The following is a 57,671-nucleotide window of genomic DNA, read 5'->3' on the forward strand; positions in this document are numbered from 1 at the left end:
ATCCCCGAGCGTCCGTTGCGCTACAGCGCCGGGCAGCATCTGGTGTTGTGGGCGGGCAACGTGGCGCGCCCGTATTCGCTGGCCAGCCTGCCGGAAGAAGACCGCTTTCTGGAGTTCCATCTCGATTGTCGTCAGCCGGGGGAATTCAGCGATGCGGCCCGTCAATTCAAAATCGGCGATTCGATCCGCCTCGGCGAGTTGCGCGGTGGGGCACTGCATTACGACCCGGACTGGAACACCCGACCGCTTTGGCTGATGGCCGCCGGCACGGGTTTGGGGCCGTTGTTCGGTGTCTTGCGTGAGGCGTTGCGCCAGGATCACCAAGGCGCCATTCGCGTCATTCACCTGGCCCATGATGCCGAGGAGCATTACCTGGCCAAACCTCTGCAAGCCATGGCTGATGGCCGTGCGAACCTGAGTGTCGAGTTCTGGAGCCCGGCCGAGTTGCCAGAGGCTTTGGTGCAACTGCGGCTTGTTTCCCGGCAAACCCTGGCCTTACTCTGCGGGGCCCCCGACAGCGTCGACGCCTTTGCCCGGCGCTTGTACCTGGCGGGATTGCCGCGCAATCAACTGCTGGCGGATGTCTTTGTTCTCCGTGGTTGAGCGCTGACTTTCAGACGCGAGACCGACCATGAGCGATGCCATCCAATTTGAACGTGAGCGCGGTCTGCTGACCCTGCGCCTCAACCGCCCCGACAAGAAAAACGCCCTGACCCGCGCGATGTACAGCCACTTGGCCGAAGCGCTGAAACAGGCTGATGCCGACCCTGAAATCAACGCCGTGCTGATTACTGGGTCTGCTGAATGTTTCACCGCCGGTAACGATATCGCTGATTTCCTCGAGCAACCGCCGAGCAACCTCGACAGCCCGGTGTTTCAGTTCATGGTCACCCTGCTCGAATGCCGTAAACCGGTGATTGCCGCCGTAGCCGGTGCCGCGGTGGGCATTGGCACGACGATGCTGCTGCATTGCGATCTGGTTTACGTCAGCCGTGACGCGCGGTTGCGCATGCCGTTCGTTAATCTCGGGCTCTGCCCGGAGTTCGGTGCCAGCCTGCTCCTGCCGCGACTGCTCGGGCAGGCCAAAGCCGCCGAATTGTTGCTGCTGGGCGAAGGTTTCAGCGGTGAACAAGCTGCCGAGTGGGGCATTGCGACCGAAGCCTTGGGCAGTGGCGAGGCGGCGTTGGCCAAGGCGCGGGAGATGGCGTTGCGTTTCGAGGCGCTGCCACCGGAGGCGGTGCGTATCAGCAAGCAATTGATGAAAGCGCCGGATCGGGAGTTGCTGCGCAAGGCAATAGAAGAAGAGAGCGCACAGTTCACCCAACGGCTGCGCTCGCCGGAAGCGATTGCGGCGTTGACCGGGTTTATCAAACGGCATTGAGTTTGCGGTGACTGGGCGGGCCTCTTCGCGAGCAGGCTCGCTCCCACAGGGATTTTGTGAATGCCACAGATCCAATGTGGGAGCGAGCCTGCTCGCGAAGAGGTCAGCCCAAACAACACATCTTCTGAATCAGAAATCAAAAAGCCCCGCCATTCACATGGCGGGGCTTTTGGTTTTCAGCGCTCGATCACTCAGACCATCGGGTCGCCAACGTGCAGGATTTTCATCCCGTTGGTGCCGCCGATGGTGTGGTAGCTGTCGCCCTTGGTCAGGATGACCCAGTCGCCTTTCTCCACGACGCCGCGCTTGAAACCTATATTTTGTTGCGCTGATATTTGAATTGATGAATTGTTTTTTATAACTAATGGTTCTTGTTGACTGTCAGATATGACAGTAGATGTTTGCTCTGGTTGGGATTTAAATCTTTTTGAAGCGACCTGTTCAGGGTGCTGCCACTATTTAATCAAGGATTCGTTATGTTAATTAACATCAAAAAATCTAGCGCTTTGAGCGTGGGGAACATGAAGTGCCAAATTTCGCTCCCGTTCCGACCATCATTCTATACAGAAGATGTCAGTCGAGCAGTATGGCATGATCTCGACAAACAATTCGTTGCGGGACTTGCCGATTATGGAAATGGGAACCAGGATTTATTAACTATTTGGTTTCCATCAGGACTTGTTCAGGGTAAGCAAAGCGTCTTGCCGGGGACAGGTCTCATACGTTTAAAAGAAGCCGAGTATCCAGAGTTTTATAACTTTAGTGGTGAGGTGTCCATCACGCTTTCTGATTCAGATCGCCTTGTTGGGACATTTAATTTGAAGGGCGTTAATTTCACCGTGAACGGGGAGTTTGATACCACAGGTTTAGACATTGGGCGTAATTATGAGAGGTCGGATGGTTGACATCGCAAGGTGGCCTTTACGTTCGAGCCACTTAGCAATCCACGGACGGCTAACTGAGTTTTGACCGTTTTTTCCCTATTCTGCCCTCAATGACGCCAAGGCCCTGCCATTCACATGGCGGGACTGTTGTTTTTCATCTGACTTGCTCAGGCGGCAGGCCTTAAAGCTTCGGAGTGGTCGGCAGTGTACATGATCATTAAGTAGAAACTTACACTTTGTCATGCTGGTATTTGAATTAATAAATTGTTTTTTATAGCTAATAGTTATTGTTGACTGTCAGATATGACAGTAGATGTTTGCTCTGGTTGGGATTTAAATCTTTTTGAGGCGACCTGTTCAGGGTGCTGCCACTATTTATTCAAGGAATTGCTATGTTTATAAATATCAAAGATTTCAGCACTTTGAGCGTGGGGAATATGAAGGGCCAAATTTCGCTCCCAGTCCGACCATTATTCGATACAAAAGAGGTCACTCGAGTAGTCGGGGTCGACAAACAATTTGTTGCGGGACTTGCTGATTATGGAAATGGTGACCAGGATTTATTAACTATTTGGCTTCCATTAGGGCTTGTTCCTGGTAAGCGAAGCGTCTTGTATGGGACAGGTCTCATGCGTTTTTCAGAAGCCAGCTTTCCTCAGGTGTATGGCCTTACTGGTGCGGTGTCCATCACGTTTTCTGGTTCGGACCACCTTGTTGGGACATTTGATTTGCTCGGCGTTGGTTTCACTGTGAAAGGAGAGTTTGATGTCAAAGGTATAGACTCCCCTGTGCGTCAATATGTGGGTTCGGAAGGTTGACTTCGCAAGGCGGTCTTTGCGTTCGAGCCACTTATCAATCCTCCGACGACTAACTGAGATTTGACTGCTTAGCGCTGAACCAGTCTCCGGCTATCTAAATCGCTAGTCCGTTGGGGGGCGTATAATTAATGCTGTAAAAAATGCCCCCCGTTTTCTCCCTCTCTTGCCCGCAATAACGCAAAAAGCCCCGCCATTCACATGGCGGGGCTTTTGTTTTTCAGCGGTCGACTCAGACCATCGGGTCGCCAACGTGCAGGATTTTCATCCCGTTGGTGCCGCCGATGGTGTGGTAGCTGTCGCCCTTGGTCAGGATGACCCAGTCGCCTTTCTCCACGACACCGCGCTTGAGCAACTCGTCGATCGCGGCCTGGCTGACTTGCTCAGGCGGCAGCGATGCCGGGTCGAACGGTACGGTGTACACGCCACGGAACATGGCCGCGCGGGCCTGGGTTTCGCGGTGCGGGGAGAACGCGTAGATCGGCACCGAAGAACGGATGCGCGACATGATCAACGGCGTGTAGCCACTTTCGGTCAGGGCGATGATCGCCTTCACACCCGGGAAGTGGTTGGCGGTGTACATCGCCGCCAGGGCGATGCTCTGGTCGCAGCTTTCGAAGACCTTGCCGATGCGGTGGCTGGAGGTCTTGCTGGTCGGGTGCTTTTCAGCGCCGATGCAGATGCGCGCCATGGCTTGCACCGCTTCCAGCGGATACAAACCGGCAGCACTTTCAGCCGAGAGCATCACGGCGTCGGTGTAGTCGAGCACGGCGTTGGCGACGTCGGACACTTCGGCACGGGTCGGCATCGGGTTCTGGATCATCGACTCCATCATCTGGGTCGCTACGATCACAGCTTTGTTGTGGCGGCGTGCGTGCAGAATGATTTTCTTCTGAATGCCCACCAGCTCGGCGTCGCCGATTTCCACACCCAGGTCACCACGAGCCACCATGACGGCGTCGGATGCATTGATCAGGGCGTCGAGGGTTTCGTCGTCGGCCACGGCTTCGGCGCGTTCGATCTTCGCCACCAGCCAGGCAGTACCGCCGGCTTCGTCGCGCAGTTGACGGGCGTATTCCATGTCGGCGGCGTCACGCGGGAAAGACACGGCGAGGTAGTCGACCTGCATCTCGGCAGCGAGCTTGATGTCGGCCTTGTCTTTTTCAGTCAGGGCCGGTGCGGTCAGGCCGCCACCGCGACGGTTGATGCCTTTATGGTCGGACAGCGGACCGCCGATCAGTACGGTGCAGTTCAGCTCGGTGGCATTGGCGGTATCAACGCGCATCACCACGCGACCGTCGTCGAGCAGCAGCTCGTCGCCCACGCCGCAGTCCTTGACCAGGTCCGGGTAGTCGATACCGACGACGGTCTGGGTGCCTTCGGTCAGAGGATGGCTGGTGGAGAAGGTGAATTGATCACCGATCTTCAGCTCGATCTTCTTGTTGGCGAATTTGGCGATACGGATTTTCGGGCCTTGCAGGTCACCCAGCAGGGCGACGAAGCGGCCGTGCTTGGCAGCGAGGTCACGCACCAGCTTCGCGCGAGCCTTGTGCTCGTCGGGGGTGCCGTGGGAGAAGTTCAGGCGGGCGACGTCCAGGCCAGCCAGAATCAGCTGTTCGAGAACTTCCGGCGAGTTACTGGCCGGGCCAAGGGTAGCGACGATTTTGGTGCGACGGACGGACATGCATAGACTCCTGAGTTCAAGCGCTGAGTGAGGCTACTATGGTCCGAAGTTGTAGTCATTGTTCATATGCACTACTTATTCGTTTATATCTTTAACCGAACATTCCTGAAGATTTCTGCTCACGGGCCGATACAGAGCTCAAGACAGGAGAACCCCCATGCGATTCGTGCCCATTGCCGCCCTTGCCATCAGTGTCCTCAGCGTCACGGGCTGCACCCGTTGGTCGATGAACCATCATTTGAATAACGCCTACAGCGCCTACGACCGCGGCAACTGCGAGCAGGTGACGCTCGAACTGTCCAAAGTCGAGCGCGCCAGCCGCGCGCGGCCTTATGTGTGGCCGGAAGTGTCGATGTTGCGCGGGCTGTGTCTGGAGCGCCAGAAACTGTTTGTCGATGCGGCGCAAACCTACCAGTTCATCATCGCCTCGTACCCGCAAAGTGAATACGCCTTCCGCGCCCGCGCCCGCCTGGAAACCTTGCAGTCGCTGGGCCACTATCCGCTGCGCAGTGCCGCTGCGGTCGTGCGCCCGACGCAGTTCTGATGGCAGTGGACCTTCAAAGGCTGGCTCACCGGCGGTGGTGAGCTATAGTCGAATAGATCGGTTTAGAGCCTTGCTTCTAATCGAGGTAACACCTGTGATCGGCAGGAGTAAGCGACAGCGGCGTTGTGGACTGTCGCACCGGGATCGGGGAGAGCGCGCCTAGGCCTCTGTATAAAAAGAAGCAGGCCCGTTCCGAAGCATTAGTGCGGCTCTGCTTAAGAGCCTTGCTGGGCCATTTGCGCATGTTCACTGACCGCCGGATCGAGCGGCATCAACTGCCGTATTTTCTAAGAGTGTTCAACAGCGTCACCGACAAACCCATCGGCTTTCTGGGCAACGTGTCCGAAGACGGGCTGATGCTGATCAGCCAGTTGCCGATGATGATCGGCGCCGATTTCGATTTGCGCCTGAAAATCCCCGCCAGCGACGGCATTCAGCAGGTCATTGATCTTCAGGCGTGTTGCCTGTGGTGCCATGAAGACACCACACCTCACCACTATGACGCCGGGTTCAGCCTGCAACGGGCACCGCCAGAGTATGGGCAGTTGGTCAGCGCCTTGAAGCAGTACTTTAGTTTTCAGCCGTTGCCGGCCTCTGCCTGAAAGTCCGCAACCTGTAGCAGCTGGCGCAGCCTGCGTTCGGCTGCGCAGCAGTCGTAAACCCGAGATGCACGGTCTACCTGATTCACCGCGAGCTCTGATTTTACGACTGCTACGCAGCCGAACGCAGGCTGCGCCAGCTGCTACATATCTATTGCTATGTCGTTTTGATCGCCATCTCGTTCTCCAGCGACCTTTCCACCAGCAACAACCCCAACTCACTCAACTGATAAATCGCCATCGCCAGATGCCGCGGCTTGTCGTCCAGGCTTTCGGCCAGGTCGAGCAGCAGAATGCTGACCGACGAAAAGGTTTCGTAGGTCTGGATGGTCAGGGCTTCGGCGTTTGCATCGGGGACGACGGTGAACATTTCCATGGCGCGGCCCTTGGATGAACGGAGGTGGTTGATGTCGGGTTTGAGGTAATGGTCGAGCGCCTTGTCGGCGGCGGCGTGGAGCTTTTTTGAATTGAGGGTGGCGTAGGGGGAAACCGGGTCGGTTTCGGGGGGATTGGGTGTTGCTTTGAACATGATCGTTGCCTCTATTAGGGCTACCACCGATTCGCGACTAAACGAGATGGGTGGCGGCTGTACGCAGGTTAGTCGACCGGGAGGCATACGAATTACCGGCGCGCCCGAGGGCGCCCTGCGCACAGCCACCATCGAGTGCGGGGATAGGGAATACCCGACTTGATGATGCTTATGCACCTACATATACCTACCGGGCGACTAAACCCGGCCGCTGATTGGCAGCGACGCGGATCAAGTTACGGGGCAGGGCCAAGGCGCACAAGCCGGCGGATTCTGGCGGATGTGTAGTCCGTTGCGCAAGGCGTTGTAGTCACTCGATCCGCATCTGAATGAACAGCCCGAAAGGGCAGGAAGCAGCCTATACCACTCGTCGGGACTGTCAGTTTTTACAGGTGTGGACAAAAGGTCTGGAGGGGTAGAACTCGCCTAACCGCGAATGCCCTTAGGAGCTGAAGATCATGACTGATGAAAAAGACGAGTCGCTGTTTCCTAACCCTCAAGTGGTCATAACGGAACCGACCGAGGGGCAAGTCGTGCGTTACAACTATTTTCCGGTCAAGGGGCGGGATGGCTCTATCTGGGTCGATGTCTATAAGGTGTTACCAAGCGGCCGGGAATTACTAGGAGGTTCGATTACGCCAGCCGGTTTGTGGATGGTGCCCGTTTACCTGCCTAATGGCTCGTATGCCATTTGTGCCGGATTCGAGTCCAACATGTCCAAGACGATCAACATTACGGTCAATTCGGTTTCTACTGGTCCTCGCATTACCGTTCCAGAGGGCGACGTCGTTGGAAACATACAGTGGCTCACCATTAGCGGAAAAGGTGCGACGCCGGGGTATAGCGTTCTTGTGCACAAGGACGGGGGGTACATTGGTAACTCCGAGAATGTTCCATCCGATGGAACCTGGAGTTTCGGAGTCGACATAACAAATTTCCCTGCCCGATTCGGGATTGAGGTTGGACACCTCGGTGGTCCTACCTCCGACGAACGTACCTTTAGCAAGTTGGGTGTGCCAAACATTCTCATCCCGGGCGATGGGGACGTTACCGATGTGAGGGGGCCGATATCGGGTGATGGCGGTGTTTCCAGAGCCATTGTCGAGGTACTCAAAGACTTTGAGCACTTGACCAAGATCGGGCAGGGAACTGTAGGGACAAACGGGGAGTGGAGCATTACGACTTTCGATGAAGAGATGTCTCCAGGTCCGTTTTCGATTGTTGCGCGGCAAATTTTTCAAGGGCTCCCTTCTGCCCCCAGCGCCCCCAAGACGTTCAACGTTCGCCCACCCAGAGTCGTGTTACAGCAACCCATTGTGGACGCCAACGGCACCGTCACCATCAAAGGCACCGGCCATGTCGGCGCTGATCTTGATATTCACTATGTCGACGATCCCAAGGTTCTGCACACGTTCAAGGTGACTGAAACGCCATGGACCAAGCCGTTCCCTAATTGGTTACCGGATACTTACAGCATTCGCGCTCGTCAATGGGTCAAGGGGATTGGTGACCAGCCGATCTTTTCCGAGTGGACCCTTCAAACGGTCACTTTCACAGTAAAAGTCCCGCCGCCCACGCTCACGCATAACGTAGGTGTCGACCAGAAGCCTGTGTTCTCCGGTGTGGGTAATAGCTGGGTCGGTCAACCTGCGGCCCAAGTCGAGGTGCGCCTTTCCAATACTCCCGCCCCTGTCGTACCGATTGCCACCGTGGAGGCCGGGCGATGGTCCAGTGCGGCGGCCGAGCCGTGGGCGCCTGGTACCCATCGAGTTGTGGCGCGGCAACTGTTCCAGGCGACTGATAAGCCGAAACTTGAATCTGACTGGACATCTGAAATATCCGTGGTCATTCGGGCCCCATTGCCCTCGATCGACACCATCACCGAAAACGACCGCTCCCCGGAGATCGCTGGCACCTGCTGGAAAGGTGCGGTGGTCACGCTCTTCTTCAGCGACAACCCGACAAAACATCTCGTGCTCAACATCGGCAATGAATGGAGCTTCAAGCGCCCGCAACCTTTCCAGCCAGGATCATACATCGTCACGGCAACTCAAACCTTCGGCGGGCAGACGTCCAATGAGGCGACCAGGAGCTTTACCGTTAAAGTTCCAAAGCCGGTTATCAAGCCGATAGCGGTGCCGGTAGGCCAGAATCCAGAGATTGAAGGCAGCGGCGGAGTGGCCGATGCGGTGATGACGATTTTCGAGTATGTCACCGAGTCGCCGCTGGGTGATGCACCCGTGTCGGGGGACAACTGGTCGGTGCAACTCAATGAGCTCGAGTTTCGACGCTATGACATTTATGCGGTGCAGACGATCAATGGACTGCCCTCTGAGCGGAGCGAGCGTATCCAGTTCGAGGTAATGCTGCTGCCGCCCGTCGTCGACACGCCGCAAGCGCAGGACAAGGTCGCGCGTACGTTCAGAATCGAAGGCCACGCCAGTCGTGCGTCAGGTTCGGACGTGGCGCAAGTGCATGTGTGGCTGGAGGGCGGGACTGAGCCATGGGCGCGTATTCGGGTGAAGTACGACGGTACCTGGCGTTTCGACGCTACCTTGCCGTTGGGAACCCAAACCTTGAAGTTCAAACAGTGCTTCAAGGGAAAGGAGTCTGTGTTCAGCGAGGACCTTGTTATCAGGGTTGTGCCCGCCAAACCGCTAATCGAAACGCCGGCTAACGGTGAAGCCGTCGAGTCACGCCTGGCGATTTCCGGTTTTGGCTTTCCGGGCGATACGGTTGGCGTAGCCTTCGCGGACGCCCTTGATGTGGAACTCGGCTCCACCAAGGTATTGCAGAACTGCACTTGGTCGTTGTGGCTCTCGCTTGAGCGGCCGGCCGGCCATCCTGAGTTCGTGGCTCAACAGCGCTTCGGGGACTACCTTTCCGGATGGACAGCGTCTCGTGCGGTTGAACTGCGTACCCATCCACCGCAGTTTACGGCACCGCTGCCCTGCCGATGGGTTGAGAGCAAACCGACGTTTGCCGGCACGGCCGGGGTGGGAGGCGCAGTCTTCCTGTATGCCTGGTTCGATCCAGAAAAAATGCTGGCCAGCAACAGCGCTGTCGGCGAGAGCTGGGAAGTGACACCGACGCGGGATTTGCTGCCGGACGAGCATTGGGTTCGTGCGATACACCAAGCGGGCGGGGAGGGGCAGACATCTGCTACGGCCGACAGTCCTCGATTCGAAGGGTTGCCCGCTAAGGAACGCGGCGCCGATTCGGCTTCGTGATATCCCGATAAACGGTAGCGTATACTGTCATTTATGACAGTAGACGCTGACCCTTGGGTATCACATTCTTTCCCAGCAGATGTTAACCCGTGATCGTTTATTCAACCCCGGAGCATCAGGACGATGGACACGCCGAGTCGCCTTGCCAAACAGTTCTACGAATCCGTTTTCGATACGTCCGAGCGTGCGTCTTTGTCTGCGCTCAATCAGTTTTTCGAAGAGGAGGGGTCGGTGTGCGTGCTGGCGCAGAAGGGCGTTGATGGCCTGGTGAGCGAGTACGGTGTCAGTCGTCACAAAGCGCAAGCCTTGCTGGAGCGAGTCAACCCACTGGCGACCCTGGTATTGCGCCGTTTCATCGACCATGAACGAACGGGTGTCACAGGGGAATGCAACAACCGATCAGGATGGTCTGGCCTGGTCAGTGGGCCGACCTACACCTGCTTGTTCGACCCCAAGTTCGATAACCTGTGCCCGCCGCAGGCTATTGAAGCCATTCATTCGCCTGCGGCTTACGCGGTCTTCCTGGGGCATTGGTCACAATACCGGCTCGGTCTTGTCGATGACACCGCATTACCACTGAAGGGACGCCGCACAGACCTCGATCAACTGCGTGTCGACGTTTCCACGGTCAACGGCAGCGTGTCGTCGGTCGAGGTCGTCACGCAAGTAATGGAAACCTTTATCGAGCAGAGCATTGGCCAGATCCAGAGTATCGATAAAGCCTTGAGTCTACGCCGCTATCCGAACGGCCTGCCTTTTCACCGGCCTTGGGTGACACTCGACTACGTGGCTCGGCAGAGCGCGGAGTCGGTCGGCAGCGTGAGACGGCTATGCGATCCGCACTTTCCCTATTTCCTTCATGGGGTGCCCTGGAGTGATGAATCGGATGCGGCGTTATGCCTGGCGGTGAGGCTGAGTGTCGAGCAGAGAACACTGCTGACAGAAGCGCCGCATTTCCCTCCCGATGAAATCAATGAACCCTATTTCAAGCACAACTTTGGTTTGGTGAAGGTCGAGCCGCAAAACCTTTTTCAGGTGGGGATCTTCAACGATAGAACGAAGCTGGATCAGCCGGGGATCGAGGCGCTTTTATCGATCAAGGATTTCGTCACGACCTTGTCCGGTAATGTTGTTCCGAAGTTTGCCGAGCCGATTTCCGGTGCGCACTCAGGCTCGGTATTTATCAATGGAGGCTCCTTCCCGGCCATTTCCATTCGGTTTTATGAAAACCGCGCCCTGAACATGTTTGACGACAGTAGCCGCGCCCGAATTGACCGGATGAACCGCAAGTTACGCCTGGACAAATGGCTGGCGTTGCACAGTCATGAAGTCGACGCGCTGCTCAGCGCGGCCATCGACGCCGAAGACAAGGCACCCGAGACGCCCCCCTGCTGGATAACGAACAATACGATTCGTGCCCTGGGTCTGTTCCAGGAATTAAGGGAACGCTACGAATGCACCGCCGAGGATTTTTCGGCCTTTGTCCGCCACATTTCCATCTTCGGACGAGGCACCCAGGCCGCGCAGTTCGATCGTATTTTCAATGAGCGCACGCTGTTCCCGCGGCCTTTGAAAGTCGATGATGGTGAGTTCCCGATCATCCCGCTGACTGAAGCCCACATGCTCACGATCAACCAGATACGCAGTGGTCTGGGCATCGACCTGGAAACTTATCTCTACCTGGCGCAACTGATTGCCAATGTGCACGGGGTGACCGCATTGCGCCGCAACGTGCCGATCCTGTCCAGTTTCTATCGGATGGTGAAATTGCCGCGCTTGATCGGGATCACGCCGATCGAGGCCATTGTCCTGCTCAAAACGTTGGGCTTGCGTGATAGCTGGCTGAATGCGCTGGCGGGTGTACCACGGATCAGCGCCGATCAGGACGGATCGAAGCAACCCGATGTGCTTAGTGTCATTCATGCTTTGGTGGACGGTGTGCGCTGGTGCCGCGAAGCCGACCTGGCGGTGCATTGGGTGGCGCAACACGTGCAGCCGATCATCGTGCCGGCACGACCGTCGGACGCCGAGTTCACCCTGTTTGCACAGTTGATGAGTCAGATTCCGCCCGCGCTGTTGACCGAGGAACTCTTGAACGTGAGCGGTGTGCCGCTGCTGCCGGGCAACCGGCAATGGCTGGATGTACTCAAGGCGCTGGTGGATGAAAAGGGGTTGGTGCTGCATTTCGCCGAGTCGATGGCTCTGCCCTACGAGACTTATGCCAGGGACATGATCGACAGGGCAGTTACGGCCGCGATCCCGGATCTCGACGAGCGCGAACGGTTGTTGATTGTCGAGAAAATTATCGGCGTTGTTCTGCGTTGCCGCAGTGGTCAGCACGGCGTCGTTCAGGAAGGTCTGGGCGGGTATGCCCGCCTGGTTTCGGAACGGGTGCTTCTGGTGTTGAACTGGTCTGGTGGAAGTGTGCACCAGGTGCTGACACAGGTCATGTCACGCAGTGTGGTTGATGAAGTAACAGGGGCTCGGCGTCAGGACTCCGACATTCCGGATGACGCTTTGCTGGCCCTGCTGGCCGAGTTTTTGCGACGCAGTTCGGTTGCCCGGACGCTGGAACTCAGCCCGGCCTTTTTGAGGTATTACCTGGAGGAGCGGCGCAAACATAGGCTCGGCCAGCAGCAGGCTCAGGAATTCTCACTCGCGACGCTGTACCACCTGACCGTGTACAAGCGGGCGCAGGCGTTGACCGGTAAACCGGAAGAACAGTTACTTGATTATTTACAGCGGGTGAATGCGCTGCCAGACAATCTCGTCGGCGATGGCAAGACACTGGTTCAAAACGCGGCGGCGAAGTTGCTGGCCGAACTGTTTGCCTGGAGCACTCGGGAAGTCCTGGTTTGCGCCTTCCGTGTGAGTCCGGACGAAGGTTTGATTCGAACCGTGGCGCAGTTGGATTTGCTGCTGCGTGTTCGGGCATTCGCCAAGCGCAGCGGCCTGGACGCCGAAGCAATTCTGGCGATGGGCACGCTGATTCAGGAGGGCAGCTATGAGCATTACGACGCTGTGGCCGAACGAGTCACCGCCAGCCTGACCGAGCCGGGTAATCCTGCCATTGCCGACGATATCGGATCGGTGGAACAGGACGTGCTCATGGACGTTACGGTTAGCCCCGCACGCTTGATCGCGAATAAACCAGACCAGTTTGCGACGTACACCGTGATGGTCAAAAACCGCGCCGGCACCCCGCAGAAGAGGGTCAATGTGCACTGGCAGTCGACGCTGGGGCGCCTCTCAGCCCCGATGACCACCACTAATGACGATGGAACAGCGACGGTGAGGTTGTACGCCGGTGCGGTCATGGGGACGGCCATGGCGTTCTATGAACAGGATCTGGGCGAGAAACAGGTGGGGCCATCGGTGGACATCGGCTTCGACCAGGCGACGCTGGATCTGTATGACAAGTCGGAGGTGCCGGTGGAGCCTGTTGTCGAGACACTGGTTACGTTGTCGGTCACGTTACTGGACAACTATCACAACCTCGGCGCTGATCAGACGGTGGAGTGGATTCTTGAGCCGCTGTTTCAGCCTCCGATCCAGACAACGACTAATAGGGCAGGCGTTGCAGAAGTCACTTTCACCAACGCAGAACCTCAGACCGTTAAGGTCACGGCCAAAATTCTGGCCAATGGAAAAACAAGTCTCTTCAGAGATATCAAGTTCATACCCAGGCCCGAATAAGTTCAATGATTCGCTGAAGGGCGCGGCGTCCTCCTGTTGTCTGGACCACGGCTCTTTCAAACTGACAGGAGACGGAAATGGTCAAGCAACAGATGGGTGAGTTGGCCGCGTTACGACGCAACGCCTTGATTGATTTTTGCATCGGCATGAAGGATGTCGACGAAAATGAGGAGGAGCAGTCACGTATTCACTCGCTCGACGATTTGTTCGAGTGGCTGCGCACGGATCCTGCCGACAGCGATCAGGTCATGACCTCCTGGATCGCCGAGGCGGTGAGCTGTTTCCAGCAGTACATTCATGCGGTCTATCAGAAACTGGAGCCCGGTTACACCGGACGGGAGTTCCCCCAAAAGGATTTGCAGGACTGGGACATCGCCAGTAATTACCCTGTCTGGGCCGCCAGCCAATTGCTCAAATGCACGCCGGAAGACTACATCACGCCGTATGCGCGTATCCGCAAGACCAGCCTGTTCAAGGCACTTGAAAGCAATCTGAATCAAACACGTTTGACCACCGACTCCGTGCAGCGCGGAGTGCAGGAATACCTGAGGGTGTTCGAAGAGACCTGCAATCTGGAAGTGCTCAGCGGTTACGTGGACGGGGCTGATCCGCGTGATGTGGATTACTACTTTCTCGGTCGTGAACGCATCGAGCCGCACCGTTATTTCTGGCGCAAGGCAGCCATCGAACTCGACGTTACGTCCGTTGCGGTGAACCCGGCGGCCTGGGGGGAGTGGCAACCGGCCGATATCGCCGCCGAAGGCCAGGTACTGGACAGTCGACTGGTGTTCTGGGGCGGGCGGTTGTGCCTTGTGTGGGCGCAATGGCACAAGGCATTGCTCTCCACTGAAGGCGATCTGCAAAAGCCGCATGAGTTGGAACTGAGCGTGGCGTTCATCGCTTTGAACGGGCAATGGTCACCCCCCGTCAGATTGCACCTGTCGCAGTACGCTACCGATGTATCGAAAGATCTGAGGATGGTCGCGGTTGCGCTACGCGATGTATTTGATGTCGCGGATCCCAATGGACGCTTGGCCGTGCATGTGACCAATGGTGACAATACGGCAGCGCACGCCACGCCCGTGGAAATCTACGAAACCCGCGACTCGCTGTTTCGTAAGATGCCGGACGAAGGACCTGTAATGGATTACCTGGCACTGGAGGCATTCAGTGATCGGCTCACGGTTCAGCAGGCGATAGCGCCCGGTGAATTTCCGTCCATGACCAGAAGCGTTACGGCGGCAGGCACATTAACGGACCACTACATACTCAAGACTAGTGTTGTGCGTTGGAACAACATGGAGTACTTGCGTGTTCAGGGGCATTGCACTCGGGTTGACCCTTTAGGGGCCGGAACCAAGCAATCGATTAAGCTGGAAGTGAAGTTTTCCTCCGGAACGGACCCCGCTCCGATTACCGGCGATTATTCTGATAATGGGGGCTGGTCCACACCCTGGATACTCATTGAGCGGGCATCAATGGCCAATACCACGGTCACCTGCACCTTGGGTGGCGCGGGGGTTGGAACCAACACCTACACAATCAAAATCGTGACTGCACCCGTCGCACGACCGCTTCCTTTGTTGCATAAAACCAATGCCCAAGGGGCGCAGTTTCTGAACTTCAATCAGCCTGAGCCACAGTTGAAGCTCAAGTACGTACGGTTGAACACACTGATCGGTGCCGAGCTGGTATTTCGCGCCAACCTGTCGATGGACGAAGTACTCGACTGGACGACCCAGTTTCCCAATGAGCCAGACCTGCCGGTCGGAACCGAGCCCAATGGCCCCTTCGACGGTTGCAACGGTCTGTTTTTCTGGGAGCTGTTCTTCCATCTGCCTCATCTGGTGGCGTCCCGGTTGCGCGATGAAAACCGCTTTCTTGAGGCCCAGCAGTGGCTGCATTACCTGTTTGACCCGCAGGCCCCGGCCGATGCAGCAGTCGAGGTCAACCCCAAACCCGAGTATTGGCGCTGCCGTCCGCTCAACGTCGACCAGGGCAATATCGGTTGCGAGGCGAATGCGCCCACCGACCCGGACGCGATTGCGTATTCGTCGCCCTGGTACTACAAGATCGTGATTTTTCTCGAGTATGTCACCAACATCATTGCCTGGGGCGACTGGCACTACCGCCAACTGACCCGTGACAGCCTCGCGGCTGCCAAGCTGCAATATGTGCGCGCCCAAACCTTGATGGGACCAACGCCGGATACCCGAAGCCTGAGCAAATGGGAGCCGGCCATTCTGGGCGACCTCGTGAAAGAGATTGCCGAGAAGCCTGATTTGCAGATGTTTGAAAAAGGGCTGGTACTGGACGCAGGCCAGTTACCGGTCAGGGCTGATCATTTCGAAAACCCGGGTGTGATCGGCACGAAATCGTTCAAATTGCCGGTCAGCCCTCGCTTGCTGGACATTTATGGATTGCCGGCCAGACGCATCTTTAACTTGCGCCACAACCTCACGCTGGATGGTAAGCCGTTATCGATACCATTTTTCAGTCCACCGCTGGATCCAAGCGCCCTGCTGAGCAGTCTTGCAGCAGGCGGCACGGGCTCCGCGCTGCTGATGGGCGGGCAGTTGCGGGTGGCGGCGTTTCGCTGGCGGGTGCTGTTTGACTCGGCGATGCGTGCGGTGCAGTTGCTGCAGGAGTTCGGCAACCAGGTGGTGCGATTGCTTGAACAACAGGATCGTGCCGAGCAAGAAGAAGTTCAGCAACGGCATCTGGTGGAACTGGGTGGCTTTGCACAAAAGGTGCAGGACGAAACCATCGCGCAGCTGCGTGCCAGCCTGACCGCATTGCAACGCAGCAAGACGATGACCGAGGAGCGCCGTTTGCACTACGAGACGCTGGAAAGCGAGCACATTTCTGATGCCGAATATCAGGTCATGGCCAGCATCGATGCGGCCAAAACCCTGGCAGCCACCAGTACGGGGTTTCAAACGGCAGGCGCAGCCATTGATGTAGCACCGACAATCTTCGGGTTGGCGAACGGTGGGTATCAGCTGGGCAATATCCCCAGAGCCATTGGCTTTGGCATTCAGATCGCCTCGGAGATCCTCCTCAAGAACGCTGATAAAACCCAGACGTCCGAAAACTATCGTCGGCGACGGCAGGAATGGAGGCTGGCTCGTGATCAGGCGGCGGCGGAAATCAATTCGATCGATGCACAAATCGAGTCTCAGGAACGGTCGATCGCCGCAGCCGAAGCTAGCCTTGCACAAACCCTCAGGGCCAATGCCCAAGCAGTGAGCATGTTCGAGTTCCTGAAAAACCGGGCCAGCAATCTGGAGCTGTATCGGTGGCAACTTGGTCAGCTCAAGACCTTGCACTATCAGGCCTACGATGCCGTTGTCGGTTTATGCCTGAGTGCCCAGACCGCCTTGCAGGCAGAAACCTGTGAATTCGGTACCGGGACGATTCGCCCGGATATCTGGCTCGACAGTCGCCACGGGCTGACGGCAGGGGACTCTTTACGCCTGGATCTGCAGCGAATGGAGGCCAATTACCTGCAACGCTACGAACGGCGCCTTGAGCTGGTCAAAACCGTTTCGCTGCGTCAACTGTTTGAAGATACCTCGGATTCGCAAGAAGATTTCGACTGTTGGGAAGACGCGCTCGACGAGCTGCGGAATAAAAGTGGAACCTTGAGCTTCAATCTCCGCCAACTGCTGTTCGACCGTGACTACCCGGATCATTACTGTCGCCAGATCAGTGCCGTGGAAGTCACGCTGCCGATACTCAAGGGGCCCTTCGAGGATGTCCGGGCGACCCTGTTGCAGGTAGGCAGTTTTACCGCTACCCAACCCTCGATCCCGTCGTTGGAGTACCTGCATGCGCCGGGGGATTCGACGGCTCCCACGGATGTATTGATCAACCTCGGCAGCGGCCAGCAAGTGGCCTTGTCTATCGGGCTGGATGATACCGGGATGACGACCCTGAAACCCGATGAAGGCTTGCTCAACCCCTTTGAGAACACCGGGGCTGTATCCCGTTGGCAATTGACATTCCCCTGGCGCGAACGGCCACCACAGGCGGCCATGCTGTCTTCGCTGACCGACATTGTGATCAGGATCCGTTATACGGCCAAGGTTGCTGCTGATGCTGCGTTTGCGGCAAAGGTTCGTGATTTGGTGAAACTGGCCGATCCGAAACCTGCTACTCCTTCAAGGGTAAACCGCCATGAATAATCCCGCTCCTGGTACCAACACCAACCTGGTAGCCAATGGCGATTTCAAGCAAGGCTACGACGACTGGGAAGACGTCACTAACCCTGATGGCGTCGACATTGGAGAAGATGACTGGGGAGAGGAAAGACTCAGGTACGTGAGTCTTAAAAACCAGGCGTCGGTGTGTCAGGTGATTGAGGTGCCAGGCGATGATGACCCTGACGCGCGTTACCACCTGACCTTTCTATACGAAACCCTCCACCTGTTACCTGGCAAGGTGCTGGTTGCCAAGGAGGGCAGCGAGCAGGAGATCGAGATTGAACTGCCGCCTCGTCGTGAGCCTCAAGACTCGTCAGCGCCGTTGCTACTTGACCTGATTGAACTTGAACAGTATCTGGACCTCGACCTGCAAGCAGGGGATCAGCTGCGCATCACGCTGATCAGCCCGAAAAATGAGCCAAATGATCGTGTTTCGAAGGTGATTTTGACCCGCATCGAGCTGCATCTTGAGCTTACACCGTTGCAATTGGCGCAGGTGGTCAACGATGGGCAGCGATTCTCACCAGAGCAGACGCTTTATCTGTGCATAGGGGCTATGGGGGATGCTCGGCATGCACTGCATTTCGAGCCACTCCAGGGCAGTCCATGGGCAGGCCTGCCAGCAGCATTGTGGAGCAACGATAACCCGCAACAAGCGATCAACACGCTACCGGCGCTGGGAGAAAATCAGCCGTTCAACTTACCGTGGTTTGCCGATTGTCCGGTGCTGCAGGGCGACGCGCCCTTTCTGTTCACGTTGTCGATTTACAGCAAGTACACAGCTGCCCCATACCTACTGAGCGTTTCGCTGGGGCACCATCGGTTGAAGCTGAACGTGCTCAAAGGTGCCGCCTTTTGGCCGGTTCTGGGGCAGACGGTGCCGCTAGAGGTCCAGGTGTTATCGCACTACACCGGCAAGCCGGTTTCGGGTGTGGAGGTTACCTGGCGCCTGGGTGTGGACGTTCTGCATAGCGGCCCCTCCGATGGCGAAGGGAAAGCGGGTTTCGACTACACACCCGACAGTGACGGGCTGCAGACAATTGAAGTATCGGTGCCGAGTCCTTACTACGAAGCCCTTACAGAGCGGGAGTCGCTTGAGATCCGTGTGCTGAAGGACGATCCATTGAAGACGGTGCAGGTCCGGTTTGAGGGTGGCGAAGCCGCTGTCTGGGGCGAAAAAACCGGCTATCCCGATCGCGGGAGCAGCTACTCGTTCAGCGTCATCCTGCCTGAGGGCAGCCCGTTACTGGGGGATCAAATCGCCGTGCGTTGGGGCGAGGGCGGGTACTTGCCCGAAGATCTGGACATCACTTCGATGCCCGATTTTGGCTGCTTGATAAATGCCGAGAGCAACGAGCTGGAGTGGACGCTCGACTGCGGCGATAGGCTGGATGCGCGATTCGGGTTGTTTCTCTCCAATCCACGGCTGCTTCGCGGCTCCCGCGATAACGCCATGTCGTTGGCGCGCAACAACTACAAAATCGGCGATTGGCGAGAGGCCAACAAGTCGCCGATGGTCGATGAGGGGGACAGCGTGCATTGTATGTTGCAATTGCTGACGCCAAATGATCAGCCAGCACTCGATGTCTCGGTCGACTGGGTGACCCCCCGTGGCACGGTCACCACGCAGACCGGTATCGGCGGCTGGGCCAGCGTGATCGATAAACCGACCGAAGCCGGATCCTACGAAATCGTGGCGAAAGTCCAGTCACGCATAGGGGCTGCTCCACTGGAGCACCGCTTCGCGATCGTCGCGCGGGAGAACAGTGGATGGAAGAATGAAATCGATTTCTCTCTGGATACGAAAATCATTGATCGAGGTAAATGGGGCATTATTTGCCGGCGTGGCGCGACCCATACGTTGCGCATCGATCCGAAGACGCAGGACAGTCCGTTTATAGGCCATTCGATTACCCTGAAATGGCAGGGCGGTGTCGACCCGGAGTTGGGGCTGGTTTTTGACCCTCCTTTGGGCGGTACCCACACACTGACGAAAGCCGGCCTGGAATGGAAGGTAATATCTGGTCGTGACCGCAGCGGTTTATTTGAACTGGAGATCGGCAGCAGTTATCTGCAGGAAGCACGGGAGCTTTCTGGCCGTTTGATCGGTTTGAATGTTGAAGACGAGGCCACGCTGGTGTTCGATCAAATGCCTTCGGCGTTTGGCGAAAAAACGCTGTATCCGTGTTTGGGATCGGTTCATGTTCTAAGCGTTCTTCCCCATGCGTTCAGTCCTCTACAGGGACTGGAGCTGGAGTGGGCACTCGACGATCCGCATCCTCCGGGTCTCGTCATCAGTCCAGGAAACGGCGAATCTCAGGTCATCACCGCAGGGGGCGTTCAGTGGGAACTGGATTGTCGTGGTGTGCAGGAGCCGGCAGTGTATGGTTTGTACCTCCATGGTACGGACATCGTGCAGACGGACCAGCGTATTGAGCTCAAGGTTGACCATAACAAGCTCAAGATCGGTGCCGTGCGCCCGGCCGCAGTGGATCCCGTGTTGAGCAAAGGCGAGCGCGCCCGGTTGGAAGTTCAGTACCTGTCCTGGTTCAGCGATTTGCCAGCCGCTGGCATGGCGGTGTCGTGGAGCGAAGCGGCGGGGCCGCTGCCGTCATCCGTGACCGATGCCGGCGGCTGGGCCGGGTTAGATTATGAACCAGGATCCGCAGGGCTCATCTCTGTGGTGGCGCAGAGGATCAATCCCTATGACGCCAGCGTTGCTGATCAATCATTCGACGTGAATGTACTGGCTACGGATCCCTGGCTCGATCTCAAGGTTAAAACGGAGGACACGAACGGCGATTGGGGGACGTCAACCTTCTTCCCTCGTCGCAACCGTGAGTTCAATCTGACGTTGTCGGCCAATGAGGGCACCTATCTACATGGTCGAAGCGTGGCGTTGGGTCTGACGGGCACCGGCCCTGAGGCATTGACGCTGGCGTTTGAGCCGGTTGCACTGGGCGCATACCGTTCCTTTGCCAATGGCTTGCCCATCACCTTTAAATCCGGTGGTGTGGGGGATGGCGGTTGCTCGTTTCGATTGGCGGCCTCGCGGCTGCTGGCGCTATCTCCCCCCAATGCGGTGTCATTAGGGGCGGGATCCAGGGCCATAAAATTGTCTGCCATCACCAGTCGATTGCAGGTCATTGATTGGGGCTCTGTGTTCGAAGCCAGAGTAACGGTAGTGTCCGTTTTTTCGGGTAAGCCAGTAGTGGGCGTGCCGATTGTCTGGAGTGGGTCAGATCTGGAGCCGGTGTCTATGCAAACCAATTTCTACGGTGTGGCAACGGTTCGCTTTACGCCGACTATTGCCGGATTGGGGCAACTGACCGCTACAGCCGGTGATGACCAGGCTTCAGACTCGCTTTCCCTTTCCTATACCGTGAATGCACCACGACAGATTCTTGAGATAGGTGGCCCTGATCTGATCGGTTATCCGGGCGAGGAAGTCAGTGCCTATGCGATTGTGGTGTCCGGCCATACCGGCAAGGCGCTGGAAGGCGTGGCGGTCGACTGGCGATTCAAGGGGGTGTCGCTGGAGCCAACGGTGACTGATGTTGATGGCAAGGCTTCGATCCGCTTCAAACTGCCCGATGGTGTCGGTGAACGGGCGCTAATTGCCTCGGTGGGGGGAGGAGTTATAGGGAGAGAGGCGGCTCGATTGGTGTTTGAGCTATCGCCCGGCGAGCCAGTCATATCTTCTCTGACCTGTAACAGACCCGTTACCTATACCGGGTATGAAGTAAACGCTCGGGTCACGGTGATGGGGGCTTCCACAGGCAAGCCTATGGAAGGCGTCAAAATCAAATGGAGTTTTGCGGGGAATCCATTACCTGATTCAGTTACCAATACAGCGGGTGTCGCCTCGGTTAACTTTGTGACATCCGGTGTCGGTGAATATGAGTTGGTGGCCTCTCTGGATTCCGGCTTGCCAGGCTCGAAAACACAGACGATTAAGGTCAACGCTCCAAAGGAGTCGGTGTTAGCGGGTATATATGCCTTGCCCGCCATTATCCAGATGGGGCGGTCTTCGGTGATTTCGGTGCGGGTTGTGGGGGTGCCGATTCCGACTCCGCAGTCAGGGCGCAGGGTCGACTGGACCATTAATGGTCAGCCCTTGCCGTCGACGTACAGTAATGACGAGGGCTGGACCAATTTTGAATACCGTGGCACCGGTCCCGGCGACATGAAATTTGAGGGCGTGCTCAAAAACCAGAGCAGCACTGCAAAAACATCCCTTGTCCTGAAAGTCATCGCGTCGCTATGACGGGAGCATCGGAAAAGAGCTGGTTAAGGCAGACCGAATAACTAAATTCCCCCGGCCCTTTTCCAGCTCAAATACCGCGTCACCAACTCGGCCCCGAGTTCCCCGGGCCGAGCCTCCACCACCTGCACTCCATGAGCACTCAACCGCTCATGGAGTTCAGCGCGGTCATTCAAGTAATCCACCGTCCCGCAATAAACCAGCGCCTCCGACAAGGTGTGCACCGGGGTGTGCCGCAGCGTGTCGAGCACGTCTTCGCGCAGGCTGGCCACCAGCACTCGATGCTGTTTGCTCAGGCGTTTGACGGCGGTGAGTAGTTCTTCATCGTCTTCATCCCGCAGGTTGGTGACCAGCACCACCAGCGCCCGGCGTTTTTGCCGGGCCAGTAACTCGGTGGCGGCGGCCTGGTAATCGGCGGGGCGTTGGGTGTTGTTGAGGTCGTAAACGGTATTGAGCAGGACCTTGAGTTGTTCAGTGCCTTTGATCGGGGCGAGGTAATGCGGCCGGTCGCAGGCGAAGGTGCTCAGGCCTACCGCATCGCCTTGGCGCAGGGCGACGTAGCTGAGCAACAGGCAGGCATTCAGTGCGTGATCGAAATGCGCGAGTTCGCCATCCTGGCTGCGCATGCGGCGGCCGCAATCGAGCATGAAGATGATCTGCTGATCGCGCTCGTCCTGATACTCACGGGCAATGGGGGTGCGTTGGCGGGCGGTGGCTTTCCAGTCGATCTGGCGCAGGCTGTCGCCTTCACGAAATTCACGCAGCTGATGAAACTCCAGGCCCTGGCCGCGGCGTTGTCGTTGGCGCACGCCAAGTTGGCTGAGCCAGTTGTCCACCGCCAATAGTTGGCCGCCGTAGAGACGGGCGAAGTCCGGGTAGACGCGAGTGTTGTCGACCACGTTGAGCAGGCGTTTGTCGGACCACAGGGCCATTGGACTCGGCAGGTTGATTTCGTAGTGTTCGAAGCTGAAATGACCACGCTTGAGCGGGCGCAGGCGATAGCCGATCTGGCTGTGCTGACCGGGTTGCAGTTCGACCGACAGGGGCAGGTTTTCGAAGCTCAGGCCTTCCGGTACGTGGTCGAAAATCTGTACGGCCAGTGGTTGATCAAAGTCATGCTCGATTTCCAGTCGCACTTCACCCCATCGACCGAGTGCAAGGCTACCGGGCATTTGTCGCTGGAGGCGGGGTGAGGGCAGTCGTTTGAGACGGACGCCGTCGAGTATCGCCAAGGTGAACAGCGCCAGCAGCAATCCCCAGTTGATCGACAACAGGCTCGATGGAACCGCGAACTCCAATGCCCGTAACGCGCCCAGCACGATGCCGATGGCTAGCAGGATTGCGAGCCAGATCAGCAGCAGGCGTGAGGGTTTCATCAATGCACACCTATTGTGGCAAAAGAGCTTTCTGTGGCGAGGGAGCTTGCTCCCGCTGGGTTGCGCAGCAGCCCCAAAATCGCGCCGGGTTTACGACTGCTTCGCAGCCGAGCGGGAGCAAGCTCCCTCGCCACAGGTTTTGTGTTCGACATGGCGATGTTCACACTCTTGGCGCCGGCACTTGATCGAGCAGTTGCTTGAGCACTTGATCGACGTCCAGCCCTTCGATGTCCAGTTCCGGTGCAATGCGTACGCGATGGCGTAGCACCGCCAATGCGCAGCCTTTGATGTCATCCGGAATCACAAACTCGCCACCGCGCAACAACGCTCGCGCCCGTGCGCAGCGCACCAGCGCAATGGAAGCCCGAGGCCCGGCACCGAGGATCAGGCCCGGCCAGTTGCGGGTGGTGCGGGCCAGGCGCACGGCGTAATCGAGCACCTGATCATCCAGCGGCAGGTCGCTGGCAATGCGCTGCAAAGCCAGCACGTCCTTGGCTTGCAACACCGTGCGCAGCGGTTGCACGTCGAGCATGTCCGCCCGGGTCGAGCGACTGACCTGGCGAACCATGTTCAACTCCTGATCAGCGTCGGGGTAATCCATGCGCACCTTGAGCATGAAGCGGTCGAGCTCGGCTTCCGGCAGTGGGTAAGTGCCTTCCTGTTCGATGGGGTTTTGTGTGGCAAGCACCATGAACGGTTGCACGATGGGCAGGGCGCGGCCTTCGAGGGTGACTTGCCGTTCCTGCATGGCTTCGAGCAGCGCGGCCTGGGTTTTCGCCGGGGCGCGGTTGATTTCGTCGGCGAGTAAAAGGTTGGTGAACAACGGACCTTTGCGCAGTTTGAATTGCTCGGTTTGCAAGTCGTACACCGCGTGCCCGGTGACGTCGCTGGGCATCAGGTCCGGGGTGAACTGGATGCGGGCGAACTCACCGCCAAAGCAGCGGGCGAGGGCGCGTACCAACAGCGTCTTGCCCAGCCCCGGCACGCCTTCGAGCAGTACGTGGCCACCGGCAATCAGCGCGGTGAGAACGTCGTCGATCACGGTGTTCTGGCCGATGACGGCTTTTTGCAGTTCAGTTCTTACTGCTTGGGCCAACTGACTGGCGCGCTGGCGTTGCTGCACGGCGTGGCTCTGTACGCCGGGCTCGATCTGTTGACTCATAAGGCGTTCCTCAAGGTTTGCAGGTGGGCGACCTGACGGCTGAATTCAGCGCTGGACAGCCGCTGCTTCGGTCGCGGGCTCATGGCCTGGCTGATAGCGCGTGTGGGTTGGCCGGTCAGGCGTGCGAGTACCAGCCATTGTTCGGCAACGCCGAGTTGGTCAAAACCTTGATGACGGCGCCGCACGCGACGCAGGATGTCTTGTTGCAAGGCTTGTAGCAGGGGGGGCTGCCCCTTGCGGCGCAACATGAAATCGGCGCTGGCGCGCAGGTGTTCCTGAAGCTGACGGCGGGCTCTCGGAGCCGGTTCCAGCAGCGGACCCTGGCGCACGCCGACGTGCCAGAATCCAAGGCCGATCAGGGCGATCAGGGCGACCAGCGCCTGAGGGAAATAGCGCAGGAGCAAGGTCAGCAGACCGTCGTGATCGGTGTTGAACAGCAGGGTCACGTTCGTGTCCGCGGTCAGGTACCAGAGCAACCAGGCGTTGTCGTACTGATCGATGGCCGGGGTTTTCCACAGGTCGGCGTCGGTGACCACGGTGATCGATCCGAGCCCGTGATTGAGCTGCATCATGTGCGTGGCCTTGCCACTGTTGGCCCAGGCCTGGGCGAGGTTTTTCGGGTCTTCGAGATGGAACGCGGTATCGAAACCGGCATAGGCCGGCGCGTCTTCGTCTTCCAGATAGAGTTTGGTCAGTTTGGGGTAAGGATCATTGTCGATAGCGGACGGTGGGTCCTTGAGGTCTTTGCTCAGCGACTGGTGCAGCTGCACCCGGTCGAGCAACAGGTCATTGCTTTGGCCGGTTTTTTCATCCCACAGCGACTGGGCAACAAACAAAAGACGCCCGCCGGCCCGGGTCCAGTTCAACACCTGATCGATCTGGCGCGGAGTCATGTTGTAGCGGTCCCCGAGCAACAACAGACTGTGCTGATGCGGCTCCAGGGTGGGCAGAATGTCGAGGCTGTTGGCGTGGCTGACGGCCAGGCCCTGCTTGCGCAGGAAATGCTCGGCGGCGAGATAGGGGTTGGTCTGGGCTTCGGGTGAGGGACCGTGATCGATGTCTGTCTGATAGGGCGTCGCCTTGACGTACAGATAAACACTCAGCGCGCTCAATAGCACAGCAATGAACACGCCGACCGCGAGCCATCGTTGTCGGTTCAATGCGCCGCTCCCGAGCCGAACAGGGCTCGCCAGCCATCACAGAGTTCCTGTTGCAAATGCGCGGGCGGCAGGCGATGCCCGTACGCCATGTTCTGCCAATGCCCGGTCAGGTTTTTACTGAAGGCCAGCAAGGCAGGTTGTTGCAATTGTTCAATGCGCTCCAGCACCTGGCCTTCGGTGTCGGCGGGTTTCAACGCCATGTTGAAGTCGTGCAGCAAATGACTGAGCAGGCCGCGATAGAGCAACCCGAGGGCCTCGCGAGGATGGGTCTGCCAGAGGTTCTCGGCGCTGGCGGCGATGTCGGCGGGCAGGGTTTCGCGGCTGAGGTCCAGGCCGAAAGCCTGTTGCGGTAATGGCCGCGCGACTTTGCTGTTCAAGGTCGGTCGACGGCTGACGAAGGCCTGTAACCAGTCACGGTAACGCCAGATCAATAAACCGATGGCACCGATTACCGCACCCCACAGCACGACCTCAATCAGCGTGGCCACCGAGCCGAAACGTTGGTTGTCCAGAAGCTTGAGCAGCGCCTCCAGCCATTCGGGTGTTTGGCCATCGTCCGCCGTATCGGCGGCGGGTTTGTCCTCGCCAAACCGATAGCGTGTGACCGATTCCTTGTTCTTGAATGGAGGCTGATCGAGGATCGCCTTGATGCTGTCCCGGGACGCCTGACTGGTCAGGGGTTGGTCCAGCAGGCGCGGGCTGTCGGGTGAAATGACCGGCTCGGCGGCCCAGACGGTTTGCGCCGTCGGCATCAGCAGGAACGCCGCCAGCAGCAGGGTGACGGCGGCGCTGCTCAAGCGTTGGCGCATGCGGCGGAACACCAATTCGATATCCCAGGCCTCCAGCACCGTGCGCCGATTCAGATAAAGGCTGAAACCGCAGGCTACATACACCGGTTCCCAGACGATGAGCACCAGTGCGTAAAAGGCATTGGTCAGGTGTTCCAGCCATCGCCAGTCTTGTGTGGCGGCGGTGATCAGGGTCTGCCAGCTCCAGTCGAGTTCGACCTGTTGTGGCAAGAACATATAGAACAGCACCATAAGGCCGATCCACAACGCGCTTTCCAGGTGTACGCCGATGATGGTCAGCCACTTCGCGGCACCGGCGTTGCGCTGCATCAGCACCTGCAAGCGCTGTTGTCGTGCTTGGCCACTCAGCCCTTCGAGCTGCATCACCGGCATCAGGAAACTGCGACTCAGGCTCAGGCGTTGCCAGGTCAGACTCACCAGTAGTTGCGGTTTGAGCAGTCGCGGAAATTGGCGCAACGCCTGTTTCAGGGTGGGCGTTTCGCCGAACATGGCTTTGGACAGGATGTACAGTGGCAGGCGGTCGAACGCCGGTTTCAGCCACCAGAAGATGAACACGGCGAGGGACGGTGAATCCCACAGCACCCAGCTGAGCAGCGCGAAAATCGGCAAGGTCACGATGGCCCAACTGGTCATCAGCAGGCGTCGGTGTCGCTGGCTCAGCAGGACGCCCAGGTCCATGGCTTCCCAGGTCGTGCGCGGGCGGATGACAACCGTGGCGTCACTCAGGCGCATGACGGGTCCGTCCAGCAAACAACAGATACGTCGCCACCAACAACCAGAGCGCTGCACCGACCAGGTATTTGGTCATTGGCGCGACCCCGGTCATCGACGACCAGTAAGCTTCGATAAACGCCGCAATCAGCAGAAATAGCATGACGCCACAAATCAGCAGCACGCTCTTGCGCGCCGCCAATCGCAACGCTTCGGAACGGGGCAGGCGTCCCGGTGCGATCAAGGCCCATCCCAGTTGCAGGCCAGCGGCACCCGCGAGGGCGATGGCACTCAGTTCGAAGGCACCGTGGCCAACCACGAATGACCAGAAGGTTTGCCCGTAGCCGATGTGTGTCAGGTGCCCGGCTACCGCACCAATCATCAAACCGTTGAAGAACAGGAAAAACGCGCTGCCCAGGCCAAACAGCACACCGCTGGCGAAGGTCTGAAAGGCAATGCCGATGTTGTGCATGATGTAGTAACCGAACATTACCCAGTCTTCGCTGGCCGCCCGTTCCGCCGATCGCCCCAGGTGACCGGCGTCGGGGTCGTACATGCCTTGCATCTCGCTGACCTGCTCGGCCGGGATCAGGTTGTAGACCAGCTCGGGGAACAGATACACCAGCAGCGCGATGCCGATCAGGCTGCCAAAAAACATCAGGCCGGCGGCGAGCACGAAGCGCCACTGTTCGCGCACCAGTCGCGGGAAGTCGGCAAGGATGAAACCCAGTACGTTGGTAGCTAGTCGACTGCGATGCCGATAAAGCTGTTGATGCCCGCGCAGCACTTGTTGCTGTAATGAATCGATCAGAAAGCTGCTGTAACCACGTTCCTGGGCCAGCGCCAGATGCTGGCAGAGACGACGATAATCGCTTGGAAAGCGGGCGACTCGCTGTGTTTCCTTGCCTTGCTCCAGCTGTTCAAGCACGAGGGCAAACTGCTCCCATTCGGCCTTGTGGCGAGTTTCGAAAAGGCTTTGCTTCATGCGGGACCCAACAAGCCGCGGGCGATGCCATTGAGTTCGTCCACTGCCCGTGGCGCAGGCACCTGCAATGGTTGGGCGAGTATGGCCGCCAGTTCTTTGACCCGTGCTTCAGAGAGTTCACCCTGGCGCTCGGCAAACCCGAGAATGGCGCGTTGTTCGGTCAGTGTCAGCGCAAAGGCCGGGCGCCGAGGCTGGACGTCGGGCAGTTGCGGTCGGGTCAACGGTTGTTCGCGGTAGATCACCAGCGTGCCGGCGGCCAGATCGCCGAGACGCTTGAAGGTGGGGTGTTGCAGGCAACTGATGGCCCCGAGGAAATAGCCGAACGGCAGCATGTCGACAAATCGCAGCAGGTTGCGCAACAGCGAAGCAGACCAGCCGATCGGCGTGCCATCGTCCTGCACCACCCGCAGGCCCATCCATTGCTTGCCTGGCGAACGACCCTGGTTGAGTACTTCGAACAGGACCATGTACCACCAGCTCACCACGAACAGCAGAATCGAGCCGAGCCCTGCACCGAGTTTTCCGAGGAACGCCAGGACAATGAACAACAGGCCGACGATCAAACCGCGCAGCCCGAGGTCGATGGAGAACGCCAGCGTACGAACCATCAGCCCGGCCGGGCGCAGCGGCAAGTCGATGCCTTCCGGCGTTTCGACTTGATACCGCGTGTCCAGAGGCGGGGGCAGCGTCGCTTTCCTTGGCAGTGCTGTGGTCTCGAGCATGGGCAACCTTGATGTGGCCTGTTCGGGATTCGATGTGCGTCCGATGCTAGCAGCCTCTCGGGGGAAAACGACATAACTATGTATTGCACGGTAAGTGGCCAGAGGTGATTGAATGACGAGATTACTGGCCGGGGCGGGATGTGAACGCCTAGACTTCGCCGATCTTCAGTTCAGGAATAGCCCGTGACCTCTATCTTCTGGTACGACTATGAAACCACTGGCATCAACCCCCGTTGCGACCGTCCGCTACAAATGGCGGGGATTCGCACTGACTTCGATCTCAATGAAATAGACGAGCCGGTCAACCTTTACTGCCAGCCCAGTGAAGACATCCTGCCCCATCCGGCAGCCTGCGCGATCACGGGTATTACCCCCGGCCGACTGGCCGAGCAAGGCCTGAGCGAAGCCGATTTCATGACCCGGGTGCATGCCCAACTCGCTGCGCCCGGCACGTGCGGGGCGGGGTACAACACGTTGCGCTTCGACGACGAGATGACCCGTTACAGTCTTTACCGAAACTTTTTCGACCCTTATGCGCGCGAGTGGCAGGGCGGTAATAGCCGCTGGGACCTGATCGATGTGGTGCGTGCAGCCTATGCCTTGCGCCCTGACGGCATCGTTTGGCCGACGGACGACGAGGGGCGGGTAACGCTCAAACTCGAACGCCTGACCGCCGCCAATGGCATTGATCACGGAAATGCTCATGAAGCGCTATCGGACGTTCGGGCCACCATCGCCCTGGCACGCCTGATCCGGGAAAAGCAGCCGAAGTTGTATGACTGGTTGTTTCAGTTGCGCGGTAAACAAAAGGTGATGGATCAGATTCGGCTGTTGCAGCCGATGGTGCACATCTCCGGGCGCTTTTCAGCGGTGCGCAATTATGTCGGTGTGGTGCTGCCCTTGGCCTGGCACCCGCGCAACAAAAACGCGTTGATTGTCTGTGACCTGCACCTGGACCCTCAGGGTTTGCTCGATCTTGATGCCGATGCCTTGCGCCAACGGCTGTATACCCGCCGCGATGACTTGGCCGAGGGCGAGTTGCCGGTGCCGCTCAAACTTATCCACATCAACAAATGCCCGGTGGTGGCGCCGTTGTCGGTACTTCGTTCTGAAGATCAGCAACGTTTGGGGCTGGATATGTCGCTCTACCAAGAGCATGCGCTGCGGCTAAGTGACGCACAAAAAGTTTGGCGAGATAAAGTTCAGGCGATTTATGCCAGCGAAGATTTCACCCCGAGCCAAGACCCTGAGCAGCAGTTATACGATGGTTTTATCGGTGATCGGGATCGGCGCCTATGTGAGCAAGTCAGGTCTGCCGACCCGGATCAATTAGCGCAACAACAATGGCCTTTCGATGATGAACGATTGCCTGAACTATTGTTCCGATATCGCGCACGCAACTTCCCCGATACGTTGAGTTTCGAAGAGCAAGAGCGCTGGAGAATATTCTGTCAGCAACGTTTGTCAGCACCCGACTGGGGAGCGCCAAATACGCTGGAAACTTTTGTAGAAGCCGCCGCCCAATGGAGTATTACGGCTACATCGTTTCAGCGAGAGGTGCTGAATGAATGGCAAAATTATGTCGAAGGATTACGCAAACGTTTGAATCTTTGAAATCGAAAATATTCGGTGCTGAATGCCGGGCATAAAAAAACGCCAGCAGATGCTGGCGTTCTTTTTTGTCGCGGATGAGTCTGCGACAAGCTCTGCGGCTTAGCCCAGCAGGGTAGCCCAGCCTTCAACCACGTCACCGCCCCACTTGGCTTTCCACTCTTTCAGCGTTTTGTGGTTGCCACCTTTGGTTTCGATGACTTCGCCGTTGTGCGGGTTTTTGTATTGTTTAACTTTGCGAGCACGCTTGGTGCCAGTAGTTTTTACTGCGCCGCCGCGTGGTGCTTTGGTTTTGGACTCTGGATCCAATAGCGCAATGATGTCACGCAGGGACTTGGAGTACTCGCCCATCAGAGTGCGCAGTTTGCCTTCGAATTCCAGCTCGGTTTGCAGTTTGTCGTCTTGGGACAGGTTCTTCAAACGGGCTTGCAGCTCTTTGATAGCTTCTTCGGTGGCGCGATATTCGTTGATCAAGGACATGAGGACTACCTTATGTTGGGGCGCTGGATGGCAGGTGACAGTGCGGCAATAATAGTCAGGGTGTTTCACCAAGTAAACATTTAACCGGAGTTTTATTTAAATTAGTTACGGTGAAGAGGGTATAAATTGCAGGTGTAGTTAAAGAGTGTGATGCAGTCATCACGGATATTCACAGTTGGGCACTTGAAGGTTGGCAACAGGAACACCATCGCGCGGGTAGCGGAGGCTGCCAGAACCTCACTTGCCCACCTTCATGCCAGGCAAAACGTCATCAATACTGCAGTTTTGCTGCGCAATCGCTAGAATGGCCGCCTTTGCGAAGTTCTGGAGTTTGACCCTCATGCGCACTTTTCGGCTGGTGATTGCTTGCCCGGACCGCGTCGGCATCGTTGCTAAAGTCAGTAACTTTCTGGCGTCACATAACGGCTGGATCACTGAAGCGAGCCATCACTCGGACAATCTCAGTGGCTGGTTCTTCATGCGTCACGAAATTCGTGCCGATTCGCTGCCCTTCGGTATCGATGCCTTTCGCGAAGCGTTTGCACCGATTGCCGAAGAGTTCTCGATGAACTGGCGCATCACCGATACCGAGCAGAAAAAGCGCGTGGTACTGATGGCCAGTCGCGAGTCTCACTGCCTCGCCGACTTGTTGCATCGCTGGCACAGTGATGAGCTCGATTGCGAAATTTCCTGTGTGATCTCCAACCATGACGACTTGCGCAGCATGGTCGAGTGGCACGGGATTCCGTATTACCACGTACCGGTCAATCCGCAGGATAAAGAGCCGGCATTCGCTGAAGTCTCGCGCCTGGTCAAACAGCACGATGCCGAAGTGGTCGTACTGGCCCGCTACATGCAAATCCTGCCGCCCGAGTTGTGCCGCGAATATGCTCACAAGGTCATCAACATTCACCACAGCTTCCTGCCGTCGTTCGTCGGTGCCAAGCCGTATCACCAGGCCTCGATGCGTGGCGTGAAGTTGATTGGCGCTACTTGCCACTACGTGACCGAAGAGCTGGATGCCGGTCCGATCATCGAACAGGACGTCGTTCGCGTCAGCCACAGTGACAGCATCGACGACATGGTGCGTTTCGGTCGGGACGTCGAGAAGATGGTGCTGGCCCGTGGTCTGCGTTATCACCTGGAAGATCGGGTGCTGGTGCACGGCAACAAAACCGTCGTGTTCTGACAGCCATACAACACGGTTGAAATTCGAAGGGCCTGGGCGTTCAATCGCTTCAGGCCCTTCGCCGTTTCTGCACTGAGGACATGACCATGGCCGATCCACTCGACAAAGCGACATCCAAGGCTCCTGCCACGTTGGGAGAGGGCTGTTTGAGTCGCTATGACCCGGATGACATGAGCCCCGAAGATGGCACGGAGTTTCCCGGTGCTGCCGAGCTATGGGAACAGTTGCAGCAAGACTCCGACGAAGAAATCGGGGAAGCCTAAAAGATCGTCCGAACGCGGCCCGAACCTTCGGCAGCGCCTACATGGAGATTTTCGGTGAATGATCCATCGTCATCGCGAGCAGGCTCGCTCCCACATTGGTCCTATGCCACACCGAAGATCCCCTGTGGGAGCGAGCCTGCTCGCGATGAGGCCCGAATCGGCGCTGCAAATCTCCATGTAGGGGCTGCCGCGAGCTGCGATCTTTTCAGGCCTGCTTGAACTTCATCAGTTTTTTGAGCAGCGGCCGCCCGAGCATCAGCAAAAACACCGGGCCACCCACCAGCAAATAGAAGTAATAGGTCACTGCCCGCCAGATCAGAATCGCCGCCGCCGCGGTGGACTTTCCCACCATCGGTGCCAGCAACGCCGCCGAGGTCAACTCGGCCGCCCCGGCACCGCCCGGCAACAGGCTGAACTGCCCCGCGCTCAGTGAAAGCATCTGGATCAGAAAGCTCCAGGCCCACTGCAAATCCGCCCCGAGCCCACGCAACGCCAGATACAGCACGCTATAGCGCAAGATCCAATGCAGGCAGGTCAAGGCAAACACCGTGATGAGCGTCTGAAAGGGCAGCTTCAATGTGTCCGTGAACGCCGCCAGAAAGTGCAGGAGTTTTCGCGCCCAGCGCAGGCGCGTGGTGGCTTTGACATTCAGGCGAGCGAGCAATCGACCACTCAGACGAATCAGTATTCGATGGTAGCGGGCGACCACCACGCAACTGAACAACCCGCCGAACATCGAAATGGCGCTGACGGTCAGCAGCCATTCCATGCGTTGGCTGAGGTGCTGGAACAACGCATAAATCAGGATCCCGCTCAGCGCGCAGAGAAAAAACAGCAAATCGCTCAGCTGATCCATGGCAAACACGGCGCTGCCCCTGGCCGGACGCACGCCATGGCGGGCCAGCAGTGCCATGATTGTCAGCGGTCCGCCACTGCCACCCGGTGTGGCGCAGTAAGCGAACTCGGCGGCCATCACCACCCCGAGACTTTTTAGCGGGCCCACCTTGTCGCGCTGATCCCCGAGCAACAGGCGCAAGCGCATCGTGTTCAGCACCCAGCACAGCAGGATCATGCCGAACATGATCAGTAACCATGTCAGCGGAAAGCTTTGCAGTCGATACCAGGTTTCGTTACCGCCCAGCAGCGACGGAATCAACACCGCAGCGAGCAGCGCGACGAGCAGCAGAATCCCGCGACTCATGCGGCGTGACCCAGACGGTCGCTTTGCAGCGCCAACCAGCGTGCCTTGGTCGTCGGCACACGACCCTCGTCGAGCAAGCGCTTGAGGGTTTGCAGCCAGTAAGTGCGCGAGAATTCATGGCGCATATCGACCGGGTGCAGGCCCAGACGAATCACCGGTGCTTGCCGCCAGCGTTGTTCGCGTTGATCGCTGACGAGCTTCGACAACCCCCGGCGCCAGGCACTGCGCGCACTCCAGACCAGGCCTGGCGCATCAACGGCGGTGAAGTCCGGCAGACGATACAGATGCTGTGGATCGCTGGTGTAACGCAGGGGTAACTGGCGCAAGGCCTGGCGCGTCCCTTCGCTCATCAACCAGGCCGGGGCGACGAAGCCCTCCAGCGGCCAGTGATAACGGTGGAACACTTCGATGCCGGCGCGCAGACGGGCGAGGGCGGCTTTTTGAGACAGGCTGTAAAACTCGCCTTCGTGGGTGTAAATCCGGCGCATGAACCAGTCTCGTGGCGTGTTGGGAGTGGACGCTTCATCGCAATGAAAGTAACCGTGCAATGCCAGTTCGTCACCTCGGGCGATACGACTGTTGAGCAAACGTCGAAATCCCGGATGCTCCTCCAGATCGTTGTGCTTGTGGAAGTTCGGCACCACCAGCCAGGTCATCGGCACCTCGCCCAGGGCGTCAACGGCGTCGACAAAGGGTTGATAGTCGGCCCAGGTTTGCGGTGCGACGTCGTGCAACACGAGTAACAGGCTGGGCGGGTTCATGGGCTCAACCATTGGCAATCAGCGGCCAGTGGCTGCCGAGCACGGCGTGATAGTGCCCCAGCAGGCTGTTGACCACCGTATCCCAGGAGTAATGCTGCTCGACATGGCTGCGGGCCTGTTTGCCCAATACGACGCTGCCCGAATTGAACAGCTCGCGTACCGCGTTGGCCATCGCCAATGGATTATTCGGCGAGCAGAGCAGGCCGCATTGATCAGTGATGATTTCCTGAAAGGCCCCGGCCGCCACGGCGACCACCGGAATGCCACTGGCCATGGCTTCAAGAATCACCAGGCCAAAGGTTTCCTGATCGCCGGCGTGCAGCAACGCATCGGCGCTGGCCATCAACCGCGCCACGTGTGTCGCCGGACAGAACTCATCGACCACGGTGACGTTGTCGGGCACCACGGTCGGCATCGACGCACCTACCAGCAGCAGGTGATAGCGTCGGCCCAGGTGTTTCATGCAGTCGAGCAGCACCGGCAGGTTTTTTTCCTTGGAGCCGCGCCCGGCGAAGATCAGCAAATGAGTGTTTTCATCAATGCCCAATTCGGCCCGCAGGCCCGTGTCTCGTGCAGTGGGATTGAAGGTTTGCAAGTCGACGCCCAGCGGTTGAACGAAAACGTTCTTCACCCCCAGCCCGATCAGTTTGTCGGCCATGACCTGGCTGGGCGCCAGAACCCGATCGAAGTTGCCATAGAGCTTGCTGACATAGGCTTCGACGTTGGTGGTGACCCAGTTGCCCATGCGATTGCTGACCAGCAGCGGCAGGTCCGAATGATAAAAGCCGATCACCGGGACATCGAGTTGCCGCCGGGCGTCGAGGGCCGCCCATGCGGTGAGGTAGGGGTCGCCGACCTCGATCAGGTCGGGCTGTAAATCCTGCAGAACATTGCGCCATGGCGCGAGACGGAGGGGAAAACGATAACCCTTGCCGAAGGGCAGGGCGGGGGCCGGAACCGTGTAAACGCCATCCTGTTCACTTAAGTAGGCCCCAGGGATCAACAGACTGTGGCGAATGCCCGGCTTGATGCTCAGGCGACGGTGTTTAGCATCCAGATAAGTGCGCACGCCACCGCTGGCAGGGGCGTAGAACATGGTTATGTCAGCGATATGCACGATGAACATCCCTCCGGTCCGTTGGGCTCCCTTGGTTGACCTTTATGAAGGATAGATGTTCGGTTGGGGTTTTGTGGCGGGGCGTTGATCGCCCCCCCCTCACCCTAACCCTCTCCCCAAGGGGCGAGGGGACTGACCGAGGTGTTCTTGGAGCTACATCGACCTGAAAGTCCGAGTCGAACTCAGGTTTTGAAAAGCATGCGATCGGCTTCCTTTCCCCATCTCCCCTATGGGGAGAGGGGACTGACCGAGGTGTTCTTGGAGCTACATCGACCTGAAAGTCCGAGTCGAACTCAGGTTTTGAAAAGCATGCGATCGGCTTCCTTTCCCCATCTCCCCTATGGGGAGAGGGGACTGACCGAGGTGTTCTTGGAGCTACATCGACCTGAAAGTCCGAGTCGAACTCAGGTTTTGAAAAGCATGCGATCGGCTTCCTTTCCCCATCTCCCCTATGGGGAGAGGGGACTGACCGAGGTGTTCTTGGAGCTCATCGACCTGAAAGTCCGAGTCGAACTCAGGTTTTGAGAAGCATGCGATCGGCTCCCTTTCCCCATCTCCCCTATGGGGAGAGGGGACTGACCGAGGTGTTCTTGGAGCTACATCGACCTGAAAGTCCGAGTCGAACTCAGGTTTTGAGAAGCATGCGATCGGCTCCCTTTCCCCCTCTCCCCTCTGGGGAGAGGGGGACTGACCGAGGTGTTCTTGGAGCTACATCGACCTGAAAGTCCGAGTCGAACTCAGGTTTTGAAAAGCATGCGATCGGCTCCCTTTCCCCCTCTCCCCTCTGGGGAGAGGGTTGGGGTGAGGGGTGGATCTTGATGTTTAAATACGGAAACTGCCCACCAACTGCTTCAACCGCGCAGCCTGCTGCTCAAGATCCGAGCACGCACGCAACGTCGACTGCAGGTTTTCCACCCCTTCCTGATTCAGCGTGTTGATCTCGGTAATGTCGACGTTGATCGACTCCACCACCGCCGTCTGCTCCTCGGTAGCCGTCGCCACCGATTGGTTCATCCCGTCGATCTCGCCAATACGCAACGTCACGCTGTTCAAACGCTCGCCGGCCAGGTTGGCGATTTCGACGCTGTCCTGACTGTGGCGCTGGCTGTCGCTCATGGTGCTGACGGATTCACGGGCGCCGATTTGCAGCTCCTCGATCATGGTCTGCACTTGTTGCGCCGATTCCTGAGTGCGGTGCGCCAGGTTGCGCACTTCATCGGCCACCACGGCAAAACCCCGACCGGCTTCACCGGCACGTGCCGCTTCGATGGCCGCGTTGAGCGCCAGCAAGTTGGTTTGCTGGGAGATGCTGGTGATCACTTCGAGAATCTGCCCGATGTTCACGGTTTTGCTGTTCAGCGATTCGATGTTGGTGCTCGAGGCGCTGAGCATGCTCGACAGCTGACTCATCGCGACAATGCTGCGATCCACCACTTGCTGGCCGTCTTCGGCCAGGCTGCGGGCATCGCTGGCCTGACTCGATGCTTGCGCTGCGTTACGGGCGATTTCCTGAGCGGCGGCGCCGAGCTGGTTGATCGCCGCGGCCACGCTGCTGGTGCGCGAAGCCTGTTGGTCGGAGTTGAACATCGACGAGTTCGAGGCGGCCACGACACGCAGAGCCACTTCGTTGACTTGCCCGGTGGCCGACGACACTTCGCGGATCGAACCGTGAATGCGCTCCACGAAGCGGTTGAACGCGGTACCGAGGACGCCGAATTCGTCGTTGTTCTGGATGGTCAGGCGTTTGGTCAGGTCGCCTTCGCCGTCGGCGATGTCCGCCATGGCGCGGGTCATGACGTGCAGCGGCTGGATCAGGATGCGGATCAGCATGCCCAGCAGGGCGATGATGATGGCCACGGCAATGACCGTCGCAATGAGCGCCGAGGCGCGGAATTCGCTGAGTTTGGAGAAGGCTTTGTCCTTGTCCACCGACAGCCCGATGTACCAGTTGACTGAGGACAGCCCTTTGATCGGTGTAAAGGTCACGATGCGGGTCTTGCCGTCGACGTCTACTTCACTGAAGTCGCTGCTGATGCGCGGGGTGTTTTTCGGGTACGCCTCGCTCAGGGACTTCATCACCAGCGCTTTGTCCGGGTGGACCAGGATTTTGCCGTCGGCGCCGACCAGAAACGCATAGCCCATGCCGTCGAAGTCCAGTGCGTTGAGGCTGTCGGTGATCACCTGCAAGCTCAAGTCACCACCCACCACGCCGATGTTTTGACCGTCCTTGAGGACGCTATTAACGATGGAAATCACCAACTGGCCAGAAGCCAGGTCGATGTAGGGCTCGGTCAGGGCAGAACCGCTGGTGCTTTGCGCGCTCTTGTACCAGGGACGGGCACGAGGGTCATAACCGTCGGGCATCTTGCTGTCCGGGCGGATGATGAAGGTGCCATCTTTATTGCCCAGGTAGGCGCCCATAAAGGTCGACGACACGGCCTTCTGTTCCAGCAGGTTGGAGACATTGGCTATATCTGCGTTCAACGCAACGGTTTGCGACAGGTTTTCGATCAGCAGGCTGCGGCCGGCCAGCCAGGTTTGAATGTTTTTCGCGGTGACGCTGCCCATCTCTTGCAAGTAGTTGTCCAGATCGCGGCGTATCGCATTGCGTTGCAAATAGTCGTTGTACAGCGTGAACGTGGCGAAGGCGGCAATGACGATGAGGGCGGCGGCAAGCAGGATTTTATGGCTGAAGCGCAGATTTTTGTTCATGGCTCGGGGTGTCCGCTAAGGTCTTATTGTTCGGGGCGTGTTGCTGTTAATGCGCGCAAAATGAGTGCGCAATGGAGCGAGTCGGTAATTCCTGCTCTCCATGGGGGGAATGTCTGACCTTGCTTTCAGGTGGGTCTCTCGCTTATTTCTATCGGCCGTGCAGGATCAAAGATTAACCATGGGTGACAAAATGCCTGACTCATTACAACTCGTTATCGGTGCCGACCTCGCCGGGCAGCCCATTGCCCAGGCCATGCGTCTGGCGAACCGTCATGGTTTGGTCGCGGGCGCTACCGGGACGGGCAAAACCGTCACCTTGCAACGGATGGCCGAAGCATTCAGCGATGCCGGCGTGGCGGTGTTCGCCGCCGATATCAAGGGTGACCTATGTGGTCTGGGCGCCGCCGGCAACCCTCAAGGCAAAATCGCCGAGCGGATCGCCGGGATGCCCTGGCTGAACCACACGCCTCAAGCGTATCCGGTGACCCTGTGGGACATTCACGGTCAGTCCGGTCATCCATTGCGCACAACCTTGAGCGAAATGGGGCCGTTGTTGCTGGGCAGCCTGCTGGAGTTGACCGACAGTCAACAGTCGGCGCTGTATGCCGCGTTCAAGGTGGCAGATCGTGAAGGGCTGTTGCTGCTGGACCTCAAGGACCTGAAGGCACTGCTCAATCACCTGCGTGACAACCCCGAATTGCTCGGTGACGACGCCGCGCTGATGACCACCGGTTCCAGTCAGGCGCTGTTGCGGCGTCTGGCGACCCTGGAGCAGCAAGGCGCCGAAGCACTGTTCGGTGAACCGGCGCTGCAACTCGAAGACATCCTGCATCCGACCGCCGAGGGTCGCGGGCGCATTCACTTGCTCGATGCCAGCCGTCTGGTGCACGAAGCGCCGAAGGTCTACGCGACGTTCCTGTTGTGGCTGCTGGCCGAACTGTTCGAGCAATTGCCGGAGCGCGGCGATGCGGACAAACCACTGCTGGCGCTGTTTTTCGACGAAGCACATTTATTGTTCGCCGGTACGCCAAAGGCTTTGCAGGATCGTCTTGAGCAGGTGGTGCGGCTGATACGCTCGAAAGGCGTTGGCGTGTATTTCGTCACCCAATCGCCGGGCGACTTGCCGGATGACGTGCTGGCTCAGCTCGGTCTGCGCATTCAGCATGGCTTGCGCGCGTTCACCGCCAAGGAGCAGAAATCCCTGCGAGCCGTGGCCGAGGGCTTCCGGCCGAACCCGGCGTTCGATGCCTTGTCGGTGCTGACTGAGCTTGGAATTGGCGAGGCGCTGGTCGGTACGTTGCAAGACAAGGGCACGCCGGAGATCGTCCAGCGGGTGTTGGTGGCGCCGCCGCAATCGCGGATCGGGCCGTTGAGCGAGACTGAACGGACGGTGCTGATCGCGGGGTCGCCGTTCAAGGGGCGGTATGACAAACCGGTCGATCGTGAATCGGCATATGAAATATTGATGGGTCGCAAAGGTCTGGCGCCAGAACCTGACGCTGCTCCGGGCAAACCGGCAGCCGAAGAGCCAAGCTTCACCGACAAGGCCGGGGAATTCCTCGGCACCGCGGCGGGGCAGGCACTGAAATCAGCGATGCGACAGGCGGCCAATCAATTGGGCCGACAGTTGGTGCGCGGCTTGATGGGCTCGTTACTCGGCGGCAGCAAACGCCGCTGAATACCTGACTGGACACAATCAATGTGGGAGCGAGCCTGCTCGCGAAAGCGGTTTACCATTCAGCTCAAATGTTGACTGGACCACCGCCTTCGCGAGCAGGCTCGCTCCCACGTGGGTTAGGCGTCAGTCTTTGGGTTTTGCGTGCGCCGCAAGGCGTTCCAGCGCCGCCCGCAGATTCGGATCGCTGATCCCGTCGGCAGTGGCCTGAATGGTCGCGCCTGCATCGGTCGACAAACTGATGGTATGGCCAGCCGCCCCTTGCTGAACGGTGGGCGGCTGAACCTTGAACAGAATCCGCGTCAGGCTGGCGAATTCGTCGAACATCTGTAATTGCCGTTGCAGACGCTTTTGCTGATAACGCAGGCGGGTTGCCCAATGACCGTCGGTCACTATCAGCAACAAACTGCCTTCGCGCCACGACGCCACATGGCAATGCTCGCGGGCGGCGGGCTGCAATTGGCTTTCCAGCAGACGTTGTAAATGACCCAGGCGTTGAGCGTGGCCGAAGATGGCTTTCAGCGGTTTGGCTTCGCGAAGCAGAACGGCGGGTGCTCTGGCCGTAAGAGGGCGAAATGCCATGATCAGACACCTGAAGTAACAGAGCCGCCATGGTAGCAGAAAGTACCGGATGCACCCGAGCCATTGCTTTGCGAGCGCTTTACCCATTAAATCAACAAGTAACTTCTGCCGTGAATGGCTTGAAGTTGAGCCAAAAGCCCTTATTTTAAGTGAGCCCCGTTACAACGCTGTGCCAGCATCGTGGAATAACGCCACTTTCCTCACCATCGTTTCCGGGTAGAATGCTCGTTCGCATGCGGCCATGAGGGCTGCTCGGGCGACTCACGGGGCCGCCCTCCATCCCTTTAGTGTGGAAGATCCTGCCGATATGTTTGCGCCTTTGTTAAAGAAACTTTTTGGAAGCAAGAACGAGCGTGAAGTCAAACGCATGCTCAAGACGGTGCAACTCGTCAATGCCTTCGAAGAGCAAATGGTGGCCCTTTCGGACGATCAATTGCGTGCCAAGACAGATGAGTTCAAGGCCCGCATCGCCAAAGGGGAAACCCTCGACAAGCTCCTGCCAGAAGCCTTTGCGGTCGCCCGCGAAGCCGGTAAGCGCGTCATGGGTATGCGCCACTTCGATGTCCAGCTGATCGGCGGCATGACCTTGCATGAAGGCATGATCGCGGAAATGCGTACCGGTGAAGGCAAGACCCTGGTGGCAACACTGGGCGTTTACCTCAACGCGCTGTCCGGCAAAGGCGTGCACGTTGTGACGGTGAACGACTACCTGGCCCGTCGTGACGCCAACTGGATGCGTCCACTCTACGAATTCCTCGGGATGACGGTCGGCGTGGTGACGCCGTTCCAGCCGCCGGAAGAGAAGCGTGCGGCCTATGCTGCCGACATCACCTACGGTACCAACAACGAATACGGTTTCGACTACCTGCGCGACAACATGGCGTTCAGCATGGAAGAAAAATTCCAGCGCGAACTCAATTTTGCCGTGATCGACGAAGTCGACTCCATCCTCATCGACGAAGCCCGTACCCCGCTGATCATTTCCGGTCAGGCCGAGGACAGCTCCAAGCTGTACATCGAGATCAACAAACTGATCCCGCAGCTTGAGTTGCACATCGAAGAAGTTGAAGGCGAAGTCACCAAGGCCGGCCACTACACCGTCGACGAGAAGACCCGTCAGGTTGAACTCAACGAGGCCGGTCACCAGTTCATCGAAGACATGCTGACCCGCGTTGGCCTGCTGGCTGAAGGCGAGAGCCTGTATTCGGCGCACAACCTCGGTCTGCTGACCCACGTTTATGCCGGTCTGCGCGCTCATAAACTGTTCAATCGCAACATCGAATACATCGTGCAGGATGGCCAGGTCGTTCTGGTCGACGAACACACCGGTCGTACCATGCCGGGTCGCCGTCTGTCCGAAGGCCTGCACCAGGCTATCGAAGCCAAGGAAAACCTGAACATTCAGGCCGAAAGCCAGACCCTGGCCTCGACCACGTTCCAGAACTACTTCCGTCTGTACAACAAGCTGTCCGGCATGACCGGTACGGCCGACACCGAAGCGTTCGAATTCCACCAGATCTACGGTCTGGCGGTGATGGTCATTCCACCGAACAAACCGCTGGCGCGTAAAGACTACAACGACCTGGTGTTCCTGACTGCCGAAGAGAAATACGCGGCGATCATCAACGACATCAAGGAATGCATGACCCAGGGCCGTCCGGTGCTGGTGGGTACTGCAACCATCGAAACTTCCGAGCACATGTCCCATCTGCTCGAGAAGGAAGGCATCGAACACAAGGTTCTGAACGCCAAGTTCCACGAAAAAGAAGCCGAGATCATTGCCCAGGCCGGTCGCCCAGGCGCACTGACCATCGCCACCAACATGGCCGGTCGTGGTACCGACATCCTGTTGGGCGGTAACTGGGAAGTGGAAGTGGCCACCCTGGAAGACCCGACCTCTGAGCAGATTGCCCAGATCAAGGCCGACTGGCAGAAACGTCACCAGCAAGTGCTCGAATCGGGCGGTTTGCAGGTGATTGCTTCCGAGCGTCACGAATCGCGCCGTATCGATAACCAGCTGCGTGGTCGTGCCGGTCGTCAGGGGGACGCCGGTTCCAGCCGTTTCTACCTGTCGCTGGAAGACAGCCTGATGCGCATCTTCGCCTCTGATCGGGTGAAGAACTTCATGAAGGCTCTGGGCATGCAGCCTGGTGAGGCGATCGAGCACCGCATGGTGACCAACGCCATCGAGAAGGCTCAGCGCAAGGTTGAAGGCCGCAACTTCGACATTCGTAAGCAACTGCTCGAGTTTGACGACGTCAACAACGAACAACGTAAAGTGATCTATCACATGCGTAACAGTTTGTTGGCCGCCGACAACATCGGTGAAACCATCGCCGACTTCCGTCAGGACGTACTCAACGCGACCGTCAGCGCACACATTCCACCGCAATCGCTGCCTGAGCAGTGGGACGTGGCCGGTCTGGAAGCGGCGTTGCAGAGCGACTTCGGTGTGGCTCTGCCGATCCAGAAATGGCTCGACGAAGACGATCACCTGTACGAAGAAACCCTGCGCGAGAAGCTCATGGCCGAGCTGCTGGCCGCGTACAACGAGAAAGAAGAGCAGGCGAGCGCCGAAGCGCTGCGCACCTTCGAGAAGCAAATCGTTCTGCGTGTGCTCGACGACCTGTGGAAAGACCACCTGTCGACCATGGATCACCTGCGTCACGGCATCCACTTGCGTGGTTATGCACAGAAGAACCCGAAGCAAGAGTACAAGCGCGAGTCCTTTACGCTGTTCTCCGAGCTGCTGGATTCGATCAAGCGCGACTCGATCCGTGTGCTGTCCCACGTTCAGGTTCGCCGCGAAGATCCGATCGAAGAAGAGCAACGCCTGCGCCAGGAAGCCGAAGCACTGGCTGCGCGCATGCAGTTCCAGCACGACGAAGCACCGGGGCTTGAGCAACCGGAACTGCTGGGTGAAGAGGTCGATGTCGCCCTTGCCATCGCTCCGGTACGCAACGAACAGAAGCTGGGCCGCAACGAACTTTGCTACTGCGGTTCGGGCAAGAAGTTCAAGCATTGCCACGGGCAGATCCAGTAACACCCGTTTCATACGCTGAAATACCCGCGCCGCGACCGGCTTATGCCGTCGCGGCGTTTTGCCATTTAAACCACCGTTCTTCCTGAAAGCGGTGCTGACATCATTTATTAAGGAGCGCATTCATGGCTGTTGGTCTTGGTCCTTTGCCAACGTTGCACCCGGTTGCCGGTTTTGAACTCGGTATCGCCTCGGCTGGCATCAAGCGCCCGGGGCGCAAGGATATTGTGGTCATGCGCTGTGCCGAAGGTTCCACGGTCGCTGGCGTGTTCACCCTGAACGCCTTTTGCGCGGCTCCCGTGATCCTGGCCAAGCAGCGCGTGCAAGGTCCGGTGCGTTACCTGTTGACCAATACCGGCAATGCCAACGCCGGCACTGGCGAACCAGGCCTTGCCGCCGCCGAGCGCACCTGCGCCAAACTGGCTGAGCTGACCGGCGTCGACGCCAGCCTGGTGCTGCCGTACTCCACCGGTGTGATCGGCGAGCCGTTGCCGGTCGAGAAAATCGAAGGGGCCCTGCAAGCGGCTCTCGACGACCTTTCCGTCAATAACTGGGAAGCTGCCGCCACTGGCATCATGACCACGGACACCCTGCCAAAAGGTGCCAGTCGCCAGTTCCAGCATGACGGCGTGACCATCACCGTCACCGGTATCAGCAAAGGCGCAGGCATGATCCGCCCGAACATGGCGACCATGCTCGGCTACATCGCCACCGACGCCAAAGTCTCCCGTGACGTGCTGCAAAACCTGCTGCTGGATGGTGCCAACAAGTCGTTCAACCGCATCACGATCGACGGCGACACCTCGACCAACGACTGCTGCATGCTGATCGCCACCGGTCAGGCAGCACTGCCGGAAATCACTGAGGCCAGCGGGGATTTGTTCGCCAAGCTGAAACAGGCGGTGTTCGAAGTGTGCATGGACGTGGCCCAGGCCATCGTTCGTGACGGCGAAGGCGCGACCAAGTTTGTGACCGTTGAAGTCAACGGCGGCGGCAATCACCAGGAATGCCTGGACGTCGGTTACACCGTGGCTCACTCGCCGCTGATCAAGACTGCACTGTTCGCCTCCGACCCGAACTGGGGCCGCATTCTGGCCGCCGTCGGCCGTGCCGGCGTACCGAACCTGGACGTGAGCAAGATAGACGTGTTCCTCGGTGATGTCTGTATCGCCAGCCGTGGCGCTCGCGCATCGACCTACACCGAAGCCCAGGGCGCGGCCGTGATGCAGCAGGAAGAAATCACTATCCGTATCGAACTGGGTCGAGGTGAGTGCAGCGAAACCATCTGGACCACTGACCTGTCCCACGAATACGTGAAGATCAACGCCGAATACCGTACGTAAGACCGAGTCGCTCCATTCGCGAGCAGGCTCGCTCCCACATTGGATTTGTGTACACCTCAATACCCTGTGGGAGCGAGCCTGCTCGAGAAGACGGATTACCAGACGCTAGAGATTCTGGCCTGTACCCCTCATCAAAAGGTCCCGAACATGAGCCTTCACCTGATCATCGGCGACAAACTGATTTCCTCCTGGTCCCTGCGCGGCGCGTTGGCCCTCGACCTGGCCGGCGTTCCTTACACCGAAGAACTGATCAAGCTGAACCAGCCGGATACGCGTGAGCGTCTGCTCAAGCACTCGCCGACCGCGAAAGTCCCACTGTTGAAAACCGAACACGGCACCATCGCCGACTCCCTGGCGATTGCCGAGTATCTGGCAGAGCAGTTCCCCGATGCCGGCCTCTGGCCCCAAGACACCGCCGCCCGCGCCCAGGCCCGTTCGGCCTGCGCGCAGATGCACAGTGGTTTCTTCGCCATGCGCGGCAACATGCCATTCGACCTGAGCCACGACGCTGCGCTGTCGCCGGCACCGGCTGACGTCCAGGTCGACATTGAGCGGATGTTGGCGTTGTGGGCCGAGTGCCGCGCCGCCGCCACCGAAACCGGTCCGTTCCTGTTTGGCGGCGCGACCCTGGCCGATGCCTTCTTCGCACCAATCGCCGTGCGCCTGCGCACCTATCAGGTGAGGCTGCCCGCAGTGGACGCGGCCTACGTCGAAACCCTCTACCAATGGCCAGCCTTTAAGGCGTGGCAGAAGGCGGGTTTGGAGGAGATCGGGCAGTGAAGCGAGTACACGTAGCCGCCGCTGTCATCCGCGATGGCAGTGGCAAGATCCTCATTGCCCGCCGTGCCGACACCCAGCATCAGGGCGGCCTGTGGGAATTCCCCGGTGGCAAGGTCGAGGCCGAAGAATCCGTCGAAATCGCCCTGGCCCGCGAACTCCATGAAGAGTTAGGCATCGTGGTCAACGCGGCTCGCCCGCTGATCAAGGTCCGGCACGATTACCCGGACAAGCAAGTGTTGCTGGACGTTTGGGAAGTGTCGGCCTTTACCGGCGAACCGCACGGCGCCGAAGGTCAGCCGTTGGAATGGGTCGCGCCCCGCGATCTGCTGAACTACGAGTTCCCGGCGGCCAACCAGCCGATTGTCGCGGCTGCACGGTTACCCGCGCAGTATTTGATTACTCCGGAAGACCTGGAAACCCCGGCCTTACTGCGTGGTATTCAAAAAGCCATTGCCGGCGGTATCAAGCTGATCCAGTTGCGGGCACCCAACGGCTACGATCCGAAGTACCGCGATCTGGCGGTGGACGCGGCGGGGTTGTGTGCCGGCAAGGCGCAGTTGATGATCAAGGGGCCGTTCGAGTGGCTGGGCGATTTCCCGTCCGCCGGTTGGCACATCACCTCCGCGCAACTGCGCAAGTACGCAGCGGCTGGCCGCCCGTTACCGGCGTCGCGCTGGCTGGCGGCGTCCTGCCATAACGCTGAAGAGCTGGCACTGGCCGAGCAGATGGGTGTGGATTTTGTGACCCTGTCACCGGTGCAACCGACCCTGACTCATCCGGGGGCTCAACCGCTGGGTTGGGAGCAGGCTTCAGCGTTGATCGAAGGTTTCAGCAAACCGGTGTTCTTGCTCGGTGGTGTTGGCCCGGCGGAGCTTCAGAAAGCGTGGGAAGCGGGTGCGCAGGGTGTGGCGGGGATTCGGGTGTTTTGGCCTGAGGCTTTGGTGTAGCGACTGGCCTCTTCGCGAGCAGGCTCGCTCCCACAGGGGATTGTGGCGTATACAGATCCAATGTGGGAGCGAGCCTGCTGGCGAAGGCGGCCTGACAGGCGCCGACTAAACTCCGGGTTTGGCAGCCGGCTGCCACAAAATCTCGGCAATCCCTTGCCGCTTGGCAATCAACCGCGCCACCACAAACAACAAATCCGACAACCGATTGATATACGCCAACCCAACCCCGGCCAATGGTTCGACAGCATTCAAATGCTGACACCGCCGCTCGGCACTGCGCGCCAGACTTCTGCACACATGAGCCTGAGCAATCAACGCCGAACCACCCGGCAGAATGAAATTCTCCAGCGGCCCCAGCTCTTCATTCCACACATCAATCGCGGCTTCCAGCCGTTCGACTTCTGCCGTGTTCAGCGCCTGATACACCGGCATCGCCAACTCGCCGCCCAGATCAAACAACCGATGCTGGCAGGGCGCCAAAACCTCGATCACCTCGTTCAATCCTGGGTAGGTGCCACTTTCCGCCGCCAACCCGGCCAATAGCACACCCACCTGGCTGTTCAGCGTATCGACTTCGCCAATGGCTTCGATCCGCGGATGATCCTTGGGCACGCGACGACCGTCGCCCAGCCCGGTTTCGCCTTTGTCGCCGGTGCGGGTGTAAATCTTCGACAAGCGAAAGCCCATGGTTACCTCGATAGCTGATTGAGTTCTTGAGAGACGAGCGGGGTGCCCGCCAAGGGCAGGCGCAAGGTGAAACATGTGCCTTGGCCCAGGGTCGATTGAACTTCCATCTGACCCTTGTGGTTGTTGGTAATGATGAAATACGAGACCGACAGGCCAAGGCCGGTGCCCTGACCGATTTCCTTGGTGGTGAAGAACGGCTCGAAAGTACGTTTGCGCACGCTCTCGCTCATGCCGATGCCGTTGTCTTCAACCTGGATTTCCGCCCACGGCGGATTCAGCTTGGTGCGCAGAATGATCCGTCCCGGCTCGCGGTCGTCTTCGCGCTGGTGAATAGCCTGCGCAGCGTTTTTCAGCAGATTGAGCAGCACTTGCTCCAGTTCGTTCGCCGTGCCGGGCACCGGACCGAGTTGCGGATCGAACTGACGAATGATTGCCTGGCCCTTGAAGTCGAAACCGATCGCCAGGTCGAAGTCATTGCCGGCAATTTCCACCGCCTGATCGATCAGCGCCGGCAGGTCGCACGGGGCCATTTGCCGGGTACTGCGACGGCTGAAACTGAGCATGTGAGTAACGATCTTCGCTGCCCGGGCCCCCGCCTGTTGAATGCCATCGAGCAGTTGCGGCACTTCCCGCACTTGCAGGTATTGGTTGACCGTCGAAAGCGCGATGCCGACCTGTTCGGCCTGTTCGAGGTTCTTCGGGAGATCGGGTGACAGGCGTCGGCGGATGTTTTGCACGTTGTGCAGGATCGCTCCCAATGGGTTGTTGATCTCGTGGGCCATACCCGCGGCGAGGCCACCGACCGAGAGCATTTTTTCCGACTGCACCATCATTTCCTCCAGCGACAGGCGCTGAGTGATGTCGTCGATCCGGATCACCACACCACGCCCGGCACCGCCCATCAGCGGGTAGAACGTCAGCGCGTAGTGCTTGGGTTCTTCGTCCTTGAACCAGGTGACACGCTCGATCTTGGCCACCGTGTGCTGCTCGACGGTTTGCTTGAGCTGTGGCAAAAAGGGCTTGAGCGGTTCGAAGGCAAGGAAGATCGGTTGGTTCAAGGCTTCGTCGAGGCGCGTGCCAGACAGGGCGCTGGCCTCCTGATTCCACTGCGTCACGTAGAGCTGTTCATCAAGGGCGATCAGCGCCGAGGGCATGGAGTCGATGATGCTGTTGAGGTAGTTCTGGAATCCGGTGAGCTTCTTCTCGATCTTGCTGCGCACCTGAACTTCGAGTTCCAGTTTGCGATTGGTATGGCGGGTCTCTTCGGCCAGGCCCTGGGCCTGGTCATAAGCGGCCTGGGAATCGTCCCGGGCCCGCTTGAGTTGCTGCTCACGGGCCTCGATCCGCGAGAGCATGGTGTTGAAGGCTTCGGCGAGGCTGCCGATTTCGTCATGGTTGCCGCGGGAGGCGCGCAGGGCGTAGTTCTCTTCCCGGGTCACTTGCCGGGACAGCTCTTCGAGCTGATGGATCGGCCGGGTAATCAAGCGTTTGATCTGCCGGGCAATCACCAGCCACAACAGCACACTGAAGATCAGAATCCCGAGACTGGCGGTGAGGGTGCCGGTATAGAACGCCATCGGCAGTTCGCTGCTGGCGACCAGTAACAGGTGGCCGGGCGCGGTGCCGGGGCGGGGCAGGGTGATGATTTGATTGCTGCGAAACTCGGTGGCTTGCCAGGATTCGATGTGCCGGTAGCGCTCCGGCAGACTCAGCTTGTCGCCATGCTGCAACTGCGCCAGACGCTCGCCCTTGCCGTCATAAAGGGCCGCCGCGCGCAGCGGTGAATAGCTGTTGAGTTCATTGAGCAGGCGTTCGGCGCTTTGCGGTGACTGCAAGGCTTCAGACACCAGGCTGGGGTTGGACACCAGGCGGCCGATGGTCTGCAAGGCTTGAGGTGCCATGCTTTCCTGGGAGATGTAGTACGCGGCGCTGATAAAGGTCAGGTTGGCGACCAGCAGGACGGTGGTCAACAGCACCAGCAGGGCGGCCAGCAATTTCTGGCCGACCGGAAGGTTTTCAAGGCGCTGGCGCAATGGCATCTGGTTCATCGCTGAATAGGAACAAGTGGCCAGCGTAGCCGCTGCTCAGTCGCTGGGCAATCCAAGGCTGTGCAGATGGGTAATCAACCTTTGCTCAAGTTGATTGAGGTGTGGCAGGTTCAACTGATGCCTCGCAGCGACTTTGCAGGCATGACCCAATAGATAGCTGATCTCGGTCCGGCGCTGGTTCGCGACGTCCTGGTACATCGAAGAGTAGTTGGCGGCGGTCGCGTGAATCACCCGTTCGACTTCCTGTTGAAGGTTCTCGGCCGCTGCTGGCTGACCGCAGCGCTCAAGCAACTCGGTCAATTCGACGCAGAGGGTGGCGACTTCGCAGCGGTGTTCCTGTAAGCCGCCATTACGGCAGTCGTGTAGCACGGTCAGCGGATTGATCGCGCAGTTGAGCGCCAGTTTTCGCCACAGCCTGGTCAAAATGTCGGTGCTCCACTCGTGGGGAATACCGGCGACGTCCAGGTCATCCAGCCATATCGGCGCCACGGGATGCCCGGCGTCCCCCAGCCAGGTGTAACCGTGGCCGGCGAACACCACGCGCCAGTCACCATCGCGAAAGGCGCCTTCGGTGCTCGACGCGCTAATGCAGCGTGCCTGCGGCACTTGCGTGGCGACGGCGTCCTGGCTGCCAAGACCGTTCTGCAACAGGATCAGCTCGGCGTCGGGGGCCAGGCGCGGTGCCAGTTGGGCCACGGCTTTCTCGGCATCGTAGGCTTTGCAGGCTACCAACAGGCGGTTGATCGGTTCACTGTTGTCGGGTGTCTCGGCGGGCACTGGATAGCGCTGCGCTACACCGTGTTCGACCAGCGTCAGCCCACCCGCCGACTCATACGCCTGTAAGCGTGCAGCGTCCCGCAGGATCAGTTTGACCGGCACGCCGGCCCGCGCCAGTCGAGTGGCCCATAAGGTGCCAAGGCTGCCGGCGCCCAGAACATGCCAAGTGGTGGACATCAGCTTTTTGCTCTGTTTATCGCGCGCATGGGAGGCACGCAGTGAATGATGGGAAAGACCCGTTATAATCAGCGCGGATTTTAACCGCAAGCCAGGCGTGCTCCATCGTGATCGAGCATGCCCTTTTATTGGAGAGATTACATGCCGTCGTTCGACGTGGTATCCGAACTGGACAAACACGAAGTCACCAACGCGGTCGAGAACGCCGTCAAGGAACTCGATCGTCGTTATGACCTGAAAGGCAAAGGCAGCTTCGAGTTCAAGGAAAAGGACCTGACCGTCAACCTGACTGCTGAAGCCGATTTCCAGCTCGAAGCGATGATTGAGATCCTCAAGCTGGCCCTGGTCAAGCGCAAAATCGACGTGCAGTGCCTTGAAGTCAAGGATGCCTATGCGTCGGGCAAACTGATGAAGCAGGAAGCGGTCCTCAAGGAAGGCATCGACAAAGAGATGGCGAAGAAAATCGTCGCTCATGTCAAAGACGCCAAGCTCAAGGTTCAGGCTGCCATTCAGGGTGAGCAGGTGCGCATTACCGGCAAGAAGCGTGACGACTTGCAGGAAGCCATTGCGGCCCTGCGCGCCAAGACTTTCGATTTGCCGCTGCAGTTCAACAACTTCCGCGACTGACTTTTCAGGCGGGAACCCTGTGGGAGAGCCTGCTCGCGAAAGCGGTGTGTCATTCAATGGTGATTTCGACTGATATGCCCTCTTCGCCGGCAAGCCGGTCTCGCTCCCACCCGGATTGTGCTTAACCCAGGAGAATGTAGATGGATTTGAATGCTGAAGTGGACAACCTGGTCAAGGCGTCTCAAGCCTGGATTCCGATGATCATGGAATACGGCAGCCGCGTGCTGCTGGCAGTCATCACTCTGGCCGTCGGTTGGTGGCTGATCAACAAAGTAACGCAAAAGCTTGGCGGGTTGCTGGCGCTGCGTAACGCCGACCTGGCGCTGCAAGGGTTCATCAGTAGCCTGGCGAACATTATTCTCAAGGTTCTGCTGATCGTCAGCGTGGCATCAATGATCGGGGTGGAAACCACTTCGTTCGTCGCGGCCATCGGTGCGGCCGGTCTGGCCATCGGTCTGGCCTTGCAGGGCAGCCTGGCGAACTTCGCCGGCGGCGTGCTGATTCTGTTGTTCCGCCCGTTCCGCATTGGTGACTGGATCGAAGCCCAAGGTGTTGCCGGCACGGTCGACAGCATCCAGATCTTCCACACCGTACTGCGTACCGGCGATAACAAAACCATCATCGTGCCTAACGGCAACCTGTCGAACGGCATCATCACCAACACTAACCGTCAACCGACGCGCAAAGTTGTGTTTGATGTGGGCGTTGATTACGAAGCGGACCTGCAGAAGGCCCGTCATGTTTTGCTGGACCTGGCCAAAGATGAGCGTGTTTTGGCTGACCCGGCACCTCAGGCAGTGATTTCTACTCTGGGTGACAGTTCGATTACTGTTTCCCTGCGAGTGTGGGTGAAGACGGCGGATTACTGGGACGTGCTGTTCATGTTCAACGAGCAATCCCGTGATCGCTTGAAGACAGCCGGTATCGATATCCCGTTTCCGCAACGTGTTATTCGTGTGGTTCAGGAATCTGCGGTGCAGTAAGCAACGAAAAAGGCCCATCCGAAGGTGGGCCTTTTTTTGATTACCGCGAACTAACTTTCGGCAATTACAGAACCGACAGCGGGTAGTCGATGATCAGACGGAACTCGTCGATGTTACCTTCAAACGCGTCGTCATGGTTGGCGCGATGCCATGCTTGACGAACACGGAAGGACAGATCCTTGGCCGGGCCGGTTTGAACGACGTACTTGGCTTCGACGTTAGTTTCGTGGTGTTTGCCATCTGCACCGTAGAAGCCGGTGTAGGCACTGCCCGCCGGTGTGTTGGTACCGTCGATGTCCCAACCTTTCACGTAACGGGTCATGAAGCTCAGACCAGGTACGCCGTATTCGGCCATTTTCAGGTCATAACGGACTTGTACCGATTTCTCGCCAGGGGCGTTGAAGTCAGAGTACTGGATGGAGTTGGCGAGGAAGATCGAGTCGCCACCGCGGTTGTTTTTACCCACGCCGATATAGTCGAACGGAGTATCGCCATTCACTTTCTGGAAGCCCAGGGTGACGGTGTGCGCTTTCAGAAACGAGTAAGCAGCGGCCAGCGAGTAGGCGGTGTTGCTGATTTCGCCTGCTTTTGCGTCACCGGTGTCCTTGGTGTTGTAGATGTTACCGTCGAAGTTGATCGAGTTGTCGCCACCCAGTGCCAGCGTGTAGTTCGCGTTAGCGTAGTACTGGTTCCAGATGTCTTCGAGCTTGGCACCGTAGAGCGACACGCTCAGGTCTGGGGTAATGCCGTACTTGCCACCGAAGTAGTCGATGGAGTTGGCTTCCACGGCAGCGTAGTTAGCCCACAGGCTACCGTCACGGGCGTTGCTGTCCTGGCTGGTCGCCGAAGTGAAGTGGCCGCCTTCGAGGTCAAGGTCTTTGACTTCGCTGCTCTGCAGTTGGATGCCGGTGGCAGTTTGGTGAAGGATGCGGGAGCCGCCAACAGCGAACACTGGGGCAGTGCTTGGCTGCATGTCGCCGATTTTCAGCTCAGTCTTGGAGATGCGGAACTTGGCAGCAGCGCCGGCTTTGCCCTGGTTGTTTTCGACCTCGCCATCAGAGCCCACGGGCATGTTGCCGGTGCCACCATATTTGTCCGAACCGTCCAGCTTAATGGCCAGTTGACCCCAAGCTTCAACGCCAACACCGATCAGACCTTGGGTGTAGCCAGAGCTGAACATGCCCTGGATGCCCTGGGTCCAGTCTTTGTCGTCGGTTGCGCCGTCTTTCTTGTTACGGTTGTAGTAGTAGTTGCGAACTAGCAAATCGAGCTTGCTGTCTTCAACAAAACCTTTGGCTTCTGCCTGGTCGCTTACGAAAGGTGCGGCTACTGCCAACTGAGTACTGGCTGCTGCTGCAACTGCCAGTGCGATCATGCTCCACTTCATCACGCGCATCGTGATTTGCTCCTTTGGTTTTAGAAGAGTACTGCCGTCCCACCTGATTTATTATCTGGGCGGCTCTTTCTTTTTGTGTCGGCGCAAACTTATATCACGCCGACCATGTTGGCGATACTTGCGCATCTAACCTTTCAGCTTCTTTACGACCCCGTCGCAAACGGCTTGGTAGATGTCGCAAATTTACAGCCTCAATGCAAGCGGGCTGGCAACTTTAGCGTTGTTTTCCAGGGCCTGAGCATCGGTAAAAAGAGTCCCTGGTGAAACGCTTGAATCTCCATCGGGCAACCCTGCCACTGTTTTTATTTGCCTTAAAGCTTCCACTTCCAGCGGACGCTTTAGAGGCGATGTGGGTGTGAATGCAACAAGCGTGCACAAATCAGAATCCTGCTGGTTTTTTTTCTGAATGCCTGCCTGTCGCTGTAAAAACCTCATAAAACCGGGGTGTTCAAGCACGTTTTGTTTGGGCTTGACGCCATGGTTTGCATCGTGTTGCACCCTTATGGCCGACTGCATGACAACCCAAAACGTTACCGGTTCACCCCACCAGTGAGTAGATGGCGGATGCCTGACCGACTCAGCGTAGACGCACTGTGCGGTTTTGGTGCAAAAAATTTTAATCGCTGTACTGAATTCATACAGCGCGGCCGTTTGCCAAATGCGAACGCATCGTTGTTTTTCAGTCAGTTCGGCGCTTTTGGCGCGGCCATTGGTTCTGTAATGGTGCGCCCTGATCGAAAATGACTCATGTCGGGGCGCGTGTCGGCCGTTTGTAGGTCTTTGGACGGCGTCGACGTTGGTTCGTCGTGAAGCCAGCGGCGTTCGCAGGTATGCTGCCGTCCTGTCGCTTGGTGCGCCGTCTCTCGGGATGGGCGCTAAGCTGAAAAATGATGACCCGGCGGGAGTGCGCGCAGTGTTCGCTTTAGATCCACGACTTCAACAAGACACGTTACCGATCGGGGATTTCCCACTCTGTCGGTTGCTGCTGTCCAATGATTCGAACTACCCCTGGTTCATTCTGGTGCCACGTCGCGAGGATATCAGTGAGATATTTCAGTTGGGTGTCGCAGATCAACAGCAGCTGTGGCAGGAAACGACTGCCCTGGCGCAAATGCTCAAGGATTTGTTCGACGCAGACAAGTTGAATGTCGCGGCCCTGGGTAACGTCGTCAGTCAGTTGCACATGCATGTGATTGTGCGCAAGCGTGAGGACGCCGCCTGGCCGGCGCCGGTCTGGGGTAAACACCCAGCCAAGCCTTATGCCTCAGAGCAGATCGCGCTGATTCGCGAACGGCTGCGTCTGGTATTGACCGAAGATTTCACGTTTCTGGAGGGTTGAATCATGAGCCTGGAAAATCGCGTTACCGATCTGGAAAGTCAGTTGGCATTTCAGGATGACACCATCCAGGCATTGAGTGATGTGCTGGCGACGCAGCAGCGTGCAGTTGAGCGTCTGCAGTTGCAAATGGCGGCATTGCTCAAGCGGCAAGAAGAAATGGCCGGCCAGTTCGAGACGTTTGAAGAAGAAGCGCCACCGCCGCATTACTAAGCTGTATTACAAAAAAACGGCAATAAAAAACCGCGAACAACCAAGTTGTTCGCGGTTTTTTTTAGCCTTGAATCAGCGGCGCGGCAGTGCGGCGATCACATCTTCGGCTTGCAGGCCTTTGTCACGATTCATGACGGAGAACTCCACGCGCTGGCCTTCGACCAGGACGCGATGACCTTCGCCACGAATGGCCCGGAAGTGCACGAAAATATCGTCGCCGGAATCACGGGAAATAAAGCCGAAGCCTTTGGAGGTGTTGAACCACTTGACGGTGCCAGTATCACGGTTGCTCATGTCGTAGCTTGGCGAGGCGGCGGCCGGTGACGATTTGTAGAAGCTGATGGCCAGGTGCAGAAGAACGGCAATCAGGGCAGCGACCAGGCTGAACAGAACAGCAGGTTGACCGGCAATGACAGGCATCGGCGCGATCAGCGTCAGGGTTTGCAGGACGACGGTCAGAACCAGCAGGGCGCTGACCAGGTTTTGCAGTTGATGACGCGGGCCTTTGTTCCAGTAGGGGATAACAGGAGCGAGGGTGAGGTTGAGCAGGCCGAAAAAGGCCAGGTACAGCGCATCGGGTTGTTGCAGGTAAGGTACGGCTTCGGATCGCAGGCTAGGGATGAAGGACAGCAGCAAGGCTGCTGCGCCCATTAGCAGGTGGACAATTTTCAACATTTTGATAACTCACGTTAAGACGGATCACAAGGAAGAGCTGAGTGAGCACGGTTCGCTTCAGAACAATAAGAGGCGTTGGACACGTACCCGGTATCAGCCTATGCGCAGCCCCCGGAAAATAGGTGGTAGCGACACACTGCCTATTTAACAGCAAAGCCTGCGGCTACTCAAATCAGCCAGTCCAGCGGTGCCCTGATGGTCGATTTGTCGCAGGTAACCGGAGAATCCGGGGCTGCGGGGCGCCGGCAGGCTTGCTAGAGTGGTCCTGCACCTGTTGGATGAATTTCATCACCTTTAGGGGAAACGCATGGCAATCGATATCGGAATCAGTGAAGAGGATCGCAAGTCCATCGTCGACGGACTTTCGCGCCTGCTGTCGGACACTTATGTACTTTATTTGAAAACCCATAACTTCCATTGGAACGTCACCGGTCCGATGTTTCGGACCCTGCACTTGATGTTCGAGGAGCAATATAACGAGTTGGCCCTGGCCGTCGATTCGATTGCCGAGCGAATTCGCGCTCTCGGATTTCCTGCCCCGGGTGCCTATTCTGTTTATGCGCGCCTTTCTTCTATCAAGGAAGAAGCGGGTGTACCCAGTGCCGAAAATATGATCAAGCAACTTGTCGAAGGCCAGGAGGCGGTCACGCGTACTGCGCGCGGGATCTTTCCACTGCTCGACAAAGTCAGTGACGAGCCAACGGCTGACCTCCTGACCCAGCGTATGCAAGTCCACGAGAAAACCGCGTGGATGCTGCGCTCCCTGCTGGACCAGTAACCCTGTTGGTGCGCGGATGACGCCCCTGAGGCGTTGTTCGCGCCCTGTCTTCTCGTAACGTTTAGTGTCTTTCTGTTGAACGATATCGCGCCCAGGCGTGTAGGAAATTATCTGGAGTAGGACGGTCTCCATGATCGCCCTTCAGTTGTTGGCTTATCCTACGTTGATGGTCATAAAGTCATCTGGATATAACTTTGCGCCTGCGCTTTTATAGAGAAACAGCTTGTTGCTCTTATAAAAAGCAAGGATGGCAAAGGAGTGTCAACGATATGGTATATGAAGACAGGCGAAGCGAGGGGAGGGGCGGTCCACTTAAGGATGTAAGGATCGACCCATTTGTCAGCGAATTTGATATGGGCCTGGCCCAGCCTTTATCCCGGTCAGTGCGGTTGAATGGCTTTGCAACCTGTTTGCGGCTTGAACAGGTCTACTGGGATATTTTGGGCGACATGGCCAAGGTCAACTGCTGTACGGTCAGCGCGCTGCTGTCCCATGTGGACCGCGAGGTGCATTTGCGTCACGGCGGGGTCAAGAACTTTACCGGGCTGGTGCGGGTTGTGTGCGTCGTGCACAGCCTGAAGGAAGGCGGCTGCGTCGCCATGCCTTAGCCACAGGGGTGGAATGGGTAGAGTGTCGGTCTGTGCAGTCTTACGGCTGCACAGGCTGCATTTAATGGATATAATCCCGCTCTTTGCCGCAAAACCCTGCGTGTGCGGTAGCAATCTGATCGCCGAGACAACCCCCATGCCGATGTACGACTATCAATGTGCTTCCTGTGGTCATCAGTTGGAAGCCATTCAAAAGATCAGCGCAGCACCGCTGGTCGACTGCCCTGCCTGCCAGGCGCCAGAGCTTAAGAAGATGCTATCCATGCCGGGCTTCCGCCTTAGCGGCACCGGCTGGTACGAAACCGATTTCAAGACCGGTTCCAAGAAGAATCTGGTCGGCGGCGACAAAGCTGACTAGGGTCTTGAACCTGAGTTGAACGACTACGCGCGAGCTCTTGCATCATCTGGCGCCTTTCACAAGGGCAGGATATGAGCAAGGCCTCCAACCGAATTTCGAATTACGAGAAGTGAAACCACTACCATGATGCGCAGCCATTATTGCGGCCAACTGAACGAAAGCCTGGAAGGCCAGGAAATTACCCTTTGCGGATGGGTTCACCGTCGCCGTGACCACGGTGGGGTGATTTTCCTCGATATCCGTGATCGTGATGGTCTGGCCCAGGTGGTGTTCGACCCGGACCGCGCTGAATCCTTCGCCGCCGCCGATCGCGTGCGCAGCGAATACGTGGTCAAGATCACCGGCAAGGTTCGCCTGCGTCCGGCCGGTGCTACCAACGCCAACATGGCGTCGGGCATGATCGAAGTGCTGGGCTACGAGCTTGAAGTACTGAACGAAGCGGAAACCCCGCCGTTCCCGCTCAACGAGTTCTCCGACGTCGGCGAAGAAACCCGCCTGCGTTATCGCTTCATCGACCTGCGTCGTCCGGAAATGCTCGAGAAGCTGCGTCT

The 57,671-nt window shown here is 58.1% G+C and carries 46 protein-coding genes and 2 pseudogenes (2 of these 48 only partly in view); 26 read left to right on the forward strand and 22 right to left on the reverse strand.

Annotation, left to right across the window (positions count from 1 at the left end):
* Both ACYZTW_RS06990 and ACYZTW_RS06995 read left to right on the forward strand, forming a co-directional pair.
* A protein-coding gene (locus ACYZTW_RS06990) for an iron-sulfur-binding ferredoxin reductase (protein WP_462004279.1) crosses the window boundary here: on the forward strand, window positions 1-603 show its 3' portion. It extends 333 nt beyond the left edge of the window; the window shows 603 of its 936 coding nt (coding positions 334-936); the start codon falls outside the window, past its left edge; it ends in the stop codon at window positions 601-603.
* Between the two features lie 28 nt (window positions 604-631).
* Window positions 632-1,381 carry an enoyl-CoA hydratase-related protein gene (locus tag ACYZTW_RS06995; RefSeq protein ID WP_462004280.1) on the forward strand — a complete coding sequence of 250 codons (750 nt, stop codon included), beginning with the start codon at window positions 632-634 and terminating at the stop codon, window positions 1,379-1,381.
* 191 nt (window positions 1,382-1,572) lie between these two features.
* On the opposite strand, the pseudogene ACYZTW_RS07000 reads toward ACYZTW_RS06995, so the two are convergent.
* A pseudogene (locus ACYZTW_RS07000) lies at window positions 1,573-1,689 on the reverse strand (hypothetical protein); the annotation flags it as partial.
* A 168-nt stretch (window positions 1,690-1,857) separates the two neighbouring features.
* On the opposite strand from ACYZTW_RS07000, the gene ACYZTW_RS07005 reads away from it, so the two are divergent.
* Both ACYZTW_RS07005 and ACYZTW_RS07010 read left to right on the forward strand, forming a co-directional pair.
* A complete protein-coding gene (locus ACYZTW_RS07005) occupies window positions 1,858-2,286 on the forward strand; it encodes a hypothetical protein (protein WP_462004281.1) in 429 nt (142 codons plus the stop codon).
* Between the two features lie 371 nt (window positions 2,287-2,657).
* Window positions 2,658-3,083 carry a hypothetical protein gene (locus ACYZTW_RS07010; protein WP_462004282.1) on the forward strand — a complete coding sequence of 142 codons (426 nt, stop codon included), beginning with the start codon at window positions 2,658-2,660 and terminating at the stop codon, window positions 3,081-3,083.
* Between the two features lie 229 nt (window positions 3,084-3,312).
* Here ACYZTW_RS07010 and pyk read toward each other — a convergent pair whose 3' ends face one another.
* Window positions 3,313-4,764 (reverse strand): pyruvate kinase, encoded by a 1,452-nt coding sequence (pyk, locus tag ACYZTW_RS07015; protein ID WP_462004283.1) that lies wholly within the window; start codon window positions 4,762-4,764, stop codon window positions 3,313-3,315.
* Between the two features lie 157 nt (window positions 4,765-4,921).
* Between pyk and ACYZTW_RS07020 the strand changes: the two genes are divergently transcribed.
* Both ACYZTW_RS07020 and ACYZTW_RS07025 read left to right on the forward strand, forming a co-directional pair.
* Entirely contained in the window at window positions 4,922-5,308 is a 387-nt protein-coding gene (locus ACYZTW_RS07020; protein ID WP_462004284.1) for a tetratricopeptide repeat protein, read from the forward strand.
* A 242-nt stretch (window positions 5,309-5,550) separates the two neighbouring features.
* Window positions 5,551-5,910, forward strand: coding sequence for a PilZ domain-containing protein (locus tag ACYZTW_RS07025; protein ID WP_462004285.1), 360 nt, complete (start codon window positions 5,551-5,553; stop codon window positions 5,908-5,910).
* Between the two features lie 154 nt (window positions 5,911-6,064).
* Here the strand turns inward: ACYZTW_RS07025 and ACYZTW_RS07030 are convergent, their stop codons facing one another.
* Window positions 6,065-6,436: a DUF6124 family protein gene (locus ACYZTW_RS07030; protein WP_462004286.1), complete on the reverse strand. Its 372-nt coding sequence runs from the start codon at window positions 6,434-6,436 to the stop codon at window positions 6,065-6,067.
* Window positions 6,437-6,894: 458 nt separating this feature from the next.
* On the opposite strand from ACYZTW_RS07030, the gene ACYZTW_RS07035 reads away from it, so the two are divergent.
* The 4 genes from ACYZTW_RS07035 (at window position 6,895) to ACYZTW_RS07050 (ending at window position 21,834) form a co-directional block, all read left to right on the forward strand.
* Window positions 6,895-9,666 carry an Ig-like domain-containing protein gene (locus ACYZTW_RS07035; protein WP_462004287.1) on the forward strand — a complete coding sequence of 924 codons (2,772 nt, stop codon included), beginning with the start codon at window positions 6,895-6,897 and terminating at the stop codon, window positions 9,664-9,666.
* A gap of 123 nt (window positions 9,667-9,789) precedes the next feature.
* Window positions 9,790-13,362, forward strand: coding sequence for a Tc toxin subunit A (locus tag ACYZTW_RS07040; RefSeq protein ID WP_462004288.1), 3,573 nt, complete (start codon window positions 9,790-9,792; stop codon window positions 13,360-13,362).
* Window positions 13,363-13,439: 77 nt separating this feature from the next.
* Window positions 13,440-17,549, forward strand: coding sequence for a Tc toxin subunit A-related protein (locus ACYZTW_RS07045; protein ID WP_462004289.1), 4,110 nt, complete (start codon window positions 13,440-13,442; stop codon window positions 17,547-17,549).
* Window positions 17,542-21,834 carry a hypothetical protein gene (locus ACYZTW_RS07050; protein WP_462004290.1) on the forward strand — a complete coding sequence of 1,431 codons (4,293 nt, stop codon included), beginning with the start codon at window positions 17,542-17,544 and terminating at the stop codon, window positions 21,832-21,834. The genes ACYZTW_RS07045 and ACYZTW_RS07050 overlap by 8 nt, the downstream gene beginning before the upstream one ends.
* Window positions 21,835-21,875: 41 nt before the next feature.
* Here ACYZTW_RS07050 and ACYZTW_RS07055 read toward each other — a convergent pair whose 3' ends face one another.
* From ACYZTW_RS07055 to ACYZTW_RS07080, 6 genes are all read right to left on the reverse strand, one after another.
* Window positions 21,876-23,207, reverse strand: a complete 1,332-nt coding sequence (locus tag ACYZTW_RS07055) for a DUF58 domain-containing protein (protein ID WP_462004291.1) — start codon at window positions 23,205-23,207, stop codon at window positions 21,876-21,878.
* A 160-nt stretch (window positions 23,208-23,367) separates the two neighbouring features.
* A complete protein-coding gene (locus tag ACYZTW_RS07060; protein ID WP_462004292.1) occupies window positions 23,368-24,369 on the reverse strand; it encodes an AAA family ATPase in 1,002 nt (333 codons plus the stop codon).
* Window positions 24,366-25,529 (reverse strand): DUF4350 domain-containing protein, encoded by a 1,164-nt coding sequence (locus ACYZTW_RS07065; protein ID WP_462004293.1) that lies wholly within the window; start codon window positions 25,527-25,529, stop codon window positions 24,366-24,368. Before ACYZTW_RS07065 ends, ACYZTW_RS07060 begins: the two co-directional genes overlap by 4 nt.
* A complete protein-coding gene (locus ACYZTW_RS07070) occupies window positions 25,526-27,070 on the reverse strand; it encodes a DUF4129 domain-containing protein (protein WP_462004294.1) in 1,545 nt (514 codons plus the stop codon). The genes ACYZTW_RS07065 and ACYZTW_RS07070 overlap by 4 nt, the downstream gene beginning before the upstream one ends.
* Complete coding sequence (locus ACYZTW_RS07075; protein WP_462004295.1) at window positions 27,057-28,034, reverse strand: stage II sporulation protein M; 978 nt, start codon at window positions 28,032-28,034, stop codon at window positions 27,057-27,059. The genes ACYZTW_RS07070 and ACYZTW_RS07075 overlap by 14 nt, the downstream gene beginning before the upstream one ends.
* Entirely contained in the window at window positions 28,031-28,756 is a 726-nt protein-coding gene (locus ACYZTW_RS07080; protein WP_462004296.1) for an RDD family protein, read from the reverse strand. The genes ACYZTW_RS07075 and ACYZTW_RS07080 overlap by 4 nt, the downstream gene beginning before the upstream one ends.
* A 183-nt stretch (window positions 28,757-28,939) precedes the next feature.
* Between ACYZTW_RS07080 and sbcB the strand changes: the two genes are divergently transcribed.
* Window positions 28,940-30,370, forward strand: coding sequence for an exodeoxyribonuclease I (gene sbcB, locus ACYZTW_RS07085; protein WP_462004297.1), 1,431 nt, complete (start codon window positions 28,940-28,942; stop codon window positions 30,368-30,370).
* Between the two features lie 99 nt (window positions 30,371-30,469).
* Here the strand turns inward: sbcB and mvaT are convergent, their stop codons facing one another.
* Window positions 30,470-30,847, reverse strand: a complete 378-nt coding sequence (gene mvaT, locus ACYZTW_RS07090; protein ID WP_007933316.1) for a histone-like nucleoid-structuring protein MvaT — start codon at window positions 30,845-30,847, stop codon at window positions 30,470-30,472.
* Window positions 30,848-31,187: 340 nt separating this feature from the next.
* On the opposite strand from mvaT, the gene purU reads away from it, so the two are divergent.
* Window positions 31,188-32,036: a formyltetrahydrofolate deformylase gene (purU, locus tag ACYZTW_RS07095; RefSeq protein WP_008147434.1), complete on the forward strand. Its 849-nt coding sequence runs from the start codon at window positions 31,188-31,190 to the stop codon at window positions 32,034-32,036.
* An 86-nt stretch (window positions 32,037-32,122) separates the two neighbouring features.
* Entirely contained in the window at window positions 32,123-32,299 is a 177-nt protein-coding gene (locus ACYZTW_RS07100; protein ID WP_462004298.1) for a hypothetical protein, read from the forward strand.
* Between the two features lie 205 nt (window positions 32,300-32,504).
* On the opposite strand, the gene ACYZTW_RS07105 is transcribed toward ACYZTW_RS07100, so the two are convergent.
* From ACYZTW_RS07105 to ACYZTW_RS07125, 5 genes and pseudogenes are all read right to left on the reverse strand, one after another.
* Complete coding sequence (locus tag ACYZTW_RS07105; protein WP_462004299.1) at window positions 32,505-33,500, reverse strand: lysylphosphatidylglycerol synthase transmembrane domain-containing protein; 996 nt, start codon at window positions 33,498-33,500, stop codon at window positions 32,505-32,507.
* Window positions 33,497-34,273, reverse strand: a complete 777-nt coding sequence (locus ACYZTW_RS07110; RefSeq protein WP_462004300.1) for a DUF2334 domain-containing protein — start codon at window positions 34,271-34,273, stop codon at window positions 33,497-33,499. The genes ACYZTW_RS07105 and ACYZTW_RS07110 overlap by 4 nt, the downstream gene beginning before the upstream one ends.
* A complete protein-coding gene (locus tag ACYZTW_RS07115) occupies window positions 34,266-35,387 on the reverse strand; it encodes a glycosyltransferase family 4 protein (RefSeq protein ID WP_462004301.1) in 1,122 nt (373 codons plus the stop codon). The genes ACYZTW_RS07110 and ACYZTW_RS07115 overlap by 8 nt, the downstream gene beginning before the upstream one ends.
* Before the next feature lie 813 nt (window positions 35,388-36,200).
* Window positions 36,201-36,965 (reverse strand): methyl-accepting chemotaxis protein, encoded by a 765-nt coding sequence (locus ACYZTW_RS07120; protein ID WP_462005715.1) that lies wholly within the window; start codon window positions 36,963-36,965, stop codon window positions 36,201-36,203.
* Between the two features lie 93 nt (window positions 36,966-37,058).
* Window positions 37,059-38,090 (reverse strand): annotated as a pseudogene (locus tag ACYZTW_RS07125) (HAMP domain-containing protein); the annotation flags it as partial.
* A gap of 190 nt (window positions 38,091-38,280) precedes the next feature.
* Here ACYZTW_RS07125 and ACYZTW_RS07130 point away from each other — a divergent pair.
* The gene (locus ACYZTW_RS07130; RefSeq protein ID WP_462004302.1) at window positions 38,281-39,768 is read left to right on the forward strand and encodes a helicase HerA-like domain-containing protein; all 1,488 of its coding nucleotides are present in this window, start codon (window positions 38,281-38,283) and stop codon (window positions 39,766-39,768) included.
* 123 nt (window positions 39,769-39,891) lie between these two features.
* Here ACYZTW_RS07130 and ACYZTW_RS07135 read toward each other — a convergent pair whose 3' ends face one another.
* Window positions 39,892-40,347, reverse strand: coding sequence for a DUF721 domain-containing protein (locus tag ACYZTW_RS07135; RefSeq protein WP_090187471.1), 456 nt, complete (start codon window positions 40,345-40,347; stop codon window positions 39,892-39,894).
* 307 nt (window positions 40,348-40,654) lie between these two features.
* Here ACYZTW_RS07135 and secA point away from each other — a divergent pair, with 307 nt between their 5' ends.
* From secA to ACYZTW_RS07155, 4 genes are all read left to right on the forward strand, one after another.
* Window positions 40,655-43,390: a preprotein translocase subunit SecA gene (secA, locus tag ACYZTW_RS07140; protein WP_462004303.1), complete on the forward strand. Its 2,736-nt coding sequence runs from the start codon at window positions 40,655-40,657 to the stop codon at window positions 43,388-43,390.
* 122 nt (window positions 43,391-43,512) lie between these two features.
* Window positions 43,513-44,730, forward strand: coding sequence for a bifunctional glutamate N-acetyltransferase/amino-acid acetyltransferase ArgJ (argJ, locus tag ACYZTW_RS07145; protein WP_462004304.1), 1,218 nt, complete (start codon window positions 43,513-43,515; stop codon window positions 44,728-44,730).
* 147 nt (window positions 44,731-44,877) lie between these two features.
* On the forward strand, window positions 44,878-45,510 hold the full coding sequence (locus tag ACYZTW_RS07150) for a glutathione S-transferase family protein (RefSeq protein WP_462004305.1): 633 nt from the start codon (window positions 44,878-44,880) through the stop codon (window positions 45,508-45,510).
* Entirely contained in the window at window positions 45,507-46,457 is a 951-nt protein-coding gene (locus ACYZTW_RS07155; RefSeq protein WP_462004306.1) for a Nudix family hydrolase, read from the forward strand. The genes ACYZTW_RS07150 and ACYZTW_RS07155 overlap by 4 nt, the downstream gene beginning before the upstream one ends.
* Before the next feature lie 105 nt (window positions 46,458-46,562).
* Here the strand turns inward: ACYZTW_RS07155 and ACYZTW_RS07160 are convergent, their stop codons facing one another.
* Genes ACYZTW_RS07160 through ACYZTW_RS07170 form a run of 3 tightly spaced genes read right to left on the reverse strand, consistent with a single transcriptional unit; the run spans window position 46,563 to window position 50,146 of the window.
* Window positions 46,563-47,144 (reverse strand): cob(I)yrinic acid a,c-diamide adenosyltransferase, encoded by a 582-nt coding sequence (locus ACYZTW_RS07160; RefSeq protein ID WP_462004307.1) that lies wholly within the window; start codon window positions 47,142-47,144, stop codon window positions 46,563-46,565.
* A 2-nt stretch (window positions 47,145-47,146) separates the two neighbouring features.
* Complete coding sequence (locus ACYZTW_RS07165) at window positions 47,147-49,183, reverse strand: sensor histidine kinase (RefSeq protein WP_462004308.1); 2,037 nt, start codon at window positions 49,181-49,183, stop codon at window positions 47,147-47,149.
* 45 nt (window positions 49,184-49,228) lie between these two features.
* A complete protein-coding gene (locus ACYZTW_RS07170) occupies window positions 49,229-50,146 on the reverse strand; it encodes a putative 2-dehydropantoate 2-reductase (protein WP_462004309.1) in 918 nt (305 codons plus the stop codon).
* A gap of 141 nt (window positions 50,147-50,287) precedes the next feature.
* On the opposite strand from ACYZTW_RS07170, the gene ACYZTW_RS07175 reads away from it, so the two are divergent.
* A complete protein-coding gene (locus ACYZTW_RS07175; protein WP_048379301.1) occupies window positions 50,288-50,773 on the forward strand; it encodes a YajQ family cyclic di-GMP-binding protein in 486 nt (161 codons plus the stop codon).
* 140 nt (window positions 50,774-50,913) lie between these two features.
* Complete coding sequence (locus tag ACYZTW_RS07180; protein WP_462004310.1) at window positions 50,914-51,756, forward strand: mechanosensitive ion channel family protein; 843 nt, start codon at window positions 50,914-50,916, stop codon at window positions 51,754-51,756.
* A 64-nt stretch (window positions 51,757-51,820) separates the two neighbouring features.
* On the opposite strand, the gene ACYZTW_RS07185 is transcribed toward ACYZTW_RS07180, so the two are convergent.
* Together ACYZTW_RS07185 and ACYZTW_RS07190 are read right to left on the reverse strand one after the other, a co-directional pair.
* Window positions 51,821-53,152 (reverse strand): OprD family porin, encoded by a 1,332-nt coding sequence (locus ACYZTW_RS07185; RefSeq protein WP_462004311.1) that lies wholly within the window; start codon window positions 53,150-53,152, stop codon window positions 51,821-51,823.
* Window positions 53,153-53,335: 183 nt separating this feature from the next.
* Window positions 53,336-53,668, reverse strand: coding sequence for a hypothetical protein (locus ACYZTW_RS07190; protein ID WP_462004312.1), 333 nt, complete (start codon window positions 53,666-53,668; stop codon window positions 53,336-53,338).
* A gap of 397 nt (window positions 53,669-54,065) precedes the next feature.
* On the opposite strand from ACYZTW_RS07190, the gene ACYZTW_RS07195 reads away from it, so the two are divergent.
* Both ACYZTW_RS07195 and ACYZTW_RS07200 read left to right on the forward strand, forming a co-directional pair.
* Entirely contained in the window at window positions 54,066-54,491 is a 426-nt protein-coding gene (locus tag ACYZTW_RS07195) for an HIT domain-containing protein (RefSeq protein WP_462004313.1), read from the forward strand.
* Window positions 54,492-54,494: 3 nt separating this feature from the next.
* Window positions 54,495-54,701, forward strand: a complete 207-nt coding sequence (locus ACYZTW_RS07200; RefSeq protein WP_462004314.1) for a SlyX family protein — start codon at window positions 54,495-54,497, stop codon at window positions 54,699-54,701.
* A 72-nt stretch (window positions 54,702-54,773) separates the two neighbouring features.
* On the opposite strand, the gene ACYZTW_RS07205 is transcribed toward ACYZTW_RS07200, so the two are convergent.
* Complete coding sequence (locus tag ACYZTW_RS07205) at window positions 54,774-55,376, reverse strand: cold-shock protein (RefSeq protein WP_008147390.1); 603 nt, start codon at window positions 55,374-55,376, stop codon at window positions 54,774-54,776.
* Between the two features lie 307 nt (window positions 55,377-55,683).
* On the opposite strand from ACYZTW_RS07205, the gene ACYZTW_RS07210 reads away from it, so the two are divergent.
* The 4 genes from ACYZTW_RS07210 to aspS form a co-directional block, all read left to right on the forward strand.
* Complete coding sequence (locus ACYZTW_RS07210; protein ID WP_462004315.1) at window positions 55,684-56,154, forward strand: Dps family protein; 471 nt, start codon at window positions 55,684-55,686, stop codon at window positions 56,152-56,154.
* Window positions 56,155-56,423: 269 nt separating this feature from the next.
* Complete coding sequence (locus tag ACYZTW_RS07215) at window positions 56,424-56,762, forward strand: ribbon-helix-helix domain-containing protein (protein ID WP_462004316.1); 339 nt, start codon at window positions 56,424-56,426, stop codon at window positions 56,760-56,762.
* A 136-nt stretch (window positions 56,763-56,898) separates the two neighbouring features.
* Window positions 56,899-57,120 (forward strand): FmdB family zinc ribbon protein, encoded by a 222-nt coding sequence (locus tag ACYZTW_RS07220; protein ID WP_462005716.1) that lies wholly within the window; start codon window positions 56,899-56,901, stop codon window positions 57,118-57,120.
* A 123-nt stretch (window positions 57,121-57,243) separates the two neighbouring features.
* Window positions 57,244-57,671 carry the 5' portion of an aspartate--tRNA ligase gene (aspS, locus tag ACYZTW_RS07225; protein ID WP_462004317.1) on the forward strand. It continues 1,348 nt past the right edge of the window, so 428 of the gene's 1,776 nt are visible here — the first part of the coding sequence; it begins with the start codon at window positions 57,244-57,246; the stop codon falls past the right edge of the window.

The organism is Pseudomonas sp. LB3P25, assembly GCF_054897985.1.

Excerpts from the sequence above, each read along its gene's own strand:
- ACYZTW_RS07055 (WP_462004291.1), bottom strand. The coding sequence starts at position 23,207 with ATGAAACCCTCACGCCTGCTGCTGATCTGGCTCGCAATCCTGCTAGCC.
- ACYZTW_RS07035 (WP_462004287.1), top strand. The coding sequence starts at position 6,895 with ATGACTGATGAAAAAGACGAGTCGCTGTTTCCTAACCCTCAAGTGGTC.
- ACYZTW_RS07075 (WP_462004295.1), bottom strand. The coding sequence starts at position 28,034 with ATGAAGCAAAGCCTTTTCGAAACTCGCCACAAGGCCGAATGGGAGCAG.
- mvaT (WP_007933316.1), bottom strand. The coding sequence starts at position 30,847 with ATGTCCTTGATCAACGAATATCGCGCCACCGAAGAAGCTATCAAAGAG.
- ACYZTW_RS07045 (WP_462004289.1), top strand. The coding sequence starts at position 13,440 with ATGGTCAAGCAACAGATGGGTGAGTTGGCCGCGTTACGACGCAACGCC.
- argJ (WP_462004304.1), top strand. The coding sequence starts at position 43,513 with ATGGCTGTTGGTCTTGGTCCTTTGCCAACGTTGCACCCGGTTGCCGGT.
- ACYZTW_RS07175 (WP_048379301.1), top strand. The coding sequence starts at position 50,288 with ATGCCGTCGTTCGACGTGGTATCCGAACTGGACAAACACGAAGTCACC.
- ACYZTW_RS07165 (WP_462004308.1), bottom strand. The coding sequence starts at position 49,183 with ATGCCATTGCGCCAGCGCCTTGAAAACCTTCCGGTCGGCCAGAAATTG.
- ACYZTW_RS07080 (WP_462004296.1), bottom strand. The coding sequence starts at position 28,756 with ATGCTCGAGACCACAGCACTGCCAAGGAAAGCGACGCTGCCCCCGCCT.
- ACYZTW_RS07040 (WP_462004288.1), top strand. The coding sequence starts at position 9,790 with ATGGACACGCCGAGTCGCCTTGCCAAACAGTTCTACGAATCCGTTTTC.
- ACYZTW_RS07150 (WP_462004305.1), top strand. The coding sequence starts at position 44,878 with ATGAGCCTTCACCTGATCATCGGCGACAAACTGATTTCCTCCTGGTCC.
- ACYZTW_RS07070 (WP_462004294.1), bottom strand. The coding sequence starts at position 27,070 with ATGCGCCTGAGTGACGCCACGGTTGTCATCCGCCCGCGCACGACCTGG.
- ACYZTW_RS07020 (WP_462004284.1), top strand. The coding sequence starts at position 4,922 with ATGCGATTCGTGCCCATTGCCGCCCTTGCCATCAGTGTCCTCAGCGTC.
- ACYZTW_RS07130 (WP_462004302.1), top strand. The coding sequence starts at position 38,281 with ATGCCTGACTCATTACAACTCGTTATCGGTGCCGACCTCGCCGGGCAG.
- pyk (WP_462004283.1), bottom strand. The coding sequence starts at position 4,764 with ATGTCCGTCCGTCGCACCAAAATCGTCGCTACCCTTGGCCCGGCCAGT.
- ACYZTW_RS07030 (WP_462004286.1), bottom strand. The coding sequence starts at position 6,436 with ATGTTCAAAGCAACACCCAATCCCCCCGAAACCGACCCGGTTTCCCCC.
- ACYZTW_RS07215 (WP_462004316.1), top strand. The coding sequence starts at position 56,424 with ATGGTATATGAAGACAGGCGAAGCGAGGGGAGGGGCGGTCCACTTAAG.
- ACYZTW_RS07210 (WP_462004315.1), top strand. The coding sequence starts at position 55,684 with ATGGCAATCGATATCGGAATCAGTGAAGAGGATCGCAAGTCCATCGTC.
- ACYZTW_RS07060 (WP_462004292.1), bottom strand. The coding sequence starts at position 24,369 with ATGAGTCAACAGATCGAGCCCGGCGTACAGAGCCACGCCGTGCAGCAA.
- purU (WP_008147434.1), top strand. The coding sequence starts at position 31,188 with ATGCGCACTTTTCGGCTGGTGATTGCTTGCCCGGACCGCGTCGGCATC.
- ACYZTW_RS07025 (WP_462004285.1), top strand. The coding sequence starts at position 5,551 with ATGTTCACTGACCGCCGGATCGAGCGGCATCAACTGCCGTATTTTCTA.
- ACYZTW_RS06995 (WP_462004280.1), top strand. The coding sequence starts at position 632 with ATGAGCGATGCCATCCAATTTGAACGTGAGCGCGGTCTGCTGACCCTG.
- secA (WP_462004303.1), top strand. The coding sequence starts at position 40,655 with ATGTTTGCGCCTTTGTTAAAGAAACTTTTTGGAAGCAAGAACGAGCGT.
- ACYZTW_RS07110 (WP_462004300.1), bottom strand. The coding sequence starts at position 34,273 with ATGGTTGAGCCCATGAACCCGCCCAGCCTGTTACTCGTGTTGCACGAC.
- ACYZTW_RS07190 (WP_462004312.1), bottom strand. The coding sequence starts at position 53,668 with ATGCAGTCGGCCATAAGGGTGCAACACGATGCAAACCATGGCGTCAAG.
- ACYZTW_RS07120 (WP_462005715.1), bottom strand. The coding sequence starts at position 36,965 with ATGTTCAACTCCGACCAACAGGCTTCGCGCACCAGCAGCGTGGCCGCG.
- ACYZTW_RS07205 (WP_008147390.1), bottom strand. The coding sequence starts at position 55,376 with ATGTTGAAAATTGTCCACCTGCTAATGGGCGCAGCAGCCTTGCTGCTG.
- ACYZTW_RS07220 (WP_462005716.1), top strand. The coding sequence starts at position 56,899 with ATGCCGATGTACGACTATCAATGTGCTTCCTGTGGTCATCAGTTGGAA.
- ACYZTW_RS07010 (WP_462004282.1), top strand. The coding sequence starts at position 2,658 with ATGTTTATAAATATCAAAGATTTCAGCACTTTGAGCGTGGGGAATATG.
- ACYZTW_RS07115 (WP_462004301.1), bottom strand. The coding sequence starts at position 35,387 with ATGTTCATCGTGCATATCGCTGACATAACCATGTTCTACGCCCCTGCC.
- ACYZTW_RS07200 (WP_462004314.1), top strand. The coding sequence starts at position 54,495 with ATGAGCCTGGAAAATCGCGTTACCGATCTGGAAAGTCAGTTGGCATTT.
- ACYZTW_RS07135 (WP_090187471.1), bottom strand. The coding sequence starts at position 40,347 with ATGGCATTTCGCCCTCTTACGGCCAGAGCACCCGCCGTTCTGCTTCGC.
- ACYZTW_RS07170 (WP_462004309.1), bottom strand. The coding sequence starts at position 50,146 with ATGTCCACCACTTGGCATGTTCTGGGCGCCGGCAGCCTTGGCACCTTA.
- ACYZTW_RS07100 (WP_462004298.1), top strand. The coding sequence starts at position 32,123 with ATGGCCGATCCACTCGACAAAGCGACATCCAAGGCTCCTGCCACGTTG.
- ACYZTW_RS07105 (WP_462004299.1), bottom strand. The coding sequence starts at position 33,500 with ATGAGTCGCGGGATTCTGCTGCTCGTCGCGCTGCTCGCTGCGGTGTTG.
- ACYZTW_RS07160 (WP_462004307.1), bottom strand. The coding sequence starts at position 47,144 with ATGGGCTTTCGCTTGTCGAAGATTTACACCCGCACCGGCGACAAAGGC.
- ACYZTW_RS07050 (WP_462004290.1), top strand. The coding sequence starts at position 17,542 with ATGAATAATCCCGCTCCTGGTACCAACACCAACCTGGTAGCCAATGGC.
- ACYZTW_RS07185 (WP_462004311.1), bottom strand. The coding sequence starts at position 53,152 with ATGCGCGTGATGAAGTGGAGCATGATCGCACTGGCAGTTGCAGCAGCA.
- ACYZTW_RS07180 (WP_462004310.1), top strand. The coding sequence starts at position 50,914 with ATGGATTTGAATGCTGAAGTGGACAACCTGGTCAAGGCGTCTCAAGCC.
- ACYZTW_RS07005 (WP_462004281.1), top strand. The coding sequence starts at position 1,858 with ATGTTAATTAACATCAAAAAATCTAGCGCTTTGAGCGTGGGGAACATG.